We start from the raw sequence: 57671 nt of genomic DNA, 5'->3' as shown, positions 1-57671 counted from the left end.
CATGACAGAGAGGCGGGCGCCGGCAGGGCGGCCCGCGGTTTTTTGACTGAATCGTTGTGACGAATCGAACTATGCAGGCTACCGGAGCATTCATGAAAACGCTGTTCTTGCAGGCCCCTTCGTATGACGGCTTCGACGGCGGAGCCGGCTCGCGCTATCAGGCGAAGCGCGAAATCCGTTCCTTCTGGTATCCGACGTGGCTCGCGCAGCCGGCCGCGCTCGTGCCGGGCAGCCGCGTCCTCGATGCGCCGGCCGACGGCCTGTCGGTCGAGGAAACGCTGAAGATCGCCAACGACTACGATCTCGTGATCATCCACACGAGCACGCCGTCGTTCCCGACCGACGCGATGTTCGCGCAGGATCTCAAGAAGATGAAGCCGTCGATGCTGGTCGGCATGGTGGGCGCGAAGGTGATGGTCGATCCGCACAACTCGCTCACGGCGAGCGAGGCCATCGACTTCGTGTGCCGCGAGGAATTCGACTACACCTGCAAGGAAATCGCGGAAGGCAAGCCGTTCCCCGAGATCAAGGGCTTGAGCTGGCGCGCGAAGGACGGCTCGATCGAGCACAACGAAGCGCGTCCGATCCTCGAGAACATGGACGAACTGCCGTTCGTCGCGCCCGTCTACAAGCGCGACCTGAAGATCGACAACTACTTCATCGGCTACCTGAACTATCCGTACGTATCGATCTACACGGGCCGCGGCTGCAAGTCGCGCTGCACGTTCTGCCTGTGGCCGCAGACGGTCAGCGGCCATCGCTACCGCACGCGTTCGGTCGAGAACGTGCTCGCGGAAGCGAAGTGGATCCGCGACAACATGCCGGAAGTGAAGGAACTGATGTTCGACGACGACACCTTCACCGACGACCTGCCGCGCGCCGAAGCGATCGCCATCGGCCTGGGCAAGCTCGGCATGACGTGGTCGTGCAACGCGAAGGCCAACGTGCCGTACAAGTCGCTGAAGATCATGAAGGAAAACGGCCTGCGCCTGCTGCTGGTCGGCTTCGAATCCGGCGACGACCAGATCCTCGTGAACATCAAGAAGGGCGTGCGCACCGATTTCGCGCGCCGCTTCAGCGCGGACTGCAAGAAGCTCGGCATCAAGATCCACGGCACCTTCATCCTCGGCCTGCCGGGCGAGACGCAGGAAACCATCAAGAAGACGATCGAGTACGCGAAGGAAATCAATCCGCACACGATCCAGGTCTCGCTCGCCGCGCCGTATCCGGGCACGACGCTCTACAAGCAGGCCGTCGAGAACGGCTGGATGGAAGAGAACAAGACGATCAACCTGGTGAGCAAGGAAGGCGTGCAGCTCGCGGCGATCGGCTATGCGCACCTGTCGCGCGACGAGATCTATCACCATCTCGAGCAGTTCTATCGCCAGTTCTACTTCCGTCCGTCGAAGATCTGGGAAATCGTCCGCGAGATGCTGACGAGCTGGGACATGATGAAGCGCCGCCTGCGCGAAGGCGTCGAGTTCTTCCGCTTCCTGCGCGCACACGAGGCGTAATCCGTGGCGACGCAGCCGGCGGCGCGGGCGCTGATCTTCACCGCGGACGACTTCGGGCTGCACCCGCGCGTCAACGCGGCGGTCGAGCGTGCGCACCGCGACGGCGTGCTGAACGCCGCGAGCCTGATGGTCGGCGCCCCCGCCGCGCAGGATGCGATCGACCGCGCGCGGCGGCTGCCGTCGCTCGCGGTCGGCCTGCACCTGGTGCTCGCGGACGGCCCGGCCACGCTGCCCGCGCATGAGATTCCCGCGCTCGTCGGCGCCGACGGGCGGTTCGGCGACGCGATGGCGAAGGACGGCTGTCGCTTCTTCTTCCTGCCGCATGTTCGCGCGCAACTGCGCCGCGAGATCCGTGCGCAGTTCGACGCGTTCGCGGCGAGCGGCCTGCCGCTCGACCACGTGAACGCGCACAAGCATTTCCATCTGCATCCGACCGTGCTGTCGATGATCATCGAGATCGGCCGCGACTACGGGCTGCGCGCGGTGCGGTTGCCGTACGAGACGAGCGCGCCCGCGCTGCTCAAGCCGTGGATCGCGCTCGTGCGTGCGCGGCTCGATCGCGCAGGGCTCGCGCACAACGACTATGTCGTCGGGATCGAGCACACGGGCGCGATGGACGAGGCCGTGCTGCTCGACGCGCTCGCGCAGCTGCCGCCGGGCGTCGGCGAGATCTACTGCCATCCGGCCGAGGCCGGCGACGGCCCGATCACGCCGACGATGGCCGGCTACCGTCCGGTCGACGAACTCGATGCGCTGCTGTCGCCGCGCGTCGCGGCCGCGTTGAAGGCGGCGGGCGTCGCGACCGGCGGCTTCGCCGACGTGTTCGGCGGGCCTGCGGCACGTCGCGGCGCGCACGCGTCGCGCGCACCGGGGGCGCAGCCGTCATGAGCAAGTGGATCAAGTGGCTCGGCTGGCCGATCGGCATCGGCATCCTGCTCGCGCTGGGGCTGCACGAAGGCGTCGGCGACGTGTCGCAGATGCTCGCGCGCGCCGGCTACGCGCTGCTGTGGCTCGTGCCGTTCCACGGGCTGCCGCTGCTGCTCGATGCGTACGCGTGGCACCTGCTGCTCGACCGGCGCAGTTCGCTGCCGTTCCTGTGGTGGATCGCGACCGTGCGCGAGGCCGTGAACCGGCTGCTGCCCGTGGTCGGGATCGGCGGCGAGATCGTCGGCATCCGGCTCGCGCGCTGGCAGGTGCCCGACGCGAGCCGCGTGACCGCGTCGGTGATCGTCGAGGTGCTCGTGACGATCGTCGTCCAGTATGCGTTCGCGGCGCTCGGCCTCGTGCTGCTGCTCGCGACGACGGACAACATGGGCGGCGGCACGATCGGCCTCGCGCTGCTGCTGACGCTGCCGTTGCCGGTGCTCGGCGTCGTGCTGATGCGGCGCGGCGGCATCTTCCATGCGATCGAGCGTTTCGCGGGCCGCCTGCTCGGCGATTCGCACCGGCTGCTGCAGGGCGTCGACGGGCGCCGGCTCGACGCCGACATCGATTCGCTGATGTCGCGCACGGGCCTGCTGTTCAGCGCATTCTTCTGGCAACTGGCCGGGTATGTGCTCGGCGCGCTCGAGATCTACTGGGCGCTCGCGCTGCTCGGCCATCCGGTGTCGATCGGCGGCGCGATCGCGATCGAGGCGATGACGCAGGCCGTGCGGCATGCGGCGTTCATGGTGCCGGGCGGGCTCGGCGTGCAGGAGGCGACCGTCGTGCTGCTCGCGCAGATGTTCGGCGTCGACCGCGAGACGGCGCTGTCGCTCGCGGTGGTCAAGCGCGGCCGCGAGGTGCTGTTCGGCTGCCTGGCACTCGGCTCGTGGCAGCTTGCCGAGCTCGTGCGTACGCGCCGCCGCGTCGGCGCGCCGCGTGCGCCGCAGCCGGCGAGCCGCGTGTCCGAAGCCGAAACGGAAACCGAAACGACGCATTGAACACGAGACGGGCCGTGCGCCCGTCTCGCGCTTTTGGCGTTGCGCGGGTATCCTTGCCGCGTGTTTTCTCGACGCGCAACTCTTCCGATGATTTTCCGATTCAGGCTGCTTTCCGTGACGATGCTGGCCGCCGTGCTGGCGCTAACCGGTTGCGACGACCAAGGCCATCTCGACGTGCAACGTATCAGGGACTTCTTCAACGCGATCAAGCCCGCGCCGCTGCTGCTGAAGGGGCTGAAGGTCGGCGAGTCGACCGAGGCCGACGTGCGCGGCACGATGGGCAAGCCCGAGACCGTGCGCGAGTTTACCGACGGCTCGAAGCGCTACGAATATCCGCGCGGCCCGATGGGCAACCAGACCTGGTTCGTCGATCTCGATGCGAACGGGCGCTACACGGGCGCGACGCAGGTGCTGACCGCCGAGAATTTCGCGAAGGTGCGCCCGGGGATGAACGAGGACGAGGTGCGGCGCCTGCTCGGCAAGCCCGGCGACGTCGCGCAGTATCCGCTGAAGCCCGAGACGGTCTGGAGCTGGCGCTGGCTCGAGGACGGCGTCAACACCGACGCGTTCTTCAACGTCCATTTCGGCCCGGACGGGCTTGTCTATACGACTTCGCGCTCCGACATCCTGAAGGGGCGCTGACGGTCACGCGCGGTGCTGCTTCAGCCCGTTGCGCAGCGCACCGTTCATGCGCGTCTGCCAGCCGCGGCTGTGGCGGGCCGGGATGTGCGTGTTCGGCCCGATGGCCAGTCCGGCGCTATATCGAAAAAGCGACCGGAAAATTGCAAAAAGTCCGCTTCCCTGCGTGTCATCCGACTGTCAGGAAGCGGCTTTTTTCCTTTGGAAACAGCGGTGTAGGGCCGGGGTGTAAATGGCGGGATTGATTGTTGCGATGCAGCAATCGAGTGCAAGGTGATTTGAGACAATCAATTTCGCTTGCGACTATCCGCGTCAGCCCGGCGCGGGACAGGCATACGCGTCGGCATTCATTCCAACTCTGGAGACGCGCGTGTTCCTTTACGGCTTTGGTCCCGTCCTCTGGGCCGGCACCGTGCAGACCATCGAGCTGTCGGTGCTGTCGCTCGCCACTGCGGTGGCGCTGGGGCTGATCGGCGCGGTGGCGAAGCTGTCGCACAACCGGGTGCTGCGAGCGATCGCGACCGGTTATACGACGCTGATCCGCTCGGTGCCCGATCTTGTGCTGATGCTGCTGCTGTTCTACAGCATCCAGATCTGGCTGAACCAGTTCACCGACCTCGTCGGCTGGAACCAGATCGACATCGACCCGTTCGTGGCCGGCGTGCTGACGCTCGGCTTCATCTACGGCGCGTACTTTACCGAGACCTTCCGCGGCGCGTTCCTGTCGGTGCCGCGCGGCCAGCTCGAGGCCGGGTCGGCTTACGGGATGAGCGGCGCGCGCGTGTTCGTGCGGATCATGTTTCCGCAGATGATGCGCTTCGCGCTGCCGGGCATCGGCAACAACTGGCAGGTGCTCGTGAAGGCGACCGCGCTGGTGTCGATCATCGGCCTCGCGGACGTCGTGAAGGCCGCGCAGGACGCCGGCAAGAGCACGTTCAACATGTTCTTCTTCATCCTCGTCGCGGCGCTGATCTACCTCGCTATCACGACCGTTTCCAACCTCGTGCTGATCCAGCTCGAGAAACGTTATTCCATGGGCGTGCGGCACGCAGAACTATGATCGAGATCCTCCAGGAATTCGGCAAGGCGTTCCTTTTCTGGGACGGCCAGCGCCTCTCCGGCCTCGCGGTGACGTTGTGGCTGCTCGTGGCGTCGATCTCGCTCGGCTTCGTGTGCGCGGTGCCGCTCGCGGTCGCGCGCGTGTCGCGGAAGAAGTGGGTGTCGATGCCCGTGCGGTTCTACACGTACGTGTTCCGCGGCACGCCGCTCTACGTGCAGCTGCTGCTGATGTACACGGGCATGTACAGCCTCGAGTTCGTGCGGTCGCACTCGCTGCTCGACGCGTTCTTCCGCAGCGGCTTCAACTGCGCGATTCTCGCGTTCGCGTTGAACACCTGCGCGTACACGACCGAGATCTTCGCCGGCGCGATCCGGGCGATTCCGCACGGCGAGGTCGAGGCGGCGCGTGCGTACGGGATGTCGCCGTTCACGATGTACCGCCGGGTGATCCTGCCGTCGGCGCTGCGCCGTGCGTTGCCGCTGTACAGCAACGAGGTGATCCTGATGCTGCACGCGACGACCGTGGCGTTCACGGCGACCGTGCCGGACATCCTGAAGGTCGCACGTGATGCGAATTCCGCGACCTACATGGCGTTCCAGTCGTTCGGAATCGCCGCGCTGATCTATCTTGCGGTATCGTTCGCACTCGTCGCGGCGTTTCGCCGCGCGGAGCGCCACTGGCTCGCGTATCTCGCGGCCGCCCGTCATTGATTCACTTCGAGGAGAGCCAGTTGGCCGAGATCACTCAAACGAACGGTACCACCAAGCTTGCGGCGCTCGACATCCACAAGCGCTATGGCGACAACGAGGTGCTCAAGGGCGTGTCGTTGAACGCGAAGGCCGGTGACGTCATCAGCATCATCGGCGCGAGCGGCTCGGGCAAGAGCACGTTCCTGCGCTGCATCAACTTCCTCGAGCGGCCGAATGCGGGGCAGATCGTCGTCGACGGCGAGGCCGTGCGCACGAAGGCCGACCGCGCCGGCGCGCTCGAAGTCGCCGATCACAAGCAGTTGCAGCGCATCCGCACGAAGCTCGCGATGGTGTTCCAGCACTTCAACCTCTGGGCGCACATGAACGTGCTCGAGAACGTGATGGAGGCACCCGTGCACGTGCTTGGCATTTCGAAGAAGGAAGCCGAGGAGCGCGCGCGCGAGTACCTGGAGAAGGTCGGCCTGCCGCCGCGTGTCGAGAAGCAGTATCCGTCGCATTTGTCGGGCGGCCAGCAGCAGCGCGTGGCGATTGCGCGTGCGCTCGCGATGCATCCGGACGTGATGCTGTTCGACGAGCCGACGTCGGCGCTCGACCCTGAACTGGTGGGCGAAGTGCTGAAGGTGATGCAGAAGCTGGCCGAGGAAGGCCGCACGATGATCGTCGTCACGCACGAGATGGGTTTCGCGCGCAACGTGTCGAATCATGTGATGTTCCTGCATCAGGGGCGGACCGAGGAAGAGGGTGATCCGAAGGAGGTGCTGGTGCGCCCGCAGAGCGAGCGGCTCAAGCAGTTCCTGTCGGGCAGTCTCAAGTAACGCGACGGGGCAGTTTCAGACGTGGTACCGGTGTCTCGTCCCGCAGGCGCCACCCGCACGACGCAGGTGGCGATCGTTGCATTGCCGCCCGTGTCGATGTCGGGTGTGGGTCCGATCGTCGATGCGTTGAACCTGGCGAACGAGATCGACGGGCGGCTGTTGTACCGCTGGCAGGTCTGTTCTTGGGACGGGCGGCCCGTGCCGCTCGCGGGCGGTGCGCAGTGGCATGCCGATGCGGCGTTCAACGATGCGATCGCGTGCGACTGGCTGATCGTCGTGACGGAGCGGTTTCAGCAGTTTGCCGACTATCGGTTGTTTCTCGCGAGTCTCGCGCGGGTCGGGCAGCGGACGCCCGTCGTCACAGGCATTCACCACGGCGTGTGGTGGCTCGCGATGGCCGGGCAGCTTTCCGGGTATCGCGTGAGCGTGAACTGGGAGACGTATCAGCAGTTCGCCGAGCAGTTCGAGCGGTCGATCGTCACGCAGCAGATTTTCGAGATCGATCGCGATCGGGCGACCTGTGCGGGTGGGCAGGCTACCGTTGATTTCATGCTGGCCATGATCGGCCGGGAACATGGGGCGGACCTCGCAGAGCGGATTGCCGATGCGCTCGGCGTTGGCGCTTTGCGCAGCGGCGAAGAACGACAGCGGATTCCTTTCGTCACCGCGCCCGGTGAGCGGCATCCTCGGCTGAACGACGCATTGCTGCTCATGGAAGCCAATGTCGAGGATCCTCTGACTACCGATGAAATCGCCGGGTTGGTCGGCGTGTCGCGCCGACAGCTGGAACGGCTCTTTCGACAGTATCTCGGGGCGATGCCCTCCAAGTATTACCTCAATCTCCGGTTGCTCAAGGCTCGCACTCAGTTGCAGCGCACCAGCAAGTCTGTCGTTCAAGTTTCTCTCGCCTGTGGGTTTTCTTCTGCTGCGCACTTTTCTAATGCTTATCGGGAAAGGTTTGGGGTTACGCCTCGGGAGGATCGGCGGGCGTGGCTCGAGAAGCAGACGGGTGGCGGCAGTGAACCTCGTGGTGGGGCGCTCGTCGAGCGCGGGAAGGATTGAGGTTTGGTTTTGACTTGGTTTGTTTTGGCGGTCTGCCCGCGGTTGGCGTGAAGCACCTGTGATCGTGTCGGTCTATTAGCGTCGCCCCTCCGCGGGGCAGCGGTCACTTTTCTTTGTCTTGCCAAAGAAAAGTAACCAAAAGAAAGGCGCTCGGATAACGCATGACCTCCCGGTGCCATCGCCAACAGAGTGGCCACCATCTAAGTGTCCGCGCCACTCAGGAACCCGGAGTGGTTCGAACAATGGTTCTGACACCACTGCCTACACAACAGAGCGGTATACCGCTCGCTAGCTCCGTCCTCGCTTCGCTCGGACGACAGGTCCATCCCAACCAATACCGATATCACCCTCAACGTACTTTCAATAAACGGGGAATTCGCTGCTCTGTCCGCGAGAAAATTGGGGGACGCAAACACATCGTCTCGCGAAGACATCATCGTCAAACGATCTGCTCACACAAATATGGAGCGCAGAAAAAGTGCCTGGCGGTCGACGGCTGATGCAGGAAGCACGAACGCAACCGCCCGCCCTGAAGTACCTTGCAGCCGAGCGTAGCGAGGATGGAGCTAGCGAGCGGTATACCGCTCTGTTGTGTAGGCAGTGGTGTCAGAACCATTGTTCGAACCACTCCGGGTTCCTGAGTGGCGCGGACACTTAGATGGTGGCCACTTTGTTGGCGATGGCACCGGTAAGTCATGCGTTATCCGAGCGCCTTTCTTTTGGTTACTTTTCTTTGGCAAGACAAAGAAAAGTGACCGCTGCCCCGCGGAGGGGCGACGCTAATATACCGACACGATTGCAGGTGCTTCGCGATTACAGGTGCTTCGCGATTGCAGGTGCTCCGCGACCCCCGAAGCAAGCCCCAGACAAGACAGAAAAAGCCCCAAAATACCGACACGGCGTAGCCGCCCCCCGGCCCGGGAGGGCAAAACCCAAACCTTCCGATAGAACCCGTCGCAAATCTGCAAGACGCTTGCGTCGCCCTTACCTAAACTTGATCCTGTTGAACCCTCTTACGAAACCGAAAGGAACGACCATGACGACCTCGACCGTGACCCGCCAGACATTCGACGAAGTGATGGTGCCGGTATTTTCCCCCGCCCCGTTCGTGCCGGATCGCGCAGAGGGCTCCCGCGTGTGGGACACGGCTGGCCGCGAGTACATCGATTTCGCGTGCGGCATCGCAGTAACGTCCCTCGGCCACGGCCACCCGGAACTGCTGAAAGTCCTGGACGAACAAAGCCGCAAGCTCTGGCACATCGGCAACGGCTACACCAACGAACCGGTGCTGCGCCTCGCGAAGCGCCTCGAATCGCTGACCTTCGCCGACCGCGCATTCTTCGCGAACTCGGGCGCGGAAGCGAACGAAGCGGCCCTGAAACTCGCACGCCGCGTCGCGTTCGACCGCCACGGCGCCGATAAGGCAGAAATCATCTCGTTCGTGCAGTCGTTCCACGGCCGCACGTTCTTCACGGTCAGCGTCGGCGGCCAGCCGAAATACTCGGAAGGCTTCGGCCCCGTGCCGGCCGGCATCAAGCACCTGCCGTACAACGACATCGAAGCCGCAAAGGCCGCGATCGGCCCGCAAACCTGCGCCGTGATCGTCGAGCCCGTGCAAGGCGAAGGCGGCGTGATCCCGGCCGATCCGGCCTTCCTGAAGGCACTGCGCGAAGCATGCGACGCACACGGCGCACTGCTGATTTTCGACGAAGTGCAAACGGGCGTCGGCCGCACGGGCCAGTTCTACGCGTACATGGACACGGGCGTCACGCCGGACATCCTGACGACCGCGAAGGCACTCGGCAACGGCTTCCCGATCGGCGCGATGCTGACGACGAACGAACTCGCCGCGCACTTCAAGGTCGGCGTGCACGGCACGACGTACGGCGGCAACCCGCTCGCATCGGCGATCGCCGACAAGGTCGTCGAACTGATCGGCGACCCGGCACTGCTCGAAGGCGTGCGCGAACGCAGCGTACGCCTGAAGGGCGCGCTCGAACGCATCAACGCACGCTTCGGCATCTTCAAGGACGTGCGCGGCAAGGGCCTGCTGGTCGGTGCGGAACTCACCGCCGCATTCGACGGCCGCGCGAAGGACTTCGTCACGGCCGCCGCCGAGAACGGCCTGATCATGCTGATCGCCGGCCCGAACGTGCTGCGCTTCGTCCCGTCGCTGGTGATCCCGTTCGACCTGCTCGACGAAGGCATGAAGCGCTTCGAGAAGGCAGTCGAACAAGTGCTCGCCGCACAGGAAGCCACCGCGCGCTGATCGGCGCCCCCATCGCAGACAGGAACGACGATGCTATTTGTTCGCCCCGGCAAACTCACGGATCTCGATGCGCTCGCGCACATGGCGCGCACCGCGCAGCCGGTCCTGCACTCGCTGCCGCACGACCGCGCCGCGCTCGAAGCGCGCGTGGCGCTCTCCGAGGATTCGTTTCGCGCGGACGTCGACTTCGCCGGCGAGGAGTTCTACCTCTTCGTGCTCGAGGATTCGTCGACCGGCAAGCTGCTCGGCACGGCGAGCATCGTGGCCGCGGCCGGCTACTCGGAACCGTTCTACGCGTTCCGCAACGACGCACTGATCCACGCGTCGCGCGAACTGCACGTGAACCGCAAGATCCACGCGCTCACGATGTCGCACGAGCTGACCGGCAAGAGCCGGCTCGCGGGCTTCTACGTCGATCCGTCGCTGCGCGGCGACGCGGCCGCGCACCTGATTTCGCGCGTCCGGATGATGTACATCGCCGCGAACCGTCGCCGCTTCACGCCGGAAGTGTTCACGTTGCTGCTCGGCGTGAGCGACGCCACCGGTGCATCGCCGTTCTGGGAAGCAGTGGGGCGCAAGTTCTTCGGCCGCAACTTCACCGACGTCGACATCGCGTCGGGCGGCCGCAGCCGCACGTTCATCGCGGAAGTGATGCCGGCCTATCCGCTCTACGTGCCGCTGCTGCCGGAAGCCGCGCAGCGCGTGCTCGGCGAGCCGAACGAAACGGCTTTGCTCGCGTACGACATCCACCTCGAGGAAGGCTTCGAGCCCGACCGCTTCGTCGACATCTTCGACGCAGGCCCGGTGCTGACCGCGCAGGTCGACCGCACCGCATGCGTGAAGCAGGCGTCGGAGCGTGTCGTGCGCGAGGCCGCGCACCAGCAGGGCGACGTCGCCTACATGGTGTCGACGGGCAGCGGCGAATCGTTCCGCTGCGTCCTGGCCGACCTGCCGGGCGATACGCCCGATGCACCGCTGGCCGGCGACGTGCGCGCAGCACTCGATGTGAAGGATGGCGATGTCGTGCGCTGCGTGCCGCTGCACCGCCGCGACGATGAAGATTTGAAGGGAGACGCAGCATGATCGTCGTTCGGGTCGTACAAACGGGCGACGTCGACGCGCTCGTGTCGCTCGCGAAGGAAACCGGGCCGGGCCTGACCACGTTCAAGCCCGACCGCGACGCGCTCGCCGCGCGCATCGAACGCTCGCGCCGCACGCTCGACGGGCAGGCCGCGCCGGGCGAAGCCGGCTACTTCTTCGTGATGGAAGATTCGAAGACGCGTGACATCGCGGGCGTGTGCGGGATCGAAACGCAGGTCGGCCTCGAACAGCCGTTCTACAACTATCGCGTGAGCACGGTCGTGCACGCGAGCCAGGAACTCGGCGTGTGGACGCGGATGTCCGCGCTGAACATCTCGCACGACCTGACGGGCTACGCGGAAGTGTGCTCGCTGTTCCTGAGCCCGCGCTATCGCACGGGCGGCGTCGGCGGCCTGCTGTCGCGCTCGCGCTTCATGTTCATCGCGCAGTTCCGCGAACGCTTCCCGGAACGCATCTGCGCGGAACTGCGCGGCCACTTCGACGAGGACGGCACGTCGCCGTTCTGGCGCGCAGTCGGTTCGCACTTCTACCAGATCGATTTCAACGCAGCCGATTACCTCAGCTCGCACGGCCGCAAGTCGTTCCTCGCGGAGCTGATGCCGCGCTACCCGGTGTACGTCGACCTGCTGCCGCAGGACGCGCAGGACGCGGTCGGCCTCACGCACCGCGACACGCTGCCGGCCCGCAAGATGCTCGAAGCGGAAGGGCTGCGCTACCAGAATCACGTCGACATCTTCGACGCGGGCCCCGTGCTCGAATGCCACGTCAACGACCTGCGCACGGTGCGCGAGAGCGTCGTCGTGCCGGTCGCGATCGGCGTGCCCGATGCACGGGACGACGCGCCCAGGTCGCTCGTGTCGAACACGTCGCTCGGCGATTTTCGCGTCGGCGTCGCGCCGGGCGTGGTCGCGAACGGCTCGTTCGTGCTGTCGGCCGACGACGCCGTCGCGCTCGACGTGAAGGCCGGCGATCCGGTCCGCGTGCTGCCGCTCAAAGTCAAACAGGGATAAACGAATCATGACGGAACTCTTCATCGACGGCGCCTGGGTCGCAGGCTCGGGCCCCGTCTTCGCTTCGCGCAACCCGGGCACCGACGAGATCGCATGGCAAGGCGAAAGCGCGTCGGCGGCCGACGTCGACCGCGCGGTCGCGAGCGCGCGCCGCGCATTCGCCGGCTGGTCGGCGCTCGACTTCGAATCGCGCTGCGCGATCGTCAAGCGCTTCGCCGCGTTGCTCAACGAACGCAAGGAAGCGATCGCGACCGCGATCGGCCGCGAGACGGGCAAGCCGCTGTGGGAAGCGCGCACCGAAGTCGCGTCGATGGCCGCGAAGGTCGGCATCTCGATCCAGGCATACCAGGAACGCACCGGCGAGAAGCGCCAGGACATGGCCGACGGCGTCGCGGTGCTGCGCCACCGCCCGCACGGCGTCGTCGCGGTGTTCGGCCCGTACAACTTCCCCGGCCACTTGCCGAACGGCCATATCGTGCCCGCGCTGATCGCCGGCAACGCGGTCGTGTTCAAGCCGTCGGAGCTCGCACCGGGCGTCGCGCGCGCGACCGTCGAGGTGTGGCAGGAAGCCGGGTTGCCGGCCGGCGTGCTGAACCTCGTGCAGGGCGAGAAGGACACGGGCATCGCGCTCGCGAACCATCGGCAGATCGACGGGCTGTTCTTCACCGGCAGCTCCGATACGGGCACGCTGCTGCACAAGCAGTTCGGCGGCCGTCCGGAAATCGTGCTCGCGCTCGAGATGGGCGGCAACAACCCGCTCGTGATCGGCGAAGTCGAGGACATCGACGCGGCCGTGCATCACACGATCCAGTCGGCGTTCCTGTCGGCCGGCCAGCGCTGCACGTGCGCGCGCCGCATCTTCGTGCCGCAGGGCGCGTTCGGCGACCGCTTCCTCGCACGCTTCGCCGACGTCACGTCGAAGATCACGGCCGACGTGTTCGATGCCGATCCGCAGCCGTTCATGGGCGCGGTGATCTCGGCGCGCGCGGCCGCGAAGCTGGTCGACGCGCAGTCGCGCCTGGTCGAGCAGGGCGCGAAGCCGATCATCGCGATGACGCAGCGCGATCCGCGCCTCGGCTTCGTGAATGCCGCGATCGTCGACGTGACGGGTGTCGCGAACCTGCCTGACGAAGAGCATTTCGGCCCGCTCGCGCAGATCGTCCGCTACGCGACGTTCGACGAAGCGATCGAGCGCGCGAACGACACGGCATTCGGCCTGTCCGCCGGCCTGCTGGCCGACGACGAGAAGGCATGGGAACACTTCCGCCGCACGATCCGCGCCGGGATCGTCAACTGGAACCGGCCGACCAACGGTGCGTCGTCTGCCGCGCCGTTCGGCGGCACGGGCCGCTCGGGCAACCATCGCCCGAGCGCGTACTACGCGGCCGACTATTGCGCGTATCCGATGGCGTCGGTGGAAAGCACGCAACTGACCTTGCCCGCGAGCCTGTCGCCGGGCCTGCATTTCTGATCGAGGGAGCGACGATGAACGCACAAGAAGCCAATTTCGACGGACTCGTCGGCCCGACCCACAACTACGCCGGACTGTCGTTCGGCAACGTGGCGTCGCTCAACAACGAGAAGTCGGCCGCGAACCCGAAGGCCGCCGCGAAGCAGGGGCTGCGCAAGATGAAGCAGCTCGCGGATCTCGGCTTCGCCCAGGGTGTGCTGCCTCCGCAGGAGCGGCCGTCGCTGCGCCTGTTGCGCGAGCTCGGCTTCTCGGGCAAGGACGCGGACGTGATCGCGAAGGCCGCGAAGCAGGCGCCCGAACTGCTCGCCGCGGCGAGCTCGGCGTCGGCGATGTGGACCGCGAACGCGGCCACCGTCAGCCCGTCGGCCGACACGAGCGACGGCCGCGTGCACTTCACGCCGGCGAACCTGTGCAGCAAGCTGCATCGCGCGATCGAGCACGAAGCCACGCGCCGCACGCTGTCGACGCTGTTCGCCGATCCCGCGCACTTCGCGGTGCATGAGGCGCTGACGGGCACGCCGGCGCTCGGCGACGAAGGGGCGGCAAACCATACGCGCTTTTGCGCCGAATACGGCAAGCCGGGCATCGAGTTCTTCGTGTACGGCCGCGCGGAATACCGCCGCGGGCCCGAGCCGAAGCGCTTCCCGGCACGCCAGACCTTCGAGGCGAGCCGCGCGGTCGCGCATCGCCACGGTCTTGCCGAAGAAGCGACGGTCTACGCGCAGCAGGACCCGGACGTGATCGACGCGGGCGTGTTCCACAACGACGTGATCTCGGTCGGCAACCGCGACACGCTGTTCACGCACGAGCGTGCATTCGTCAACAAGCAGGCGATCTACGACACGCTGACCGCCGCGCTCGACGCACGCGGTGCGCGCCTGAACGTGATCGAGGTGCCCGACGCGGCCGTGAGCGTGAACGACGCGGTGACGTCGTACCTGTTCAACAGCCAGCTGCTGTCGCGCGCGGACGGCTCGCAAGTGCTCGTCGTGCCGCAGGAGTGCCGCGAGAACGCGAACGTCGCCGCCTATCTCGACCAGCTCGCGGCCGGCAACGGCCCGATTCACGACGTGCTCGTGTTCGACCTGCGCGAAAGCATGAAGAACGGCGGCGGCCCCGCGTGCCTGCGTCTGCGCGTCGTGCTGAACGAAGCGGAGCGCGCGGCCGTCACGTCGAACGTGTGGATCAACGACACGCTGTTCGCGTCGCTCGACGCGTGGATCGACAAGCACTACCGCGATCGCCTCGCACCGGAAGACCTCGCCGACCCGGCGCTGCTCGACGAATCGCGCACGGCGCTCGACGAACTCACGCAGATCCTGCGCGTCGGTTCGCTGTATGACTTCCAGCGCTGAGGCACGGATGCCGGCCGCCGCGCTGCTCGACGACTTTCTCGCGTTCACGCTGGCCGGCAGCACGCCGGTCGAGCGGGAGGGCACCTGTGCGGGCGGCGCGGTGCGCTGGCAATGGCCCGGCGACGGGCTGCTCGTGCTCGAACCGGCCGCGGCCAGCGATGCGGCGCGCGCGAGCGTGCTCGTGTCGGCCGGCGTGCACGGCGACGAGACGGCGCCGATCGAGCTGCTGTCGATGCTCGTGCGCGATCTCGCGTCGGGCGCGCTGCCGCTCGCGTGCCGGCTGCTCGTCGTGCTCGGCAACGTGCCGGCGATGCGCGCGGGCGAGCGCTATCTCGACGACGACCTGAACCGCCTGTTCAGCGGTCGTCACACGCAGGTGCCCGCGAGCCGCGAAGCGCCGCGCGCCGCGCAGCTCGAAGCGGCCGCTGCCGCGTTCTTCGCGGCCGCGCCGGCGGGCAGCGCACGCTGGCATATCGACATGCACACGGCGATCCGCGCATCGGTGTTCGAGCAGTTCGCGCTGCTGCCGCACACCGGTACGCCGCCGACGCGCACGATGGTGGAATGGCTCGGCGAGGCGCGCATCGCGGCCGTGCTGCTGCATACCGCGAAGGGCAACACGTATTCGCATTTCACGGCCGAGCACTGCGGCGCGCTCGCGTGCACGCTCGAACTCGGCAAGGTGCGGCCGTTCGGCCAGAACGACCTGGCGCGCTTCGCGCCGGCCGACCGCGCGGTGCGCAAGCTCGTGTCGGGGGCGTGGGGCGGCCATCCGTCGACCGACGCCGAGGCGCGAGGCGGCCATCCGCCGCTGCCGCGCGTTTTCACGGTGATCGACCAGATCACGAAGCAGAGCGACGCGCTCGAGCTGTTCGTCGCGGCCGACGTCGCGAACTTCACCCCCTTCGCACGCGGCACGGTGCTCGCGCAGGACGGCGACTACCGCTACACGGTCACGCACGACGAGGAACGGATCGTGTTCCCGAACCCGACCGTGAAGCCGGGGCTGCGCGCGGGCCTGCTCGTGATCGACACGACGCGCGAGACGATCGCGGCACTCGTCTGATCGATCGGCCCGGCCGCATCGAAGTGCGGCCCGCCTTGCGTATTTGCGACATCGTCTTGCAAGTTCGACGGCCAGCCCGGCCGCTGTCGCATGCGCGCCGCAGCATCGCGCGCCGGCGGCCGCTTTGCCATATCGGGCCGCATGGATTGGTACAATCGCGGCCTTGCGGCTGTTGCGCCGCATCACGGCGCGGCAGCGACGTTGTCGCGGTCATCTGACCCTGCAATGATGCATGCGCCCGTAGTTCCGGAACATTCGAGTATCGAGGAGAGCACCTGATGAAGTTGGATTGGCGTAAAGTGGCCGCGCATGCGGTGGTGGCGGCATCGGCCGTGGCGGCAGGCAGCGCGTTTGCCGCGGATCTGAAGGAGATCCGGTTCGGCGTCGAGGCCTCGTACGCACCGTTCGAATACAAGACGCCCGACGGCAAGCTGACCGGCTTCGACATCGATATCGGCAACGCGGTGTGCGCGAAGCTGAAGACGAAGTGCGTGTGGGTCGAGAACGACTTCGACGGCCTGATCCCCGCGCTGCAGGCGCGCAAGTTCGACGCGATCAACTCGGACATGACGATCACCGACCAGCGCAAGCACGCGATCGCGTTCACCGACCCGATCTACACGATTCCGAACCAGCTGATCGCGAAGCAGGGCAGCGGCCTGCTGCCGACCCCGCAGTCGCTGAAGGGCAAGCGCGTCGGCGTGCTGCAGGGCACGATCCAGGAAGCGTACGCGAAGAAGAAGTGGGCGCCGGCCGGCGTTGAAGTCGTGCCGTACCAGACGCAGGACCTGGCGTATGCCGACCTGAAGTCGGGCCGTCTCGACGCGACGTTCCAGGATTCGGAAGCCGGCTCGAAGGGCTTCCTGACGAAGCCGCAAGGCCAGGGCTTCGCGTTCGCGGGCGGCACCGTCAGCGACACCGAGATCCTCGGCTCGGGCGTCGGCTTCGGCCTGCGCAAGAACGACGCGGCGCTGAAGACCGCGCTCGATCAGGCGCTGAAGGACCTGAAGGCCGACGGCACGATCGACAACCTCGCGAAGAAGTACTTCAGCGTGCCCGTCACGCTGAAGTAAGCGTCTCGTTCGAACGCACGATGTAAAAAACCGGCCGCTGACGCGGCCGGTTTGCTTTTGTGGCGCGGCAACGGGGAAACGGCGGAAGCGGCCGAACCGGGCCGGCCGTCAACCGTGCTGCGCGGGAAAGAATCGCCCCAGTTCGCGCGCGAGCTCGTTGAGGATGCTCATTTCCTGCTGCGAGATCTTGCGGGCCGGCTGCGCGCCGGCCCAGTCGCCGTACAGCAGCGCGACCGTCGTCGCATCGACGCGCACCGGCAGCAGCACGAATGCGCGCGTGTCGTCGAACACGTCGAGATACCACGCGGGCAGGCGCTTGAGCATCTTCGGTTCCTGCGCCTGCTCGATGAAGATGCCGACCGAATTGGTGATCGCGAGATGAAACACGTCCGGCTCGAAGCGCTCGTCGAAGCGCAGCCGGTAGAGCGCGTCGTCGACGCCGGGACCGAAGCCCAGGCGTGCGGCGAACGTGCCGTCGTCGTGCCGGACGAACGTGACGGTGCGCGTGAACGCGAGGCTCGCGAGCAGGCTTTCCGACGCCAGTGCGAGCACCGGCGTCAGCACGTGCTCGGACGGCAGCGCGCGCAGGTCGGCGAGGCCGGCTTCGAGGCACGCCTCGGGTTCGGCCTGCGCGCGCGCGATCGCATCGGCGTTCGCGCGCAGCTCGTCGATCTCGCGCATCACGGTGTCGCTCGCTTCCTCGTGCGCGAGCCGCTCGGCGATCTCGACGAGCGCGTCGGGTTCCGTATCGAGCGCCAGCGCATAGTGCTGCGCGAGCGCCGTGATGTGCGCGTCGCGCTGCGGGCCGTCGGGCATCGCGAGCGCACTCGCGACGTCGGTCGAACAGCGGCTCACCGCACGCAGCCAGTTCACGCGTTCGATCATGTCCTCGTCGGCGGCGAGTTCGCGGCCGAATGCATCGACGCGGTTCACGTGCTGGTGATCGTCGGCGATGCCGTCCCGGATCATGTCGGGCAGCCGCCAGCGCGTTGCTGCCTCGAGCCCGATCTCGTCGAAGCCGACGCCGAGCACCTCGATGCAGGCGGCCGATTCGTCGCCGTGCAGCTCGGCCGCATGGCGGCGGATCTTGTCCCATTCGCTGTCGAGATAGCAGACGACGAGCAGCTTGCCGACCTGGCGCATCAGCGTGCAGACGACGGCTTCCTCGCCCGCGCGCAGGTCGGCGCGCTCGGTGAGCTTGCGCGCGACGCAGCCGGACAGCAGCGCACGGTTCAGTTCGAGCTTCGCGTCGATGCGCCGCGGCGTGCTGTGATGGAAATGATCGACGAGCTTCAGCCCGACGACCAGATGGCCGACGGCGTCCATGCCGAGCACCATCAGTGCGCGGGTCACGGTCGTGATGTTGCCGCCGAACGCCATGTACATCGCGGAGTTCGCGAGCCGCAGCACCTTCTGCGTGAGCGCGAAGTCCGACAGCACGACGCGCACGAGCGCGGTGAAGTCGAGGTCGTCGTTCTTCATCGCGGCCATCGTCGCGCGCAGCGATTCCGACAGCAGCGGGAAATCGCCCCGTTCGTTCATCCGGGCCCACAGCTTGTCCAGCAAGGCCGTGCGGGGCATGTGTTCGGTGATTGACATACGGATCTGTCCGGTTCGCCGCGCGCGTCAGGCGGCGGCGTGCAGGTGCAGCTGCTGCGCCGCGAAGCGCCGCGCGAGCTCCTCGGACGGCAGCGCCTGGCAGACGAGCCAGCCCTGGATGTGATTGCAGCCCATCTCCGTCAGCAGTGCGCGCTGCGCCTCGGTCTCGACGCCTTCGGCGACGAGTTCGAGATCGAGCGTCTGCGCGAGGCCGACCACCGCCGACACGATCGCGCGGTCGTTGCGCGACGTCAGCAGGTTCTCGACGAAACTGCGGTCGATCTTCAGCTTCGCGAGCGGGAAGCGCTGCAGGTAGGCGAGGCTCGAATAGCCGGTGCCGAAATCGTCGATCGCGAAGCGGATGCCGAGATCGGTCAGCTCCTCGAGCAGCACTTTCGCATGCGCGGGATCGTGCATCAGCAGGCTTTCGGTGATTTCGAGCACGATGCGGCGCGGGTCGATGCCCGTCAGCGCGATCGCCTCGCGCACGCTCTGCGTGAAGCGCGGGTCGCGGAACTGCTGCGGCGACACGTTGACGGCCACGTACTGCAGCGCGAGCCCCTGGCTGTCCCACGCGACGAGCTGCATGCACGCGGCCTTGAGCACCCAGTTGCCGAGGTAGTTGATCAGGCCGATCGATTCGGCGAGCGGAATGAAGGTCGCCGGCGGCACGAGTCCGTGCACCGGATGGCGCCAGCGAATCAGCGCCTCGACACCGACCACCGCGCCCGACTGGCTGCGCGTGATCGGCTGGAAATGGAGCGAGAACTCGCCGTTGCGCACGCCGTCGTACAGGTCGGCCTCGAGCTTCAGCCGTTCGGCGTCGGCCGGGTCGTCGACCGGCGCATGGAACGCGAGCGCGTTGCCGCCCGATGCCTTCGCCTGCGCGAGCGCGTGGTCGGCGCGGCGCAGCAGCGGGCTGTGATGCTGCGCGCGATGCGGCGCGGCCCGTTCGTCCGGATACAGCGCGATGCCGATGCTCGCGGACAAGTGCACGGTCTGCCCCTGGTACACGTAGGGCTCGCGCACCGCGGCCTGCAGCCGGCGTGCGAGCGCGTCGGCCGCATGGCTCGCCTGCGCGCGGTCGGATGCGCCGAGCACGACCGCGAACTTGTCGCTCGCGACGCGCGCGAGCTGCTCGTTCGGCGTGACGAGCGCCTTCAGCCGCTGGGCGGTATCGCGCAGCAGCATGTCGCCGGCGTCGTAGCCGAGCGCGCGGTTGATCCGCTGGTAGTCGTCGAGGTCGAGCAGCAGCAGCGCCGCGCAGGTGCCGCCCTCGTCGGCGGTCTGCTGCGCGCGCATCAGTGCCGGCACGAGCGCGGACAGGTTGTCGAGCCCCGTCATCGGGTCATGGTGCATTTCGTACGTCAGCTTCGCCTCGAGCGCGCGCCACGCCGACACGTCGAAGGCCGCGATCGCGAAGCCGTCGACACCGTGGTGGCGGCTCTTGAACGCGCGGACCTCGACGTCCAGCGGGTAGGTGAGCGACTTGACGATGCACATCGTCGCCTTCTCGACCTGGCCCGAACGCGCGGCGCGCGCGAGCAGGCCTTCGAGCACCGAGGTATCCTGTTCGGCGATCAGGTCGCGCAGCGTCAGCGTATGCAGGTAGTCGCGGTGGTAGCCGATGAAGCGCAGGCTCGCGTCGGACACGTACAGAAAGCGCAGTTCGCGATCGACATGGGCGAGGAAGTCCACCGTGCCGACCGTCTGTTCCAGCCAGTTGCGCACGGAGTCGTCGCGGCGCGGCGCGCCGGCGCGCGCGGGCATCAGCGCGCCGCCCGACCAGGCGAAGCGGCGCAGCGTATGCAAGGCACTGCGCCAGGAGCCCTTGCGTGACGTCTGTTTCCTGTTGGCTTCCATGTTTCTCGCTGACGTGAAGGGCTGGAACCGGTTGTCCGCAAGGATTAACGGCAGACTGTGCGGAATCTTTAACGGGCCGGCCGCGGATGGCGCTGCCGCTGGTCCGGATCGCATACCGGGTGTTCGACAGGCGAACGCCGGCATGGCCTACATTGAGGCTGACTTTATAAGAAATGAGGACGCAGATGAAGCGAAAACTGTTGCTGGGCGCCGTGGCGGCGCTGGTGGCCGGCCATGCGCTGTTGGCGCAGGCGGAACTGAAGCCGGGCGCCGCGGCGCCGGATTTCACGACGCAGGCGTCGCTGGGCGGCAAGACTTACACGTACTCGCTCGCGGACGCGCTGAAGCAGGGGCCGGTCGTGCTGTATTTCTACCCGGCCGCGTTCACGAAGGGCTGCACGATCGAGGCGCATGCGTTCGCGGATGCGGTCGACCGTTACAAGGCTTACGGCGCGACGGTGATCGGCGTATCGGCCGACAATATCGACACGCTGACGAAGTTCTCGGTGAGCGAGTGCCGGAGCAAGTTCCCGGTCGCGGCCGATCCGGACGCGAAGATCATCCGTGAATACGACGCGAAGCTGCCGGCGCTCGATCGCGCGAATCGCGTGTCGTACGTGATCTCGCCGGAAGGGAAGGTGCTCTACGAATATACGAGCCTGTCGCCCGACAAGCACGTCGAGAACACGCTCGCCGCCGTGAAGGCGTGGGCCGACGCGCATCCGAAGCAGTAAGCGCACCCTGGAGGTCGACGCGGCCCGCCGTGCGGGCCGGCGACACGGGAACACGCGCAGCCGGGCGGCGGCGCCCGGCCGGCTGCTACGCGCGCAATGCCTGCTCGATCGGCACGCTGCCGCCGACGAAGCCGACGATCTTGCGCGAGATACCGAGCTTGATCGCCTCGATCGCGGCCCATGCAACGTCCTGGCGCGATACGGGCGGCGCGGGATCGAGCCATGCGTCGGTCAGCGCGATCTTGCCGACGCCCGGATCGTCGGTGAGCGGGCCCGGGCGCAGGATCACGTAGTCGACGCCCGACGCGGCCACGCGGTCGTCGCCTTCGCGCTTCATCTGCGAATAATGGCGCAGCGCGTCCGGCGCCAGCTCGGGCCGGTAGGCCGACAGCGAGCTGATCACCACGAGCTTCTGCGCGTTGTAGGCCAGCGTGTATTCGGCCGCGCGGGCCACCGCGTCGCGGTCGACCTGTTCCTCTTCGGTCGCGCCGTCCGATTCGGCCGAGCCGGCCGCGTAGATCACGTGCGTGATGCCCTGGAATGCGTGCGAGAAATCGTTCGTCAGATCGGCCTCGACGACCCGTGCGCCCGCCAGCGCATAGCCGTGCCGGCGCACGAGCGCCGTGACCTCGAACTCCGGCTGCTTGAGCAGCAGATCCGCGCAGGCCTGGCCCGTTCGGCCGGTCGCGCCAATCAGCAGTACCTTCGTCGTCATGAAACCGCTCCTTGCTCGATGCGTCTTCCGTCCAGATAGGGACGGACGACCGATAACTCAAGTGTAATGTCGATTTGCCCCGACGGCGGGTGTGTATTAAGGGGCATACCGGCATCGGGCATACCGGCATCGGGCATTCGGGCGGCGGGCGTTCATTCGTTCACACGGATGCGGGAATGACGCGCCGACCGGCTATCATGTGCGCGATGCTTTTTTTGCCGCACCGTCATACAACGCGTCGGCCCACCGGTTGGAGTACACATGGCATTACCCCTGGACAACGTCAGCATGGCCGTGTTCTGCGACTTCGAGAACGTCGCGCTCGGCGTGCGCGACGCGAAGTACGAGAAATTCGACATCAAGCCCGTGCTGGAGCGCCTGCTGCTGAAGGGCAGCATCGTCGTGAAGAAGGCTTATTGCGACTGGGATCGCTACAAGGGCTTCAAGGCGTCGATGCACGAGGCGAGCTTCGAGCTGATCGAGATTCCGCACGTGCGCCAGTCGGGCAAGAATTCGGCCGACATCCGGCTCGTCGTCGACGCGCTCGACCTCTGCTACACGAAGTCGCACGTCGACACGTTCGTGATCATCAGCGGCGATTCGGACTTTTCGCCGCTCGTGTCGAAGCTGCGCGAGAACGCGAAGAAGGTGATCGGCGTCGGCGTGAAGAAATCGACGTCGGACCTGCTGGTCGCGAACTGCGACGAATTCATCTTCTACGACGACCTGGTGCGCGAGCAGCAGCGCGCGCTCGCGAAGCGCGAACAGCAGCAGCGTGCGGGCAACGGCGGCGCGAAGCGGCCCGACGAGCCGTCGTCGCGCAAGCACGACATGGACGCACGCAAGGCCGAGGCGATCGCCCTGGCGGTCGAGACGTTCGATGCGCTCGCGTCGGAGCGCGACGACGTCGGCAAGATCTGGGCGTCGGTGCTCAAGAGCGCGATCAAGCGCCGCAAGCCGGATTTCAACGAGTCATACTACGGGTTCCGCGCGTTCGGCAACCTGCTCGACGAAGCGCAGGCGCGCGGCCTGCTCGAAGTGGGCCGTGACGACAAGTCGGGCGCGTTCGTGTCGCGGGCCCGCCAGCCGGCGGCCGTCGAGCATGTCGCGACGGCCGGCGACGGCGGCGCGCACCACGGCACGCGTGCGGCAGAGCCGGCGCGGGCCGGGCGCCATGCGCAACGTCGCGGCCAGCGGGCGGAAGCGGTCGTGCACGAAAGCGTGCAGGTCGAGGCGGAAGCGGCGGAGCTGGACGACGTCGCCGACGCCGTGCCGGTTGCACCTGCAGAAACGATCGAAGCGATCGAAGCGAGCGAGGCCCACGGCGAAGCGCAGGAAGGCCGCAAGCGGGCACGCAAGAGCGCGGCGAAGAAGACCGGCACGAAAAAGGGCGCCGCCGCGAAGAGCGCCGGCGCGGCGAAGCACGGCGGCGACAAGCATGCGCACGGCAAGCCTGACGACGGCGCGCATCGCGACGCGGAGCAGGGCGGCGCGCCGCACGTGGCCGTGACGCACGACGCCGAGCCGGCAGCGGGCGATGCCGGCGGCGAGCTTGCCGCCGCGCAGCCGTCGCATGACGCGGCGCCGGTCGAAGCTCATGTGGAAGCCGCTGCCGAAGCGCCGGCCGCTGCCAGGAAGAAGCCGGCCCGCAAGGCCGCACCGCGCGCGCGTCGGCCGCGCAAGACGGCAGCCGCTGCCGAGTAACGGCAGCCGTGCCGGGTGCCGTCCGAAGCCGGGCGGCATCCGCGCCGCACCACACGGGCCGGCGCAACGCCGGCCTGCCGCACTAGCCGTTCAGCGCATACGGCCGTGTCATCACTTCGAGGAAGTGACCGTCCGGATCGTCGAAGTACACGCCGCGGCCGCCGTTGTGGCGGTAGATGTCGCCGGGCTGCCGCTTCGCCGGATCGGCCCAGTGCGCGAGCCCGCGCTCGCGGATGCGCGCCAGCACGCGATCGAAGCCAGCCTCGTCGAGCAGGAACGCGTAATGCTGCGACCGGATTTCTCCCGCCTGCTCATAGAAATCGAGCGACACGCCGTTGTCGAGCGCGACGACCAGCATCGCGCCGAACGGCGTCGGCGGCGGCAGTTCCAGGAGTTCGGTGAGGAAGCGGCTCGACGCGCGCTTGTCGCGGCACCAGACGATCGTATGGTTCAACTGGACGTTCATGGCGGATTCCCGGCGAGGGGGCGCGAGGGTGGTCATGGACACACGATAGTTGATCGTCGCCGGCGTGCAAGCCGGATCCGAGGCAAACGCGGCGTCAACTTCGGCAACCGAGCGCGATTCGTCGGCTGAAACGATCTGGACGATCGGCTACTTTTTCGGGAGCAAAGGTCATTGGCGCGGCTTTTTGCGCCGCCAAGAATCTCTGTCAACCATCGCCGTCATCCGCCGGATGACGAACCGGCGATGCACGACAGGGAGACAGACGATGCGCTTCACGCTGAACGGCCAGCCGTTCGATTTCGACGGTGATCCCGATACGCCGCTGCTGTGGGTCATTCGCGACTCGGCCCGGCTCACCGGTACCAAATACGGCTGCGGCATCGGCGCATGCGGCGCGTGCACCGTGCATCTCGACGGCGAGGCCGCGCGCTCGTGCGTGCTGCCGGCCGCGAGTGTCGCGGGCCGGTCGGTCACGACGATCGAGGGGCTGTCGCACGATCGCTCGCACCCGGTGCAGCGTGCGTGGATCGAGAAGGACGTGCCGCAGTGCGGCTACTGCCAGTCGGGAATGGTCATGGCCACTGCCGCGCTGCTCGCGCAGCACCGCAAGCCGACCGACGCGCAGATCGACGAGGCCGTCACGAACCTGTGCCGCTGCGCGACCTACCAACGCATTCGCGAGGCGATCCATGTCGCGGCCGGCTGATGCGGGGCAGGCACCGGACGTGTCGAATGTGCCGCGGCGTGTGTTCCTGAAAGGCGGCGTCGCGCTCGCGGGAAGCCTGCTGCTGCCGCTTGCGATCGGCGACGTCGTGCAGGCGGCCGGCGACGGCGCGCGCTTTCGCGAGATCAACGACTGGGTGCGCGTCGACGCCGACGGCAGCACGATCATCGGCCTGTCGCAGGCGGAAGTCGGGCAGGGCGTCTACACGGGGCTGCCGCAAGTGCTCGCCGACGAGATGGATGCCGACTGGCGCAGCGTGACAGTCGAGTTCGTCACGGGGCGCGACGCGTACCGGATCGACGCCGCGAACGAGGCGCCGCAGCAGTTCGTCGGCGCGTCGATGTCGGCGACGATGTTCTACACGCGGCTGCGCATCGCCGGCGCGCAGGCGCGCTCGGCGTTCCTGCGTGCCGGCGCCGTGCGGCTCGGCGTGCGCGACACGCAGTGCGTGACGCGCGACGGCCGCGTGATCCATGCGCCGAGCGGCCGGTCGCTGTCGTATGGGGAACTCGTCGACGCCGCCGCGAAGCTGCCGCACGACGCGCAACCGCGGCTGAAGCCGGCGTCCGCGCACACGCTGATCGGGCGCCCGCTGCACAAGCTCGACGTGCCCGCGAAGGTCGACGGCAGCGCGATCTACGGGATCGACGTGCAGGTGCCCGACATGCTGGTCGGCGCGCTGACGATGGCACCGACGCTGAACGGCCGACCGACGGCCGTGAAGAATCGCGACGCATTGCGCGCGATGCCGGGCGTCGCGGACGTCGTGCTCGCGAAGGACGCGGTGATCGTGGTCGCGCACACCTATTGGCAGGCAAAGAAGGCGTGCGACGCGGCGGACATCGTCTGGGAGGCGGGTTCGACACCGGCGTTCGACAGTGCAACGATCCTCGCACAGCGCAAGGGTGCGCTGCAGGCGGAACACGCGGTCGTCGCCACGCAGATCGGCGAGCCGATGCGCCATCTCGCCGAAGCCGGCCGGATCGTCGAGGCCGACTACCACACGCCGTACATCGTTCACGCGACGATGGAGCCCGTCAACGCGACCGTGCACGTGCGGGCGGACGAGATCGAGGTGTGGGGGCCGATCCAGGGGCAGGACAAGGTGCGCTGGACGCTGTCGGCGCTGTTCGGCGTGCCGGTCGGGAAGGTCATCGTCAACACGACGTTTCTCGGCGGCAGCTTCGGCCGCAAGTACGTGCCCGATTTCGTCGTGCACGCGGCCGTTGCGTCGAAGGCGGTCGGGCGACCCGTGAAGGTGATCCGCTCGCGCGAGGACGACATCCGTCACGGCTTCTATCGACCGTGCGCGTCCGCGCGGTTCCGCGCGGCGCTCGGCAGCGACGGGCTGCCGGTCGCGCTGCATGCGCGCGTTGCCGGTCACTCGCTGTATGCGGCGATCAAGCGCGACCGCTACGAGAAGGCGGGCGGCTGGGACGAGACGATGCTCGACGGCCTGTACGACCTTTGCTACGACGTGCCGAACCTGCTGGTCGACTCGGTCACGGTGATGCAGCCGATCCCGGTCAGCTTCATGCGCAGCGTCGGCAGCACGTCGACGGTGTTTTTCCTCGAGAGCTTCGTGAACGAGCTCGCGCACACGGTGCGGGCCGACCCCGTGCGTTATCGGCGCGCGTTGCTGAAGCGCGACCCGCTCGCGCTACGCGTGCTCGACGCGACGGCCGCGCGCGCGAACTGGTTCGACCGCGCGCCGGCCGGCCAGTCGCGCGGCGTCGCATATTCGCTGTACACGGGGCGCGGCGGTGCGTTCAGCACGTACGTCGCGACGATCGCCGAGGTGCGCGTGACGGGTGGCAACGTGAAGCTCGAACGGATCGTGTGCGGCATTGATTGCGGGCGTGCGATCAATCCGCTGCTGATTCGCGAGATGGTTGAAGGCGGCGTCGGCTTCGCGCTGACCAACACGTTCAGGAGCGAGATCACGTTCGAGCACGGCGCGGTCGTGCAGCGCAATTTCGCCGACTATCCGCTGCTCGGCCTGGCCGGGATGCCGAGGATCGAGGTGGTGATCGTCGACAGCGATCGCGATCCGCAAGGCTGCGGCGAAGTCGCGTTGCCGCCCGTCGCACCGGCCGTCGCCGATGCGATCTGGTGCGCGACCGGCGAGCGGCCGCGCGCGATGCCGTTCGATACGCCGCTCGCGACCTGAACGACCGCGTATCCCCCACGGGCCGGTGCCGCCGCGCGCGTCGCCGCCCATATCAAGCATAACTACACAACAGGTCTGGAGACTTCAATGAAAACCTTTCGCTCGGCCGCGACGGCCGTCTCGTTGGCGGCGGCCGCCGCCGCATCGCCGGGCGCGTTCGCGCAGGGCAGCGTGACGCTGTACGGCATCGTCGATACCGGCGTGCAGTACTACAACAACGCGGCGGGTGGCGGCGCGGTCGCCGGCATGCCGTCGCTGACCGGTGAAGTGCCGTCGCGCTTCGGGTTGCGCGGCGTCGAGGATCTCGGCGGCGGCTACCGGACGTTCTTCGTGCTCGAAAACGGCTTCGCGTTGAATTCCGGTGCGCTGAACTACGGCGGCCGGATCTTCGGCCGGCAGGCGAACGTCGGCATCGAGTCGCCGTACGGCGCGCTCACGCTCGGCCGGCAGATGAACATGTCGATGCTGGTACTGCTCAATGCCGACGTGATCGGCCCGTCGATCCACTCGATGGCGAGCTTCGACAGCTACCTGCCGAACGCACGCAGCGACAACGCGATCGGCTATCTCGGCCACTTCGGCGGACTGACGCTCGGCGGCACCTACAGTACCGGCCGCGACGGCGCGGGGCCGGCCGGCCCGTCGGCCACGAACTGCGCGGGCAACGTGCCGGGCGACCCCGTTGCATGCCGGCAGTACACGATGATGGTCGCGTACGACGCGCCGCAATTCGGCGCGGCCGCTTCGTATGACGTGATGCACGGCGGCACCGGCGCGTCGGCACCGCTGTCGAGCCCCGCCTATACGGACACGCGCACGATCGTCGACGCGTACGTGAAATTCGGCATCGCGAAGCTCGGCGCGGGTTGGATCCGCCGCAACACGGCGGCCGCCGCGCACAGCCAGTCGGACATCTTCTTCGCGGGCGGCACGGTCTACGCGTCGCCGGCGCTATCATTCGACGCACAGGCCGTGCGCTACCTGCTGCGCGGCCGCTACGACTCGAACCTGTTCGTCGCACGCGCGAACTACAGCCTGTCGAAGCGTACGATGATCTATACGTCCGTCGGCTACATGACGAACAGCGCACTCGGCACGTCGGCGGTGGCGGCCGGCGGCACCGTCGGCACCGGCCAGAATCAGGTCGGTGTGATGGCGGGCATCCAGCAGCGCTTCTGACGCGGCGGCGCACCCCCGGAGGCTTCGACGATGACGACCGATCTTCTCAGCGACGTGCTGACCGACCTGCGGGCCGATGCGGTCGTCACCGGGCGCTTCACGCTGAGCGCGCCGTGGGCGATCCGCAAGCCGGCCGTCGCGGGCGCGCCGTTTCGTACCTGTGCGGGCAACCCGTTCTTCCTGTCGGTCGCGGGCACGGCGCCCGTGCATGTCGAGCCGGGCGACTTCGTGCTGCTGCCTCACGGCGACGAGCACGTAATGGCGTCGTCGCTCGACGAGCCGCCCGTGCCGTTCGACACGCTGATGGCGGACAAGGGCATCCGGCCGCGCTTCGACACGCCGCTCGAGTTCGTCGCGGGCGGCGGCGGCGCGACCAGCGAGCTCTATACGGGCATCGTCGTGTACCGGGACCTCGTGCGCAGCCCGCTGTTCTCCGTGCTGCCGCCGCTGATCCACGTCCGCGCGAACGACGCGGCCGTCGCACCGTGGCTCGCGAGCACGCTGCAGAGCTTCATCGAGGAATCGATGGCGTGCCAGCCCGGCTGGGCCATTGCCGCGACGCGTCTGGCCGACGTGCTGTTCGTGCAGCTGTTGCGCGCGCACCTGCAGTCGTCGGCGAATCACACGGGCTGGCTGCGAGGCCTGACCGATCCGCAGATCGGCCGCGCGATGGCGTTGATGCATCGCGATCCGCGCCGCAACTGGCAGCTCGCGAGCCTCGCGGCCGACGCCGGCATGTCGCGTTCGCGCTTTTGCGCACGCTTTGCGGAGCTGGTCGGCGAAACGCCGATCGGTCACCTGACCGCGTACCGAATGTATCTGGCGAGTGGCGAACTCGCGCACGGCAAGCTGCGGCTGATCGAGATTGCCGAGCGGGTCGGCTACACGTCGGAGAAGGCGTTCGCGCGCGCGTTCCACCGATGGTCGGGGATGGCGCCGCGCCGCTATGCGCGCAACGCACAGGATCTGTATGACCTCGCACGACATGGATGACGACGCATCGCGCGATTGAGTGCCGGCGCTCGCATGGGGCCTTCGCGAGGGCGCGGACTGCCGAACGGAGCGGGGCGGCATGCCCCGTCCATTCGCGTCCGGCCGCCTCCGTCACTCGCCGGCCACCGCCGGCCCGCCGGTATTCCCGCGGCGGTTGCGGCGCTTCTCGCCCCACACGCGGAACCGGTCCATGTACAGGTAGACGACCGGCGTCGTATAGAGCGTCAGCACCTGCGACACGATCAGGCCGCCGGCGATCGCGATGCCGAGCGGTGCGCGCAGCTCGGCGCCGTCGCCGCTGCCGAACGCGAGCGGCAGCGCGCCCAGGAGCGCCGCCATCGTCGTCATCATGATCGGACGGAAGCGCAGCAGGCACGCCTCGTGGATCGCGTCGAACGACGACTTCTGGTGGTTGCGCGTCTGGTCGATCGCGAAGTCGACCATCATGATCGCGTTCTTCTTCACGATACCGATCAGCAGGATCACGCCGATCAGCGCGATGATGCTGAACTCGGTCTTGAACAGCAGCAGCGCAAGCAGCGCGCCGACGCCGGCCGACGGCAGCGTCGACAGGATCGTGATCGGGTGGATGTAGCTCTCGTACAGGATCCCGAGCACGATGTAGACGGCCAGCAGCGCGGCGAGGATCAGGATCGGCTGGTCGTTCATCGACTGCTGGAACGCCTGCGCGGTGCCCTGGAAGCTGCCGACGATCGTCGGCGGGACGCCGACCTGCGCCATCGTCTGATAGATGATCTGCGTCGCCTGCGACAGCGACACGCCCGGCGGCAGGTTGAACGAGATCGTCGTCGCGACGAACAGCCCCTGGTGGTTGACCGACAGCGGCGTCGTGCTCGGCCCGAACGTCGCGATCGCCGACAGCGGGATCATCGTCGACTTCGACGTCGACACCGATGCGCCCGACGACGCGCTCGACTTGCCGCTCGCGGCAATCGAGTTGAGCGCCTGGTTGCGCGCGGAATCGGACGCGATCGCCGCGGCGCTCTGCGCGGCCGTGCCGGCGCTCGACGTGCCGGCCGACGTCGCGACGTAGGTGCCGGCGGCCGCGTTGGTGGTCTGCGAGCCGTTCGCGCTGCCGCCCGACGTGCTGATCCACACCTGGTTCAGCATCTCGGGGCTCTGCCAGTACTTCGGCGCGACTTCCATCACGACGTGGTACTGGTTCAGCGGGTTGTAGATCGTCGAGACCTGGCGCTGGCCGAACGCGTCGTACAGCGTGTTGTCGATCTGCGCGGGCTTGATGCCGAACCGCGCGGCCGTCGCGCGGTCGATCGTCACCATCGCCTCGAGGCCGCCTTGCTGCTGGTCGGAGTTCACGTCGGTCAGCTCGGGGCGCTTCTGCAGCGCCTCGGTCAGGATCGGCCCCCACTTGTACAGGTCGGCGCTCGAATCGCCGAGCAGCGTGAACTGGTACTGCGCGTTGCTCTGCCGGCCGCCGACGCGGATGTCCTGCGCGGCCTGCAGGAACGTGCGCGCCCCGGCGACGTCCGCCAGCGGCGGGCGCAGCTGCTGGATCACCTGGTCGGCCGACAGCTTGCGCTCGGTGCGGTCCTTCAGCGTGACGAACATGAAGCCCGAGTTGGTCTGCGTGCCGCCGGTGAAGCCCGCGACGCTCTTCACGTTCGGGTTGGCCTGCACGATCCGCATCATCTCGGAGAACTTCAGCTTCATCGCCTGGAACGACGTCGACTGGTCGGCCTGGATGCCGCCGATCATCAGCCCGGTATCCTGCTGCGGGAAGAAGCCCTTCGGCACGACGATGTACAGGTACACGTTCAGCCCGATCGTCGCGAACAGCGTCAGCAGGATCAACAGCGGCCGGCGCAGCGCCCACGACAGCGAGCGCTCGTAGCCGCGCTGCATGCGCGAGAAGCCGCGCTCGAGGAAGCGCCCGAAGCGGCCTTCGTTTTTCGGGTCGTGCGACTCGGGCAGCAGGCGCGCGCACATCATCGGCGTGACGGTCAGCGAGACCGCGAGCGACACGGCGATCGCGAGCGACAGCGTCAGCGCGAACTCGCGGAACAGGCGCCCGACGATGCCGCCCATCAGCAGGATCGGCAGGAACACCGCGACGAGCGAGATGCTCATCGACAGCACCGTGAAGCCGACCTCGCGCGCGCCGTCGAACGCGGCCTGCATTCGCGACTTGCCGTTCTCGATATGCCGCGAGATGTTCTCGAGCACGACGATCGCATCGTCGACGACGAAGCCGGTCGCGACGATCAGCGCCATCAGCGACAGGTTGTCGATCGAGAAGCCGAGCATGTACATCGCGCCGAAGGTGCCGATGATCGAGATCGGCACCGCGACGCTCGGGATCAGCGTCGCGCGCCAGTTGCGCAGGAACAGGAACACGACCATCACGACGAGGCTGACCGCGATCAGCAGCGTGTGCTCGGTGTCCTTCAGCGACGCGCGGATGGTGGTCGAGCGGTCGAGCACCGGCGTGACCGTGATGTCGGCCGGCAGCGACGCGGTGAGCTGCGGCAGCGCCGCGCGCACGCGGTCGATCGTCTCGATGATGTTCGCGCCGGGCGAGCGGTAGAGGATCACGAGCACCGCGCGCTTGCCGTTCGCCAGGCCGAGGTTGCGCAGGTCCTCGACCCCGTCGACGACGTCCGACAGGTCGGACAGCCGCACGGCCGAGCCGTTGCGGTAGGCGACCACGAGGTCGCGGTATTGCGACGCCTGGGACGCCTGGTCGTTCGTATAGAGCTGGTAGCGCTGCGGGCCGAACTCGATCGCGCCCTTCGGCGCGTTGGCGTTCGCGGAAGCCAGCGCCGCGCGCACGTCCTCGAGGCCGATCCCGTAGTGGAACAGCGCCTGCGGCTCGAGCTCGACGCGCACGGCCGGGTTCGCGGAGCCGCTGACCGAGACCTGGCCGATCCCGTCGATCTGCGACAGCGACTGCTGCAGCACCGTCGACGCGGCGTCGTACACCTTCGCGGGCGACGCCGTCTCCGAGGTCAGCGACACGACCATGATCGGCGAATCGGCCGGGTTGACCTTGCGGTAGGTCGGGTTGCTCTTCAGCGCGGCGGGCAGGTCGGCGCGCGCCGCGTTGATCGCGGCCTGCACGTCGCGCGCGGCGCCGTCGATGTCGCGGTTCAGGCCGAACTGCAGGATGATCCGCGCGTTGCCGACCGTGCTCGTCGACGTCATTTCGGACACGTCGGCGATCGAGCCGAGGTGCCGCTCGAGCGGGCTCGTCACGCTGGTCGCGACCGTTTCCGGGCTCGCGCCCGGCAGCGACGCCTGCACCGAGATCGTCGGGAAGTCGACCTGCGGCAGCGGCGACACCGGCAGCTTGATGAACGCGAACAGGCCCGCGAGCGCGACGCCGAGCGCGAGCAGCGTCGTCGCGACGGGGCGGGTGATAAAGGGGCGCGACAGGTTCATGGCTTACGCATCCGTGCGCGTGCCGGCGCCGGGGCCGTGGCGTTCGAACCAGCCGCGCACGCGGCGTGCGAGCGAGTCGAAGCCGAGGTAGATCACGGGCGTCGTGAACAGCGTCAGCACCTGCGACACGATCAGGCCGCCGGCGATCGCGATCCCGAGCGGCTGGCGCAGCTCGGAACCCGCGCCGGAGCCGACGATCAGCGGCACCGCGCCGAGCAGCGCGGCGAGCGTCGTCATCAGGATCGGCCGGAAGCGCAGCAGGCACGCCTGGTAGATCGCCTCGCGCGGCGGCTTGCCTTCGACGCGTTCGGCCTCGAGCGCGAAGTCGATCATCATGATCGCGTTCTTCTTCACGATGCCGATCAGCAGCACGATGCCGATGATCCCGATGATGTCGAGGTCGTGCCCGGTGATCATCAGCGCGAGCAGCGCGCCGACGCCGGCCGACGGCAGCGTCGACAGGATCGTGATCGGGTGGATGTAGCTCTCGTACAGCACGCCGAGCACGATGTACATCGTGACGATCGCCGCGAGGATCAGGAACAGCTGGTTCGACAGCGATGCCTGGAACGCGAGCGCCGCGCCCTGGAAGCGCGTCTGGAACGACGCGGGCAGGTTGATGTCCTTCTCGGCGGCCTCGATCGCCTTGACGGCTTCGCCGAGCGACGCGCCCGGCGCGAGGTTGAACGAGATCGTCGTTGACGGGAACTGCGACAGGTGCGCGACCAGCAGCGGCGACGGCCGCTCGTGGAACGACGCGATCGACGCCAGCGGCACCTGGCCGCCGCCGGCCGACGGCAGGTAGATGTCGTTCAGCGATTGCGCGTAGTGCTGCTCCTTCGGCTCGGACTCGAGAATCACGCGGTACTGGTTCGACTGCGTGAAGATCGTCGACACGATGCGCTGGCCGAACGCGTCGTACAGCGCGTTGTCGACGGTCGCCGGCGTGATGCCGAAGCGCGCGGCGCTCGCGCGGTCGATCTCGATGTAGACCGACTGGCCGTTGCTCTGCAGGTCGGTCGCGACGTCGGCGAGCGACGGTTCCTGCTGCAGCCGAGCGACGAGCTTCGGCACCCAGGTCGCGAATTCGTCCGAGTTCGGGCTCGTCAGCATGAACTGGTACTGCGTCGGGCTGACGGTCGAGTCGATCGTCAGATCCTGCACCGACTGCATGAACAGCGAGATGCCGGTGATGTTCGCCACGCGGTGCTGCAGGTCGCGGATGATCTGCGCGGCCGTCTCGGAACGTTCGTCGCGCGCCTTCAGGTTGATCAGCATGCGGCCGCTGTTCAGCGTGATGTTGCTGCCGTCGACGCCGATGAACGACGTGAGGCTGTCGACGTTCGGATCCTTCAGGATCTCGGCGGCGAGCGCCTGCTGGCGTTCGGCCATCGCGCCATACGAGATCGACTGCGGCGCCTGCGTGATCGCCTGGATCACGCCGGTGTCCTGCGCGGGGAAGAAGCCCTTCGGCACATAGATATAGAGCAGGGCGGTCAGCCCGAGCGTCAGCAGCGCGACGACGAGCGTCGAGCGCTGGCGGTTCAGCACCCATTCGAGCGCGACCGCGTAGCGTGCGATCACCCAGTCGATCGCGCGGTGCACGCGCGCCTCGAAGCGGTGGCTCTCGGGCGGCGGCGAATGGCGCAGCAGCTTCGCGCACATCATCGGCACGAGCGTGAGCGACACGATCGCCGAGATCACGATCGTCACCGCGAGCGTGATCGCGAATTCGTGGAACAGGCGCCCGACCACGTCGCCCATGAACAGCAGCGGGATCAGCACCGCGATCAGCGACACCGTCAGCGAGATGATCGTGAAGCCGATCTGCCGCGAGCCCTTCAGCGCGGCCTCGAGCCCCGTTTCGCCTTCCTCGACGTAGCGCGCGATGTTCTCGATCATCACGATCGCATCGTCGACGACGAAGCCGGTCGCGATGGTGAGCGCCATCAGCGACAGGTTGTTCAGCGAGAAGCCGGCCATGTACATCACCGCGAGCGTGCCGATCAGCGACAGCGGCACCGACAGGCTCGGGATGATCGTCGCGTAGACGTTCGCGAGGAACAGGTACATCACGAGTACGACGAGCGCGACCGCGAGCAGCAGCTCGAACTGCACGTCGCGCACGGCCGCGCGGATCATCGTCGTGCGGTCGGTGACGATTTCCACGTCGAGCGCGGCCGGCAGCGTTTCCTGCAGCTTCGGCAGCTGCGCCTTGATCGCGTCGACCGTTGCGATCACGTTCGCGCCGGGCTGGCGCTGCACGTTCAGGATGATCGCGGGGTCCGAATTCACCCACGCGCCGAGCTTGGTGTTCTCCGAGCCGGCGACGACCGTCGCGACGTCGGTCAGCATCACCGGGTGGCCGTTCTTGTACGCGACGACCGCGCTGTTGTACTGGTCGGCGCTCGTCAGCTGGTCGTTCGCGTTGATCGTGTACGCGCGCGTCGGCCCGTCGAAGTTGCCCTTCGGCGTGTTTACGTTCAGGTTCGAGATCGTCGTGCGCAGGTCGTCGAGGTTCATCCCGTATTTGGCGAGCGCGGTCGGGTTCGCCTGGATCCGCACGGCCGGGCGGTTGCCGCCCGACAGGCTGACGAGGCCGACGCCCGCGATCTGCGAGATTTTCATCGCGAGGCGCGTATCGGCCAGGTCCTGCACCTGCGTGAGCGGCAGCGTCTTCGACTTGACGGCGAGCGTCAGCACCGGCGCATCGGCCGGGTTGACCTTCGCGTAGATCGGCGGGGCAGGGAGGTCGGACGGCAGCAGGTTGCCGGCTGCGTTGATCGCGGCCTGCACTTCCTGTTCGGCGATGTCGAGCGGCAGGTCGAGCGAGAACTGCAACGTGATCACCGACGCGCCGGCCGAGCTTTGCGACGACATCTGGTTCAGCGACGGCATCTGCCCGAACTGGCGTTCGAGCGGCGCGGTGACCGACGAGGTCATCACTTCCGGGCTCGCGCCCGGGTAGAAGGTCTGGACCTGGATCGTCGGGTAGTCGACTTCGGGCAGCGCGGCGAGCGGCAGGAAGCGCAGCGCGACGAGACCGGCCAGCATGATCGCCGCCATCAGGAGGGCGGTGCCGACCGGCCGGAGAATGAAGAGGCGGGATGGATTCATCGAGCGGCCCGCGCGTTACTGGGCCGCGGGGGCCGCTGCCTGCGACGCGCCGTGCTTGTGTCCGCCGCGATGGGCGGCGGCGCCCGACGCTGCCGATGCACCCGACGCCGCGCCGGCGCCGCGCGCGCCCGATGCGCCTTTCGGCTTGTCGGCCGGAATCGAGATCTTCGAGCCTTCGCGCAGGCGGTCGGAGCCGTCGGTCACCACGCGCTCGCCGAGCGCGATGCCGCTGACGATGCTCGTGCGTTCGCCGTCGACCGGGCCGATCGTGACCTTGCGGACCGTGACCGTGTTGTCGGGTTTCACGACATAGACGAACTGGCCGATCGAACCGGTCAGCACGGCGGAGGTCGGCACGATCGTCGCGTTGCGCAGCACGTCGACGAGCAGCCGCGTGTTCACGAACTGATTCGGGAACAGCATGCCTTCCTTGTTATCGAAGTTCGCGCGCAGCTTGACCGTGCCGGTGCTCGTGTCGATCTGGTTGTCGAGCGTCGCGAGCGAACCCGTCTCGAGCGGCACCGTGTTGTTGCGGTTGTACGCGGTGACCGACAGCTTCTGGCCCGCGTTCACCTGCTTGAGGATCTGCGGCAGGTTGTCTTCCGACGTCGTGAAGATCACGCTCATCGGCTGCAGCTGCGTGATCACGACGATGCCGTTGGTGTCGCCCGGCGTCACGTAGTTGCCCGGGTCGACCTGGCGCAGGCCGACGCGGCCCGACACCGGCGCCGTGATGCGCGCATACGTGAGGTTCAGCTTCGCGGAATCGATCGCGGCCTGGTCGGTCTTCACCGCGCCTTCGTACTGCTTGACGAGCGACGCCTGCGTATCGACGGTTTGCGACGCGATCGAGTCCTGCGACAGCAGCGTCTGGTAGCGCTTCAGGTCGAGGCGCGCCGTCGCGAGCAGTGCGGAATCGCGTGCGTGCGTGCCTTCGGCGTTCTCGAGCGACACCTGGTAAGGGCGCGGGTCGATCTGCGCGAGCACGTCGCCTTTCTTGACGATCTGGCCTTCCTGGAACGACACCGACTGCAGGTAGCCCGACAGCTGCGTCTTGACCGTCACGTTCGCGAGCGGCGTGACGGTGCCGAGTGCGGACAGCACGATCGGCATCTCGCCTTGCGTCGCGGTCGCGACCTGCACGGGCTGCGGAACGTTCGCCATCGCAGCGGGGCCGCCGCGGCCGCGATGGCCGCCTGCGCTGCTGCCGGCGGCTGCGCTCGCACCGGTCGCCGTGCTGCCGGCCGCCGGCGTGCGGTTCCACGGATGCCACCACAGCAGGCCGCCGATGGCGACGACCGCGACCGTGCCGATCATCAGCGTGCGGCGCGGACGCCGTGCGGCGGGCGACACGGGGTCTTTCGAAGGGGGCGTGGGCTTTTGTTCGTTATCCATCGTGATCTGTCAGGAAGACGGCGCGGCGTGCCGGAAATCGGACTGCTGGGCTGCGCGTGGGCGGGCGGGTGACGGGACGGGGTGGCCCGGCTCGGTCCGGGGCCCCGCCGACTCGCGAGAAAAGAGCGTTGTGCACCGCGAATGCGGCGCGACGATGGGCATGATCCTACGTCCCGTCCCCGTTACAGTCCAGTGGTCTATCTTTCAACGGGTTACGGTCGTTACAGAACGCGACAGGACGATGACGGAACGATTACACGCTGATGCGCCGGGCCGGTGCGCCGCCGATCTCGCGCGTGATTTTCGCGATGCATTCGTGCAGCGCGGGCACGACGTTTTCCTGCAGCCATTCGGGCGAGCACTGGTGCGCCGCGCCGCCGCAATTCACCGAGTAGCGCTGGCCCGACGGGCCGACGAAACCGGCCGCGACCGCATTCAGGCCTTCGCGCCATTCGCCGATCGCGATCGCGTGGCCGTCGCGCATCGCGTCGTCGAGCGCGGGCGTCAGGCGTGCGGACACGTGCGGCCAGTCGTCGCCCGCCGTGGTGCGCAGGGACTCGAGCAGCAGGCGCCGCTCGTCTTCCTCGAGTGCGGCGAGATACGCGCGGCCCACTGCCGTGCGAGCGATGTCCATCCGCGAGCCGATTTCGAGGCGCGTGACGAGCACGGCCGAGCGCGGCCGGATCACGTCGATCGCGACCATGTCGAGCCGGTCGCGCACCGCGAGGTGCACGGACAGCGACGTGCGTTCGGCCAGCTCGATCATGAACGGCCGCGAGCGCGCGCGGATGTCGAAGTTGCGCAGGAAGCCGTGGCTCAGTTCGAGCACCGACGCGGTGAGCACGAAGCGCTCGCTGTCGGGCAACTGGAACAGGAAGCCGGCGCTGACGAGCGTTGCGGTGATGCGCGAGACGGTCGGCTTCGGGATGCCGGTCAATTCGGTCAGTTCGCGGTTGCTGACGGGGGCGTCGGCCGCCGCGATGCGGCGCAGCACGGCGAGGCCGCGGGCGAGGGCGGTGATCTCGTCGGGTGACGATTCACGGTCCCGCGACGCGGGAAGGGTTACAGTTGTCGACACGAGGGATTCTCTCTAATTCCGAAACTCGATTTCAATTTTGTTGGTATTGTAGGACTATTGTCAAAGGATGCATGTTCCGCGGGTGAACCGGTCATTGGATGAGATTTTACGGGTTCACCCTTGGTTTATTAGGAAAACGCTCAAATCAGCGTTGCCAGAAAGTGCATGAACCGGTGCAAATACCGCTTGACTTGTCGGGCGGAAACGGAAAGAATGTCTCACGTTTTCGAAACATCGTTTCAAGAGTTTAACCGGCAACGATGTTTCGCGCAGTCTCTCAGGTTCTAGCACGGCCCTCGGAATGGCTAGAACTTTTTTAGCGCCACGGTCTCCGTGGCGCTTTTTTTTGCCCGTTCTCCGGCGACCGCCCGGTTTGCCGCGATCGAAAGCCCGCCGCTTCGCTGCTTCGGGGCCGGCACCGCTTGCCGCGTCCTGCACCATCCACTGCCTACCCCCCCGATTTTAATTAATTTCTGCTATCGGGAAAATTTCGCCGATACGTCGTCGGTCGTCGCGCGTTTTTCATCGGACAAATCCTGTGCGTCGGCGGGGCTGCTCGAACCTCGCCCATCCGTCCGTGAGGAGCCTGTCGCCCCCTCGTGCCGGAGCCCCCCTATGCAAAAGTAGGAGGGTGACCCATCCCGGCCAGACGCGCACATCTTCAGAATCCAGATACGGGCTGATGCGAAGACCTCGCCGGCCCGCGTCCGCAGTACAGCATGACGTCCAGCCCGTATCGCTGGTTGACCCCTTGGATGGAGGTCATATGTTCAGTACCCGCGCGTGTTGCAGCAGTGTGGCGGCACTGTTGCTCCTGATGTGCGCCGTTCCCTCGTTCGCCCAGTCGTTCCGCGTCCAGTGCCCGTTCACCACGCCGTCGCATCCGACCGCGCTGGCGCCCGGTGTCGGCGAACCCGCCTACACGAAGCCGACCTACACCGGCCAGACTTCCACGTCGACCGGCACCGTGAACGGGGCGATCAAGTGCCAGCAGATCTCGGGCGGCGACGGCTACGCCACGATGGCCAACGGTGTGCAGACCTATCTGTTCGCGTTCGGCCCGCTGTCCGGGCTCGCGGACGTCAAGGCCGGGCTGCCCGGCACGCAGCTCGCGTCGGTGTTCAACACCGTCGGCGATCCCAGGACGGACCCGACCTACAACGGCGCGGTCGGCCTCGCGCCCGATCCGGATGCAGGCGGTGCGCTGACCGGCCACGTCGATCCGCGCCCGATCATGGACATCGGCGTGATGAACGGCAACCAGCCCGCGCCGCTGATGGCGATCGACGAGGACGACGAGTTCTTCCTCACGCTCACGAACGTCGGGATGATCATGCGCCCGGACCTGTTCGAGAGGCATACGGTGCACTTCCACGGCTATCCGAACGCGTCGTCGTTCTATGACGGCGTGCCGGACGCGTCGGTCGCGATCAATATCGGCGCGAGCTTCACGTACTACTATCTCGCGCCGGATGCGGGCACCTATTTCTGGCACTGCCACATCACGCCGCCGGAGCACCTGCAGATGGGCATGGTCGGCCAGATCTACGTGCGGCCGCGCCAGGATCGCGTGCCGAAGGGCGTGTCGCTGTACGAGGCGCTCGTGACGCAGCAGTCGGACCTGCGCACGCGCTGCGGCAACGACATCCTGTGCTCGACGCCGCTGCCGCCGCAGAACAACGGCCTCGTGCGTGCGGCCAACGCCAACATTCCGGCGACCACGCCCGAAACGCTGTCGCTCTACGCCTACAACGACGGTGACGGCTCGACCGCGTACGACGTCGAGTATCCGATCCAGATCCATGGCTTCGATCCGAATTTCCACTTCGTCGGCATGACGTTCAATCCCGAGCCGTTCACCGACATGAAGGACAAGTTCTTCCTGCTGAACGGCCGCAGCTATCCGGACACGGTGACAGAAGGGGCGATGTCGACGCCGGCGTCGGACAGTTCGATGCATCCGTCGCAACCGCTGTCGACGCTGATCAACATTCCCGCCGGCGGCCGCGCGCTGTTGCGGATCTCTGATCTCGACGTGACCGAATACCAGACGCTGGCGTCGCTCGGCATCCCGATGCACGTGATCGCGATCAACGCCCGCATGCTGCGCGACATGGCCGGCAACAACATGGCCTACGACACGAACTCGATCACGCTCGGAGGCGGCGAGTCGCTCGACCTGATTCTCGACGCCAGCGACAAGACGAAGTACCACTCGGGCCAGATTTTCTACCTGTACACGCCGAACCTCGATCACCTGTCGAACGATCAGGAGAACTTCGGCGGCCTGATGACCGAAGTCCACATCTGCAGCGCGGTGGACCCGGTCACGAAGCACTGCACTCTTTGATGACCAGGGCCCGCCCGCAGCAGCGGGCGGGGCCCGGCCGGGAAGTCCTGCCCTGAGGAGAAAAGCCGTGGGACACATCACTCATCATGCGTGGACCGCGACGCTCGCCCGTCTCGGACGGCTCGCACGCGTCGGCGTCGCAACGCTCGCCGCGTTGCTGTCGGTGCACGCGCAAGCCGCCGCGCCGGGCATCGCCGGCAAGGTTTTCAACCTCACGGCCCAGGAGGCGCGCATCACCCAGCCGGACGGCACGAGCGTCTATTCGTGGGGCTACGGCTGCGCGGCGACCAGCGCGACGCCGCTCGTCTTCTCGCCGTCGACGATTACCGGTGCGACCTGTCCGACGATGCAGATTCCCGGTCCGACGCTGATCGTCAGGCAGGGCGACGTCATCACCGTGACACTCACCAACAACCTGCCGGCGGCGGCCGGCAACACGTCGATGCTGTTTCCCGGCTTCGTCGTGTGCACGGGCACCCTGAGCCCGGACGGCAAGACCTGCACCGGCACCTCCGGCGTTGCCGGGCTGCTGGCGCAGGAAGCGCCGCACGGCGCGACGGTCACCTATACGTTCGTCGCGGCGACGCCGGGTACGCATGCGTACTACAGCGGCACGCAGGGCGACCTGCAGATCGAGATGGGGATGTACGGTGCGATCATCGTGCTGCCGAATACGGCGGTCAACACGGCGGGCTGCATGGCGCTGCCGGATTCGGGCCGGCCGTTCGGCCAGCGCGATTTCCGCAACGCAGTGGCGGCATTCGACAACAGCGCCGCCTGCTATGACCGTGAGTATCTTTTTCAGTTCTCCGAAATGGATCCGCGCATCCATCAGCAGGCGGAGCAGCAGGTCGCGGCGAATACGTCGTGCACCAAGCCGACCGGCTGCATGACGGTCGAGACCGAGCCGTATCACCCGGCCTATTTCATGGTCAACGGCCGCTCGATGCCGGACGACATGGATCCGAACTACGCGCCGCAGTACCCGCACCAGCCGTACAACGGCAACCCGCACATGCATCCGGGCGAACTGGTGCTGCTGCGGATCATCGGCACCGGCCGCTGGCAGCATCCGTTCCACGAGCACGGCAACCACGTGCGCGTGCTGGCGCGCGACGGCAACCTGTTGCTCAGCCCGGTCGACCCGAGCCACCCGGCGAACCCGCGGCAGCCGGCCGGGCCGCTGCTGTTCACGACCACCACGACGCCGGGCGCGACGATGGACGGGATTTTCTACTGGACCGGCAAGGGCCTGAACTGGGACGTCTACGCGCACTACGCGGGCGACGGCTCCGTCTGCGTGCCGGACGCGAACGGCTACTACACGACGGCGTCGAATCCGCCGGCGCCGCGCAGCGCGCCGAACTACTACGAGTGGTGCCAGGACCACGGCAAGGCGCTCGAGAAGGCGCCGTTCGGCAAGGTCGCGAGCGGCGGGCCGGTCACGTTGCCGGACTCGAACATCCTGACGAACGGTTTCTGGTATGGCGGCAGTCCGTATCTCGGGCCGGACGCGACCGTGCGTGCGACGGCGCCGACCGGCACGTCGCCGCCCAGCAACACGATCCTGAACCCGCCGGCGACGGAAGCAGGCTTCGCGTTCATGTGGCACTCGCATAACGAGCGCGAGATCACGACGAACAACATCTTCCCGGGCGGAATGATGATGATGATGCTCGTTGATCCTCCGGTATTTCCGATCGACGAATCCAATTAGGGGTGGGGAGAAAGGCGATGAGATCCACCAAGCTCACGGCGACGCTCCTTGATCTGTTCAAGGCGGGGGTCGCGGCATCCATCTTGCTGACGGCAGGCGAAGCCTGTTTCGCGCAGGCGGTCGTCAATCTGACGGCGAAGGCGTCCACGGCGTTGATGCCGGACGGGCAGGCCGTGCCGATGTGGGGCTACACCTGCACGACGGCCGCCAACGCGACGGTGCCGGCGGCAAACGCCACCTGCGCGGCGGCGAATCCGGCCGCCGGCGCGAACTGGTCGCCGGTGGTCGTCACCGTGCCGGCAGGGCAGCTGCAGATCAACCTGACGAACAACCTGCCGGCGCCCGTGCCGACCTCGCTCGTGATCGTCGGCCAGCTGGGCGGCGGTCTGGGCGACAAGCCGACGACCACGCCGAGCCCGGTCCATCCGACGCAGACGGCCACGACCTGGCCGATCGTCACGGCCACATCGACCGCGCCGCTGGCATCGTTCGTGCCGCCCGCGCAGGGGCCGCGCGTCCAGTCGTTCGGGACCGAGGTGGCACCGTCGACCGATCCGAAATCGCACACGACGCTCACCTGGGCCAATCTCAAGCCCGGCACCTACCTGCTCGAGTCGGGCACGCACCCGTCGATCCAGGGGCCGATGGGCCTCTACGGGGTGCTGGTGGTGAAGAGCCCGACCGTCCCCAGTTCGACGTGCGCATCGACGAAACAGGCCTATCCGAATTCGGTGTCCTGCTATGACGCCGACGTGCCGCTCGTGATGGGCGAGATCGATCCGGTGCAGAACGCCGCGGTTGCCGCGGCCGTCGCGACCAAGGGCTTCAGCGAAACCGCTGCGTGGTCGGGCCAGCCCGGCGGGTGCGGCGACTCGAAGTCGGTCACGTTCGGCACCTGCTATCCGCCGGTGGTGAACTACGATCCGCGCTATTACCTGATCAACGGCGTGGCCTTCGATCGCACCAACCCGAACGCGTCGGCTTTCCCGCCGAGCGCGACCGTGCCGCCGTCGACCGGGCAGGTGCTCGTGCGCCTGGTGAACGCCGGGCTGCGCATGCACGTTCCGGCCGTGGTCGGCGCGCAAACGGGCAATCCGTCCGTTCCCGGCTTCACGCTGGTCGCCGAGGACGGCAACGTGATTCCCGGCGCCGCGCGCATCCAGAACGCCGTGTTCATGGCGGCCGGCAAGACCTATGACGTGATGCTGAACGCGCCGGCCGCAGGTGCGATGCCGGTGTACGACCGCGAGTTGAGCCTGTCGACCAACAATATGCGCGATGGCGGGATGCAGGGCTACATCGCGGTCAACAACGCCCAACCGTCGGCGACTGCCGGCATCGGCGAAACGCCGACCGCCGCGGGCGCGAACTATTACTTCGTGCCGGGCACGACGCTTGCCGTGTCGGATCCGGCCAAGGGCGTGATCGCGAGCGACTCCGGCGTGTACGGCGTGAAGGTCCAGACGCCGCCCGCGAGCGGCACGCTCACGTTGAATACGGACGGTACGTTCACGTATCTGTCGAGTAGCACTGCGAACGACAGTTTCGTCTATCAGTCGACCAACGGCACGCCGCCGGTGACGGCGAAGGTGACGCTGACCGCCTGCACCACGAGCAACAAGTGCCTGTCGGTCCCCACGGCCGGCAATGCGAGCTTCTCGAGCAACATCGCGTCGCAGGTTCAGATCGGCGCGCCCGGCGTGCTCGCCAGTGCGAGCGATCCGGCCGGGCTGCCGCTCACCGCGCAGATCGTCGCGTCGAGCGCGACGAACGGCACCGTGACGCTGAATCCCGACGGCTCGTTTACCGCGGTGCCGACGACGCCGCGGGTCGGCAACGGCGCGGCGGCGCAGACGATGACGTTCCAGTACAAGGTCACCAATACGCAGAACCAGACGAGCGCGAATGCAGGGACCGTGACGGTCACGTTCAATCCCGGCAGCGGGCTGGTCGTGAACGTGATGGACGCGCCGAGCATGGCGCCGGATGCGACCGCGCCGAACAAGGCGGTCAAGCTCACCGACTATCGCTGGATCATCGAGGAAGACCGCACGATGCAGATCGATCCGGCCTGCCAGGTGAATTCCGCGACAGGAAGGCCGGCGAACTGCCCGCCGCTGCCGGTCCCGAGTCTCGGCACGAACTTCCACACGAGCTACATGCCGGTGGTGGCGGCGGGCTGCGTCGGCACCGTCGCATGCGAATCCGGGCAGACCGTGTACGACCCGGTGTCCAACACGCACGTGGCGACCGTGTGCGACGTCGGCAACGGCGTGTGCCGTACCGGCCCGAGCGTCTCGCAACAGACGCCGGTCGATCCGAAGTACGTGGCGCTCGATCCGACCAAGCATTACTACATCTCGATCCTGCCCGGCGATGCGGGCAATACGTTCACGAACGGCGGCGGCGTGTCGCCCGACGGCAAGCGGCAATTCAGCATCGCGCTCGACTGCCCGTCGGGCCCGAGCGGCGCGGATTTCGCGCCGGGCACCGGCAAGTGCGGCCACGGCATGGGCGGCGCGCCGATCGCGCCCGCGCAGATCGCGGCGGCGAAGGCAGGGCAGACCGGCGCCGGACAGGCCGGGCAGCTCAACGTGCTGCTGACTGAAACGCCGTACCAGACCGCGAAGCTGTCGGTGTTCGTGTTCGAGGACGATGCGCCGCTGAACGGCGAAGTGGATGTCAGCGGCGGGTCCGACGGATTCGGCACCTCGCGCGAGCCGGGGCTCGGCGGATTCGAGATCAAGCTCTGGGACGATGCCGGCGGCACCGGCGACCCGACCGGACAGATGACCTACGACATGTTCAACATGCCGCTGTCGAATTCGCTGCAGGGCACCATCGATCCGCTCACCGGGCTCAACGCATGCCCGATCTCGACGGCGACCGACGGCCTGGTCGGCATGATCCCGACCTGCCCGAAATACGAATCGGACGGCAAGACGCTGTCGCCGCTCGTCGGCCAGGCGATCATCGCCAACCTGATGCCGGGCCGCTACGGCGTGATCGCGACACCGGCGGCCGACCGGATCGGCCGCGGCGAGGAATGGCTGCAGACCAACACGCTCGACGGACAGAAGGCGCACGACGCGTTCATCAAGGTCGGCGGCCCCGCGTACTTCCAGGAGTTCGGGCCGGCCGGCTATCACGTGTCGATCGGCTTCGCGAATCCGAAGATCATCAACGGGCGCAGGACCAACGCGGCCAAGACCGGGATATGCGACACCGGTCCGTGCCCGAACACGCTCACGGGCCGCGTGACGAACCTGCACTACAGCCGCCCGCCGAACGAGAACCTGTACAGCAGCGGATCGCGCGATTCGCTGGCGTTCTCGCAATGCTATGTGAGCGTCGGCGATCCGGACAGCGAGGATTACGGCTTCACGAAATGCGACAGCCAGGGCCGGTTCACGATCAGCGGCCTGCCGAGCGGCACGACGCGCATCACCGTGTTCGATCAATGGAACGACCAGATCGTCGACGGGCTGGCCAAGGCGGTGCAGTTGCCCGCGGCCAACGGGAGCACGACGGTCGACGTCGGCGACCTGTCCGTGCTGCAGTGGCATACGAACCTCTATACGCGGACCTTCATCGACCTGCACGGCGACGGCATCTCGCACCCTGACGACCCCGGCGTCGCGCTGGCGTCGGTCAACATGCGGTTCCGCGACGGCAGCTTCTCGAACTTCAACAACACGGACGGCAACGGCTACGCGCCGTTCAACGAAGTGTTTCCGCTGTTCAACTGGTATGTGGTCGACGACGACCTGACGCGCTTCAAGTCGACCGGCACGCACGTGGTGTACGACGCGGGCGGTCCGGTGGACGGCACCGGCGCTGCCGGCAGCGGGAACTCGACGCTGGCCGCGAACTTCGCGAACACGGCCGAAACCCTGCCGCTGCCGTCGAACCTGCGGGTGCCGGGCGCCCGGTATTGCGCGGACGCGGACTGCGCGTCGACCGGCAGCGGATCGACCGGGCGGGTCGATCCGCCCTGGGTGACCACGGAGGCATGGCAGGGCTTCTCCGGCCAGAACTCGTTCATCGAGTACGGCAAGGCGCCGTTCGCGAAGGGCGAGAACGGCGGGATACGCGGCGAGGTGATCTATGCGTCGACGCGGCCGTTCGACGATCCGACGCTGCTGATCCACACGAAGTGGACGCCCAATGTGCCGAACGTCACGGTCAACCTGTACCAGGAAGGCACGGCCACGGACGGCACGACCAACCTGACGCTGGTGGACACGACCAAGACGGCGAGCTGGGACGACTGGGCGCAGGGCTTCCGCGCGGACGGCGTGACGCCGAACATGAACTGCCCGGGCCAGGATCCGAACGACCCGTTCTACTTCACGCTGAAGAACAGCACCAACTGGCTCGACCCGCAACATCGCCAGCTGCCCGCGAACGCACAGTACAAGTGCTACGACGGCATGCACGCGTTCAACCAGATCCAGCCGGCGCCGTATGACGGGATGTACAAGTTCCCGAGCGTGACGGCGACGGATGCGAACGGCAAGCCGGTCGCGTCGAACTGCACGATCTGCGTCGGGAAGAATCCCGTCGACGGCACGCCGATGCTGCCTGCCGGCAAGTACGTGGTGGAGATCATCGTGCCGCCGGGCTACGAACTGGTGAAGGAGGAAGACAAGAACATCCTGATCGGCGACAACTACATCGCTCCGGTGACGCAGCAGTTCGGCGGGATCGGTGCGATCTTCATCCTCCCCGACCAGGCCGCGGTGAATTCGACGTACAACAAGAACAACCCGCAGAACCCGACCACGAACCTCGGTTCGACGCCGCATGCCGAAGGCGACACCGGCAGCGTCGAGCGGTTCTGGCCGTGCGTCGGCGAGTTGCGCATCGTGCCGGACTACATCAGCCTGTTCCCGGGATCGAAGGAAGTCGCACCGTTCGCGGGCGCGTCCCGGCATCTGTGCGATCGCAAGGAGGTGATGCTGACCGACGAGGAATCGGTGCTCGCGAAGTTCTGGGTCTTCAGCTCGACGCATGTCAGCGCGCACTACACGGGCTTCATGCTCGACGACTTCTCGTCGGAGTTCGATCCGTATTCGCCGCAGTTCGGCGAAAAGTTCGCGGTGCCGAACGTGCCGGTCTCGTTCAAGGATTTCTCCGGCAACGAAGTCTCGCGCACCTACACGGATCAATGGGGCATCTATAACGGACTGACGTTCTCGACCTGGGAAGTGAACCCCCCGAACCCGACCGGTTATGCGCCGACGATGATGGTCACGTGCATGAACGATCCGGGCCCGATCCCCGATCCGCAGCACCCCGGCAAGACGATGACCGATCCGCTGTACAACCCGGCATACAGCCAGTTCTGTTACGAGATTCCGTTCATGCCCGGACAGACGCAGTACATGGATACGCCGGTGGTGCCGGTGCAGTCCTTCGCGGACGGCTACAACCAGCCCGACTGCGCGTATCCGGATGCGACGCCGGCGATCTCGAGCGTGACCGGCGACACGATCGGCGCAGGTGCGGGCCCGTGGGTCAGCGCGCCAGGCAAGCCGCTGACGATCAACGCGCTGGGCGACCAGCAGGTGGTGAACCACGCGTATACGGGACCGAGCCAGACCGCGGCGCCGTTCAACCAGAAGTTCATCACGCGCCACTACGGCTTCGGCGCGACGCAGGGCACCGGCACGGTCACGATCGCGGGCGTCAATGCGCCGGTCGTGTCGTGGAGCGACTCGAAGATCGTCGTGCTCGCGCCTGACCTGAGCCTGCCGTCGCTCCCGTCGCTGAAGGTGCCGTCGACCTGCACGATCCAGCAGATGGGCGCACCCGCGACGCAGTGCGGCGAGCTCGTGATCACGGCCGGCAACGGCAAGCGGTCGATCGATGCGATCACGGTGACGATCGGCGGCAAGGCGCCGACCTACGTGAGCGGCGAGAACGGTGCGAGCAATGCGCTCCAGACCGCGATCAACAATGCGAGCGCGGGCGACATGATCGTCGTCGGTCCGGGCACGTACAACGAGATGCTGGTGATGTGGAAGCCGGTGCGGCTGCAAGGCGTGGGTGCCGCGTCGGTGACGATCAATGCAAATACGCATCCGTCCGGCAAGCTCGATCCGTGGCGCAGGCTGATCGCGTGCCTGTTCGGCACATCGCTGGACGGCGGGCTGATTTCGTCCACGTACGACTCGACGAAGCCGATCTCGCCGACCAACAACCCGTACGATCCGTCAGGCACCTATCAGTGTTCGACGCAGATGCAGGGGCACGTGGACCCGATTCCGTTCGAACCGACCGTCGGTTGGGACAGCACGCAGAACGGCAACCTGGGCGAGCTGCTGATCGAACCGTCGCTGATGGGCGCGTACGAAGGTGCGGGCATCACGGTGCTGGCCAAGGGTGTGCAGCCGAGCACGAACTGCACCGCGAACGGCATCTGCACGCTGCTCACGGCGCACGACTGCACGACGGATCCGAACAACCCGAACTACAGCAACTTCCTGTGCAACCCGTCGCGCATCGACGGGGTCACGGTCACCAACAGCTCGCAGGGCGGCGGCGGGATTTTCCTGCACGGCTGGAACCATTACACGGAGGTCTCGAACAACCGCGTGACCGGTAATGCCGGCACGCTGTCGGGCGGCATCACGGTCGGCCAGGTGGAAGTGCCGGACGCCAACATCGCCGCGGACGGCGTGACGCAGTTGCCGTTCATGTACAACACGTTCGTCAACGTGCACCACAACGCCGTCACGGCAAACGCGTCGTATGGCGACGAGATCAACTCGACCACGCCGTCTTCGGCCGGTGGTGTGACGCTCTGCACGGGCGCCGACTACTACCGCTTCAACTACAACTGGGTCTGCGGCAACATGACCAGCGGTGACGGCGGCGGCGTCGCGCACTTCGGGTTCAGCTACAACGGCGACCTGTCGCACAACGTGGTGTTGTTCAACCAGAGCAACAACCCGACGTTGCCGACGTATGGCGGCGGGATCATCGCGCAGGGCGTGCCGCCCGACGGCACGTTCTGCGAGAACAGCCTCGTCGACGTCGACTGCGCGCCGCAGCTGTCCGACGGTATCGGCCCGGATCTGGTGATCGACGGCAACCTGATCATGGGCAATACCGCGGAAAGCGGGAAGGGCGGCGGCCTGCGGCTGCAGAACGTCAACGGCACGGAGGTGCAACGCAATCTCGGCAACCCGAACAAGTGGTACCAGGTGCGCGTGATCAACAACATCATCGCGAACAACGTGGCCGGCTGGTCGGGCGGTGGCGTGTCGCTGCAGGATGCGGTGCGCGTGAGCTTCATCAACAACACGGTGATCGCGAACGATGCGACGGCGTCGGCGGGCGTGCTCTTCAATACGCCGGCCGCGGCGCAGTCGAACGTGGCGCCGCCCGGATGCACGAGCAGCCCGAACAGCGCGGAGTCGACCTGCACGAGTTTCATCGAGGCATCGACGCAGCAGCCGGCCGGACTGGAGACGGCGACGCATACGCAGAACCTGATGACGGCGTTCGTCCCGCCCGCGGGTTTCACGGGGCAAATCACCTGTCCCGCGAACGAGCCGAACTGCACGAAGTTCTCGAACCCGGTGCTGAGCAACAACCTGTTCTGGCAAAACCGCTCGTTCTACATCTCGGTGAGTTCGCAGCCGAACCCGAACATCCCCGGCGTGCAGAACGCGGTCACGCTGAACCCGACCTTGAACCAGAAGGGGCAATCGACAGGCTTCTGCGTGACGGGCGGCACGACCCCGCCGTTCTACTGGGACATCGGCGCGTATGGCGACACCGGGCCGGCCAATCACCAGTCCGGGCTGACCATGAACCCGCAGTACTCGATCATGACCAGCACGGCGGGCTATGCGGCGACCAACAAGGCATCGGACCCGCAGACGATCAGCCAGTACTGCAACGGCTCGCGCGTGCCGCCGGAAGCCGGCGGGAACGGCTTTGCCGTACCGCCCGGGATCGCCGACGCGGTGTTGCCGAACCCGCTGTTCGGGCTGATGCCGGCGGCCACGCCCGATGAAGGCAACCAGTGGATCAACATGTCGTACGGGCCGCTGTCGCTGTTCAACGAGGCGCTCACGCCTGGCAGCGCGGGCTACAACGTGATGATGGGCAACTACTCGATCAAGGGCTCGTCGCCGGCGATCGGGGCGGCCACGGCATCCGGCGCGCCGAACCACGATTTCTTCGGCACGCCGCGGCCGCAAGGCAACGGCTACGACATCGGCGCGGTCGAGTACGTGGCGCCCGGCCTGCTCGGCGGCCTGCTCGGTGGCGGCACGCCGATCGACCCGCTCGCACTGGGGAGCCAGCTGACCGGCCTGGCCGCACTTCTCCCGCCGGGCCATGGCGGCTTCCCGGGTGGTGGTGGCTTCCCGGGTGGAGGCGGATTCCCGGGCGGACACGGCTTCCCGGGCGGCGGAATCCCGGGCATCGGCGGAATCCCGGGTCTGTTCAACGGTGGCGCGCCGCTGCCGCCGATCGTGGCACCGGCGCTGAGGCGGCTGCAGGCAGGGGCGCGGCTCGCCCCCAGGGCGACTCGGCCGCTGCCGACCGGCGCGTTGGGGCAGTCTCCGGCGCTGGCGCGGCCGCCGTCGAATGCGCTGCTGCAGGCCCCGGCCAGGGTGCCGCCGCGCGCCCGCCCGCAGGCGCCTGCGCAGACACGTGCACAGACACGCGCGCTGCCGCCCGTGCGGCTCCCTGCGCCGACCCCGGCGCAGGCGCTACCCGCGCCGCTTACGGGAGCGATGCGATGAAACGGGCGGCCTTCCGCGCGGCATCGATGCTGCTGCTCGCGGGCGGTGCGAGCCTCGCCGCGGTCCGGCCTCAGCCGGCCGCGGCCGGGCAGGATGCACCGGCCAAGCCGGCGGCTGGCCGGCACTCGCCTTACCTGCCGGTGAGCCTGCCGCGGCAGGCGAAGGCCTATTACCAGATGGCGAAGGGCGTCGACGATCTGCACGTGCGCAGCACCGCGTCGGGCAACCTGATCCGTTTCAGCTACCGCGTGACCGATCCCGAGAAGGCGCGGCTGCTCGCCGACACGAAGGCGACCGTCTATCTGTACGGAGAAACGAGCCACGCGATGCTCGTGATTCCGGTGATGGACCAGATCGGCGCGCTGCGGCAGACCGGCCAGCTCGAGACCGGACACGAGTACTGGATGGTGTTTTCCAACAAGGGAGGGCCGATCAAGCGCGGCGAACGGGTCAGCATCCTGATCGATTCGCTGCACATCGACGGGCTGGTGGTCGAGTAATCACATACATGCGCATGCCGCCGCGCATCGACAACGGGCGGCCTGCATGCGGGGAGAGCAGTCATGAACCGGTTTCTTTTCAAGTCGATTTCGGCGGCGTGTGCCGCCGGCTTGTTGACTTGCGGCCAGGTCGCATCCGCGGCCTCGGCGGCGGGGAATGCGCAGGCGGCGTCGGCGTCGCATATGGACGCGGCGCAGATCGCCGAGCGCAATGTCGCGGCCCGTGGCGGGCTGCAGGCGTGGCGGGCGGTGTCGTCGATCAGGATGACGGGGCAGCTCGATGCGGGCGGCAAGAAGAACGTCAGGCTGCCGTTCACGCTGACGTTGAAGCGGCCGCACAAGAGCCGGCTCGAAATCCAGTTCGAGCAGCAGACCGCGCTGCAGGTGTACGACGGCTCGCAGGGCTGGCTGGTCCGGCCGTACCTCGGCCGCAACGACGTCGAGCCGTATACGCCGGCGCAACTCAAGTCCGCCGCGTCGTCGGCCGAACTCGACGGTCCGCTGATCGACTACGCGAACAAGGGCACCACGATCCAGGCGCTTGGCATGGAGCAGGTGGAAGGGCATCGCGCGTATGTGCTGAAGCTGACGTCGAAGGACGGCGCGTCGCGCCGCCTGTGGGTCGACGCGTCGAGCTTTCTCGAACTGAAGATCGATGGCGAGCCGCGCGTGCTGGACGGCAAGACGCACGGCGTCGCCGTGCTCTATCGCGATTACAGGAAGGAAAACGGCCTCGTCATGCCGCACACGCTCGAGACCGTCGTGAGCGGCGTCAAGGAGACGCACCGGATCACGATCGAGCACGTCGCACTCAACGAGCCGGCCGACGACACGATGTTCGGCAAGCCGCCGCTCACTTTCGCGAAGGCGCCGAGTCACCCGGCCGAGACCCGGACGAGGTGACGACCATGGGACGGATCGGATCGTGGGTGCTCGCCGGCTGCGCGATGGCGGCCTTGTGCGGGTGCGAGCAATTGCCGGGGCAGGGCCTCGGCGTGGACCAGATCGTCGAGAAGAACATCGCGGCGAGAGGCGGGCTCGACGCGTGGCGCAAGGTCCGGACGATGGTCTGGTCGGGCCATGTGGACAGCCCGAACGCGCCCGTGCGCGACATGCCGTTCGTCCTTGCGATGAAGCGGCCGAACAAGACGCGCTTCGAGATCACCGTGCTCAACCAGAAGGCCGTGCGCGTGTTCGACGGCCGCGAAGGCTGGAAACAGGCCGCGGGCGTCAGCGCCGGCCTGCGGCCGTATACGCCGGGCGAGCTGATGTCCGCGCGCGACGAGCAGGTGATCGACGGCCCGCTGTTCGACCACGATGCGAAGGGCATCGGCGTGACGCTGGACGGCGTCGACCGGATCGGCGGGCACGATGCGTACCGCCTGGCGGTGAAGTTGCCGTCCGGCGCGGTACGGCACGTGTGGATCGACGGGCGGAGTTTCCTGGACGTGAAGGCCGACCGCCAGGTGCGCGGGCCGACCGGCCCGCTCACGGTGGAGGTGAACTATGGCAACTTCAAGCTCATCGACGGCCTGCAAATCCCGCTCAGGATCGAGAGCGGGACGGCGGCCTCGCCGACCAAGGACACGCTGATCATCGACAAGGTGTCGCTGAATCCGCCCCTCGACGACGCGCTCTTCGCCCGGCCCGTCGCGCCGGGCGGACGCCGTCCGGCGTCGCTCGATGCGCGCGTATCGCCGGCCCCGCCGGGCGCGGGCCGGCCGACGGTACGGCCATGAACGGCATCCGGGGGCGAGCGCGCGCCCTCGCGGCGGCGTGCCTGCCGGTCTCGCGCGGGCAGCTGGCGCGGTGGGTGGTGCTGGCCGCGTTGTGCGCGGGCGCAGGTCACGCGATCGGCGACGAGACAGCGGCACCCGCCGTGCCGGCGGACGCGGGGGAGGCAATCTTCCAGCGCGGCATCCTCGGTTCGGGCGCGCCGCTCGAAGCCGTGCATCAGGACGGCGTGCGCCTGAAAGGGGCCGCCGCCGCCTGCATCAATTGCCATCGGCGCAGCGGGCTGGGCTCGAAGGAAGGCAACAACATCATCCCGCCGGTCACGTGGCGCTACCTGGTGCATCCGCGCGCGCAGACCGCCGAGGATCTCGACATCCCGTACGTTCCCGGCATGCGCACCGATCGCGAGCCGTACACGGAAGAACGGCTCGCGCGTGCCGTGCGTGACGGGATCGATCCGGAAGGCAGGCCGCTCGGCAGACTGATGCCGCAATACGCGCTCGGCGACGCCGACATGGCCGCGCTGACCGGCTATCTGAAGCGTCTCGATCGCCGCAAGCCGTCGGGCGTGACCGACACGGTGCTGCATTTCGCGACGATCGTCACGCCGGACGCGGACCCGGTGAAGCGGGCGGGCATGCTCGACGTCCTGCAGCACTACTTCGCGGACAAGAACGCGTTTCCGTTCGGCACGACGCCGCCGCTGCGTTCCACGCGAAAAATGATGTTCATGGTCAATCGCCGCTGGGAACTGCACGTCTGGTCGCTCACCGGGCCGCCGGACACGTGGCATGCGCAACTGAACGCGTATCTCGAGCGGCAGCCGGTGCTGGCCGTGGTGTCGGGGCTCGGCGGCCGGAACTGGGCGCCCGTCCACGACTTCTGCGAGGCGGAGGCCGTGCCGTGCCTCTTTCCGAACGTCGAAGTGCCGGTCGAGACCGATCACGATTTTTACTCGGTGTACTTCTCGCGCGGCGTGCTGCTCGAGTCGGACCTGATCGCGAAGCGCATCCTGGACGAAGCCGGCGCGCGGCCGGTGAAGACGGTCAGGCAAGTCTATCGCGCGGGCGACAACGGCGAGCGCGGCGCACAGGCGCTTGCAGCCGTACTGAAGGCGCGCGGCATCGCGGTGTCGAATCACGCGCTCGCCCCGCGCGACGGCGTCGCGCGCGCGTTGCGCCGGACGCCGCGCGACGACGTGCTCGTGCTGTGGCTGCGGCCGCCCGACCTCGCGGCGCTCGAGCACGTGCCGCCGGCGGCGGACACCGTGTTCATGTCGGGGCTGCTCGGCGGGCTCGACAGCACGCCGCTGCCGACGAGTTGGCGCGCGGTGACGCGCGTCGCCTATCCGTTCGACTTGCCCGAAGGGCGGCGCGTGCGCGTCGACTATGCGTTCGGCTGGTTCACGATCCGGAAGATTCCGATGGTCGCGCCGCAGGTGCAGGCGGATACCTATCTCGCGTGCGGCCTGCTCGCCGAGACGCTGAGCCACGTGGTCGACGCGTTCGTGCGCGAGTACCTGGTCGAGCGCATCCAGGACATGCTCGAACGCCGCATCCTGACCGGCTACTACCCGCGCCTGACGCTCGCGACCGGGCAGCGCTTCGCGTCGAAGGGCGGCTATATCGTCCGGTTTGCCGGGCCGGACCGCACGAAGATCGCCGCCGACGGAGACTGGATCGTTCCCTGAGCGGAGCGCGCGTCGAGATGGGGGAGGAATCAGACCGTGTATGGAGGAAGTCTCCCCATGCCGGTTCTCGCGGGCGCTTCGCACAATGAAGTCATCGCGCGACGTTCCGATGTCGCGGTGGCGCAGCGCGGTGCACACCGCGTGAGGGGGAAAACAGCCATGACAACGTTTCCTGTCGATCGTGACATGCGTCATCGCTGGCTGCATCGCGGCTGGATGATCGTGATCGCGGCGCTCGCGATGCTGCAGGTGTCCGTCGGGCACGCGTTGCCGATCTTCGCGCGCCAGACGGGGCAGAGCTGCGTCGCGTGCCATGCCGGCGGACAGTTCCCCGAACTCACGCCGTACGGGCGCCTGTTCAAGCTGAACGGCTACACGTTGGGCGAGCGCACGATTCCGCTCGCGGCGATGGCGATAGGCGACCTCAGCAAGACGCGAGCGAACAGCGACGCCAGCGGCAATCCGGTCACGCCGAAGAACGGCCTGCCGATCTTCGACTTCGCGAGCGTGTTCCTCGCCGGGAAGATCACCGACCATCTCGGCGGCTTCGCGCAATTCACCTATACGAACTACGATCATCAGGACGCCAACGGAAAATGGAAAGGCTGGTGGGCATCGGACAACACCGACTTCCGCTTCGTCGACCGGATCATGTCACCCGCCAACGATCTGATCTTCGGCCTGACGCTGCACAACAACCCCACCGTGCAGGACGTCTTCAATACCGCGCCGGCCTGGAGTTATCCGTACATCGGCTCGGCGATCAGCCCGGTGGCCGGCGTGCCGGTCACGCCGATCATCGAAGGCGGTCTCGCGATGCAGGTTGTCGGCATGGGCGGATACCTGTACTGGAACAAGACGGTCTATGCGGAGTTGACCGCCTACAGCACGGCCGACGGCATCTGGTCGTTCCTGAGCAAGGGCAACCACGCGGGCAATCCGGACCACCCGCAGGTCTATTTGCGCGGCTACAACCCGTATGCGCGCATCGCGCTGACGCGCGACTGGGGCCCGCACAGCCTGATGGTCGGCGCGTTCGGGCTGAGCGTCGACGTCTATCCGAACGATCCGAACAGTTTTCCGATCTTCGGCTCGGGCGTGACGCGCTATCGCGACTACGGTTTCGACACGCAGTACCAGTACCTGCTGGAGCCGCACACGATCACCGCGCAAGCGCGCTACGTGCGCGAGAACATTCACGATCCGAACAATTTCATCGTGAGCGACAACACGGCCGCGAACCTGAATTCGTTGCGGCTCAAGGCGTCGTACATCTACCAGGCCAAGTATGGCGTCAGCCTGTCGTTCTTCAATACGACGGGGACCGCGGACAGTACTGCCTATGCGGCGAGCGCGAACTTCCATCCGAATACACAGGGCTGGACGCCGGAAATATTCTGGATGCCGGATCAGCACGTGCGCGTCGGCATCCAGTACACGCATTTCACCAAGTACCTCGGCGCGACGACCAACTACGACGGCAACGGACGCAACGCGAGGGACAACGACACGTTGTTCATCTATCTATGGCTCGCTTCGTTCTGACATCCGGCGGGGCGACGGGTATTACGGCAGGGAGAGCGCTGACATGAACAAGGTGACCCATTTCGCTTGGCTTGCGCTGGTGCTGGCGGCATCGGGTTGTCACGACCTGGAGCGGTCGCGGGAAGTCGACAATCCGGCCGTATCGGGCAAGACCATCGCGCTGCAGGTGTGCTCGAACTGCCACGGCGCGACCGGCGTGTCGGTGTCGCCGGTATTTCCGAAGCTCGCCGGACAGCGCAAGGAATATCTCGTCGATCAGTTGAACGATTTCAAGCATCACGCGCGCGCCGATCCGAATGCGAAGCGCTACATGTGGGGCTTCACGCATCTGACCGATGCGCAGATCGACCAGCTCGCGGAGTATTTCTCGAGCCAGCCGGCGGCGCTCGGCGAGGTCGGCGATCGCTTGCTCGTTGACACGGGCAAGGCGATCTTCATGGCGGGCCTGCCGGACAAGGGCGTGTCGGCCTGTGTCGGGTGTCATGGCCAGCATGGTGAGGGCATGACCGGGTTTCCCCGTCTTGCCGGCCAGCACGCGGACTACGTGCTGAAGCAGCTGAGGGTTTTCCGCGAAACCGACACGCGGCCGCGCGGCGCGGTCATGAAGTCGGTGTGCTCGAACATGACGGAGCAGGACATGCGCGCCGTCGCGGCGTATGTCGAGGCGTTTCCGCTGGAAGCCGACGCACCGGCGAGCCCGGCGGCCGAGCAATGAGCAGGCGCCGCCGAACCGGCGTCCCGTGCGGCTGGTGCCGCGCGGCGGGCAGACGAACGGCGCCGGCGGCGATCGTTTAGGTGTCTCGTCTCCCCCGGGGCGGGGCGCCTCTTTTTATTCGAACCCGATGGTTCCATCCTGGTGAGCTCATGAAAGCCATTCCATCGTCACGCGGCGGCATGACATCCGTTGCCGCGTCACTGCTTCGGCTGCATCGGCGCCTTCGTGCGCCGGCCGCGGTTCGCGCGTATGAGCCGGGCGACGACCTTTCGTTCCTCGCGCGCCTGTCGCTGTTCGACTGGCTGTTCGCACTGGCGCTCGTGGCGGGCGCGGGCCATGCGCTCGTGCACTACAACGCGCACATGGATTACTACGACAAGGCGGTGATGATCGGCACCGTGCCGGCGCTCGTCGCGCTCGGCTGGCGCTGG

The 57671-nt window shown here is 67.1% G+C and carries 38 protein-coding genes and 1 pseudogene; 31 read left to right on the top strand and 8 right to left on the bottom strand.

The genetic code is table 11. From position 1 onward, the window contains the following. The first annotated feature begins 71 nt into the window (after nucleotides 1–71). The 15 genes from hpnJ to DIE03_RS34175 all read left to right on the top strand — a co-directional run bounded on the left by hpnJ (nucleotide 72) and on the right by DIE03_RS34175 (nucleotide 17067). Nucleotides 72–1514 (top strand): hopanoid biosynthesis associated radical SAM protein HpnJ, encoded by a 1443-nt coding sequence (gene hpnJ, locus DIE03_RS34260; protein WP_311767317.1) that lies wholly within the window; start codon nucleotides 72–74, stop codon nucleotides 1512–1514. Nucleotides 1515–1517: 3 nt separating this feature from the next. After that, on the top strand, nucleotides 1518–2402 hold the full coding sequence (gene hpnK, locus DIE03_RS34255) for a hopanoid biosynthesis-associated protein HpnK (protein WP_124456537.1): 885 nt from the start codon (nucleotides 1518–1520) through the stop codon (nucleotides 2400–2402). Further along, entirely contained in the window at nucleotides 2399–3436 is a 1038-nt protein-coding gene (locus tag DIE03_RS34250; protein WP_124456536.1) for a lysylphosphatidylglycerol synthase domain-containing protein, read from the top strand. Before hpnK ends, DIE03_RS34250 begins: the two co-directional genes overlap by 4 nt. A gap of 87 nt (nucleotides 3437–3523) precedes the next feature. After that, a complete protein-coding gene (locus tag DIE03_RS34245) occupies nucleotides 3524–4078 on the top strand; it encodes a hypothetical protein (protein WP_124456535.1) in 555 nt (184 codons plus the stop codon). Between the two features lie 367 nt (nucleotides 4079–4445). Further along, nucleotides 4446–5135, top strand: coding sequence for an ABC transporter permease (locus DIE03_RS34240; RefSeq protein ID WP_011544981.1), 690 nt, complete (start codon nucleotides 4446–4448; stop codon nucleotides 5133–5135). Beyond that, a complete protein-coding gene (locus DIE03_RS34235; RefSeq protein WP_124456534.1) occupies nucleotides 5132–5845 on the top strand; it encodes an ABC transporter permease in 714 nt (237 codons plus the stop codon). Before DIE03_RS34240 ends, DIE03_RS34235 begins: the two co-directional genes overlap by 4 nt. A 20-nt stretch (nucleotides 5846–5865) precedes the next feature. Beyond that, nucleotides 5866–6660, top strand: coding sequence for an ABC transporter ATP-binding protein (locus DIE03_RS34230; protein WP_124456533.1), 795 nt, complete (start codon nucleotides 5866–5868; stop codon nucleotides 6658–6660). A 21-nt stretch (nucleotides 6661–6681) separates the two neighbouring features. Beyond that, on the top strand, nucleotides 6682–7722 hold the full coding sequence (locus tag DIE03_RS34225; protein WP_124456532.1) for a GlxA family transcriptional regulator: 1041 nt from the start codon (nucleotides 6682–6684) through the stop codon (nucleotides 7720–7722). A 1036-nt stretch (nucleotides 7723–8758) separates the two neighbouring features. Then, the gene (locus tag DIE03_RS34210) at nucleotides 8759–9991 is read left to right on the top strand and encodes an aspartate aminotransferase family protein (protein WP_122944883.1); all 1233 of its coding nucleotides are present in this window, start codon (nucleotides 8759–8761) and stop codon (nucleotides 9989–9991) included. 30 nt (nucleotides 9992–10021) lie between these two features. Next, nucleotides 10022–11074 (top strand): arginine/ornithine succinyltransferase subunit alpha, encoded by a 1053-nt coding sequence (aruF, locus tag DIE03_RS34205; RefSeq protein ID WP_124456531.1) that lies wholly within the window; start codon nucleotides 10022–10024, stop codon nucleotides 11072–11074. Further along, a complete protein-coding gene (gene astA, locus DIE03_RS34200; RefSeq protein ID WP_124456530.1) occupies nucleotides 11071–12102 on the top strand; it encodes an arginine N-succinyltransferase in 1032 nt (343 codons plus the stop codon). Before aruF ends, astA begins: the two co-directional genes overlap by 4 nt. A gap of 7 nt (nucleotides 12103–12109) precedes the next feature. Continuing rightward, nucleotides 12110–13573 (top strand): succinylglutamate-semialdehyde dehydrogenase, encoded by a 1464-nt coding sequence (gene astD, locus DIE03_RS34195; RefSeq protein ID WP_124456529.1) that lies wholly within the window; start codon nucleotides 12110–12112, stop codon nucleotides 13571–13573. A 14-nt stretch (nucleotides 13574–13587) separates the two neighbouring features. Further along, nucleotides 13588–14928, top strand: coding sequence for an N-succinylarginine dihydrolase (astB, locus tag DIE03_RS34190; RefSeq protein WP_006488742.1), 1341 nt, complete (start codon nucleotides 13588–13590; stop codon nucleotides 14926–14928). A gap of 7 nt (nucleotides 14929–14935) precedes the next feature. Next, the gene (gene astE, locus DIE03_RS34185; RefSeq protein WP_185658283.1) at nucleotides 14936–15994 is read left to right on the top strand and encodes a succinylglutamate desuccinylase; all 1059 of its coding nucleotides are present in this window, start codon (nucleotides 14936–14938) and stop codon (nucleotides 15992–15994) included. A 278-nt stretch (nucleotides 15995–16272) separates the two neighbouring features. Beyond that, a complete protein-coding gene (locus tag DIE03_RS34175) occupies nucleotides 16273–17067 on the top strand; it encodes an ABC transporter substrate-binding protein (RefSeq protein WP_111017476.1) in 795 nt (264 codons plus the stop codon). 108 nt (nucleotides 17068–17175) lie between these two features. Here the strand turns inward: DIE03_RS34175 and DIE03_RS34170 are convergent, their stop codons facing one another. Together DIE03_RS34170 and cdpA are read right to left on the bottom strand one after the other, a co-directional pair. Further along, a complete protein-coding gene (locus tag DIE03_RS34170) occupies nucleotides 17176–18666 on the bottom strand; it encodes an HDOD domain-containing protein (protein ID WP_124456527.1) in 1491 nt (496 codons plus the stop codon). A 27-nt stretch (nucleotides 18667–18693) separates the two neighbouring features. After that, on the bottom strand, nucleotides 18694–20436 hold the full coding sequence (gene cdpA, locus DIE03_RS34165) for a cyclic di-GMP phosphodiesterase CdpA (RefSeq protein WP_221623708.1): 1743 nt from the start codon (nucleotides 20434–20436) through the stop codon (nucleotides 18694–18696). A gap of 278 nt (nucleotides 20437–20714) precedes the next feature. Here cdpA and DIE03_RS34160 point away from each other — a divergent pair, with 278 nt between their 5' ends. Continuing rightward, nucleotides 20715–21263 (top strand): peroxiredoxin, encoded by a 549-nt coding sequence (locus tag DIE03_RS34160; protein ID WP_059235263.1) that lies wholly within the window; start codon nucleotides 20715–20717, stop codon nucleotides 21261–21263. Nucleotides 21264–21348: 85 nt separating this feature from the next. Here the strand turns inward: DIE03_RS34160 and DIE03_RS34155 are convergent, their stop codons facing one another. Then, on the bottom strand, nucleotides 21349–21978 hold the full coding sequence (locus DIE03_RS34155; RefSeq protein ID WP_124456525.1) for an SDR family oxidoreductase: 630 nt from the start codon (nucleotides 21976–21978) through the stop codon (nucleotides 21349–21351). 261 nt (nucleotides 21979–22239) lie between these two features. Here DIE03_RS34155 and DIE03_RS34150 point away from each other — a divergent pair, with 261 nt between their 5' ends. Then, the gene (locus tag DIE03_RS34150) at nucleotides 22240–23682 is read left to right on the top strand and encodes an NYN domain-containing protein (protein WP_124456524.1); all 1443 of its coding nucleotides are present in this window, start codon (nucleotides 22240–22242) and stop codon (nucleotides 23680–23682) included. 82 nt (nucleotides 23683–23764) lie between these two features. Here the strand turns inward: DIE03_RS34150 and DIE03_RS34145 are convergent, their stop codons facing one another. Beyond that, nucleotides 23765–24148 carry a VOC family protein gene (locus DIE03_RS34145; protein WP_124456523.1) on the bottom strand — a complete coding sequence of 128 codons (384 nt, stop codon included), beginning with the start codon at nucleotides 24146–24148 and terminating at the stop codon, nucleotides 23765–23767. 265 nt (nucleotides 24149–24413) lie between these two features. On the opposite strand from DIE03_RS34145, the gene DIE03_RS34140 reads away from it, so the two are divergent. The 4 genes from DIE03_RS34140 to DIE03_RS34125 all read left to right on the top strand — a co-directional run bounded on the left by DIE03_RS34140 (nucleotide 24414) and on the right by DIE03_RS34125 (nucleotide 29214). Continuing rightward, the gene (locus DIE03_RS34140) at nucleotides 24414–24854 is read left to right on the top strand and encodes a (2Fe-2S)-binding protein (RefSeq protein WP_124456522.1); all 441 of its coding nucleotides are present in this window, start codon (nucleotides 24414–24416) and stop codon (nucleotides 24852–24854) included. Continuing rightward, nucleotides 24838–27042, top strand: coding sequence for a molybdopterin cofactor-binding domain-containing protein (locus DIE03_RS34135; protein ID WP_124456521.1), 2205 nt, complete (start codon nucleotides 24838–24840; stop codon nucleotides 27040–27042). Before DIE03_RS34140 ends, DIE03_RS34135 begins: the two co-directional genes overlap by 17 nt. Before the next feature lie 87 nt (nucleotides 27043–27129). Then, nucleotides 27130–28221: a porin gene (locus tag DIE03_RS34130; protein ID WP_124456520.1), complete on the top strand. Its 1092-nt coding sequence runs from the start codon at nucleotides 27130–27132 to the stop codon at nucleotides 28219–28221. 30 nt (nucleotides 28222–28251) lie between these two features. Next, the gene (locus DIE03_RS34125; protein ID WP_124456519.1) at nucleotides 28252–29214 is read left to right on the top strand and encodes an AraC family transcriptional regulator; all 963 of its coding nucleotides are present in this window, start codon (nucleotides 28252–28254) and stop codon (nucleotides 29212–29214) included. Between the two features lie 111 nt (nucleotides 29215–29325). On the opposite strand, the gene DIE03_RS34120 is transcribed toward DIE03_RS34125, so the two are convergent. From DIE03_RS34120 to DIE03_RS34105, 4 genes are all read right to left on the bottom strand, one after another. Beyond that, complete coding sequence (locus DIE03_RS34120; protein WP_124456518.1) at nucleotides 29326–32634, bottom strand: efflux RND transporter permease subunit; 3309 nt, start codon at nucleotides 32632–32634, stop codon at nucleotides 29326–29328. Between the two features lie 3 nt (nucleotides 32635–32637). Further along, on the bottom strand, nucleotides 32638–35751 hold the full coding sequence (locus DIE03_RS34115) for an MdtB/MuxB family multidrug efflux RND transporter permease subunit (protein ID WP_124456517.1): 3114 nt from the start codon (nucleotides 35749–35751) through the stop codon (nucleotides 32638–32640). 15 nt (nucleotides 35752–35766) lie between these two features. Then, nucleotides 35767–37146, bottom strand: a complete 1380-nt coding sequence (locus DIE03_RS34110; protein WP_124456516.1) for an MdtA/MuxA family multidrug efflux RND transporter periplasmic adaptor subunit — start codon at nucleotides 37144–37146, stop codon at nucleotides 35767–35769. 253 nt (nucleotides 37147–37399) lie between these two features. Next, entirely contained in the window at nucleotides 37400–38224 is an 825-nt protein-coding gene (locus DIE03_RS34105; protein WP_124456515.1) for an IclR family transcriptional regulator, read from the bottom strand. A gap of 766 nt (nucleotides 38225–38990) precedes the next feature. Between DIE03_RS34105 and DIE03_RS34100 the strand changes: the two genes are divergently transcribed. The 10 genes and pseudogenes from DIE03_RS34100 to DIE03_RS34055 all read left to right on the top strand — a co-directional run. After that, the gene (locus DIE03_RS34100) at nucleotides 38991–40574 is read left to right on the top strand and encodes a multicopper oxidase domain-containing protein (protein ID WP_124456514.1); all 1584 of its coding nucleotides are present in this window, start codon (nucleotides 38991–38993) and stop codon (nucleotides 40572–40574) included. Between the two features lie 67 nt (nucleotides 40575–40641). After that, on the top strand, nucleotides 40642–42291 hold the full coding sequence (locus DIE03_RS34095; RefSeq protein ID WP_124456513.1) for a multicopper oxidase domain-containing protein: 1650 nt from the start codon (nucleotides 40642–40644) through the stop codon (nucleotides 42289–42291). A gap of 17 nt (nucleotides 42292–42308) precedes the next feature. Continuing rightward, complete coding sequence (locus tag DIE03_RS34090; RefSeq protein WP_124456512.1) at nucleotides 42309–51056, top strand: choice-of-anchor Q domain-containing protein; 8748 nt, start codon at nucleotides 42309–42311, stop codon at nucleotides 51054–51056. After that, a complete protein-coding gene (locus DIE03_RS34085; RefSeq protein ID WP_124456511.1) occupies nucleotides 51053–51556 on the top strand; it encodes a hypothetical protein in 504 nt (167 codons plus the stop codon). The genes DIE03_RS34090 and DIE03_RS34085 overlap by 4 nt, the downstream gene beginning before the upstream one ends. 63 nt (nucleotides 51557–51619) lie before the next feature. Then, a complete protein-coding gene (locus DIE03_RS34080; RefSeq protein WP_124456510.1) occupies nucleotides 51620–52459 on the top strand; it encodes an outer membrane lipoprotein-sorting protein in 840 nt (279 codons plus the stop codon). 5 nt (nucleotides 52460–52464) lie between these two features. Further along, nucleotides 52465–53295 carry a hypothetical protein gene (locus DIE03_RS34075; protein WP_124456509.1) on the top strand — a complete coding sequence of 277 codons (831 nt, stop codon included), beginning with the start codon at nucleotides 52465–52467 and terminating at the stop codon, nucleotides 53293–53295. Next, on the top strand, nucleotides 53292–54980 hold the full coding sequence (locus tag DIE03_RS34070) for a c-type cytochrome (RefSeq protein WP_124456508.1): 1689 nt from the start codon (nucleotides 53292–53294) through the stop codon (nucleotides 54978–54980). Before DIE03_RS34075 ends, DIE03_RS34070 begins: the two co-directional genes overlap by 4 nt. A gap of 159 nt (nucleotides 54981–55139) precedes the next feature. Next, a complete protein-coding gene (locus DIE03_RS34065) occupies nucleotides 55140–56525 on the top strand; it encodes a cytochrome C (RefSeq protein ID WP_185658280.1) in 1386 nt (461 codons plus the stop codon). A gap of 43 nt (nucleotides 56526–56568) precedes the next feature. After that, nucleotides 56569–57240, top strand: coding sequence for a cytochrome c (locus DIE03_RS34060; RefSeq protein ID WP_124456507.1), 672 nt, complete (start codon nucleotides 56569–56571; stop codon nucleotides 57238–57240). A 179-nt stretch (nucleotides 57241–57419) separates the two neighbouring features. Beyond that, nucleotides 57420–57671 (top strand): annotated as a pseudogene (locus tag DIE03_RS34055) (c-type cytochrome biogenesis protein CcsB); the annotation flags it as partial.

This window comes from Burkholderia sp. Bp8992, assembly GCF_003853705.1.
Taxonomy (GTDB): domain Bacteria; phylum Pseudomonadota; class Gammaproteobacteria; order Burkholderiales; family Burkholderiaceae; genus Burkholderia.
The sequence above is the reverse complement of the archived record's forward strand: the minus strand, read 5'-3'. Positions and strand labels throughout refer to the sequence as shown.

Coding starts and splice junctions, on each gene's coding strand:
- hpnJ (WP_311767317.1), top strand. CDS start 72: ATGCAGGCTACCGGAGCATTCATGAAAACGCTGTTCTTGCAGGCCCCT.
- DIE03_RS34140 (WP_124456522.1), top strand. CDS start 24,414: ATGCGCTTCACGCTGAACGGCCAGCCGTTCGATTTCGACGGTGATCCC.
- aruF (WP_124456531.1), top strand. CDS start 10,022: ATGCTATTTGTTCGCCCCGGCAAACTCACGGATCTCGATGCGCTCGCG.
- DIE03_RS34110 (WP_124456516.1), bottom strand. CDS start 37,146: ATGGATAACGAACAAAAGCCCACGCCCCCTTCGAAAGACCCCGTGTCG.
- DIE03_RS34115 (WP_124456517.1), bottom strand. CDS start 35,751: ATGAATCCATCCCGCCTCTTCATTCTCCGGCCGGTCGGCACCGCCCTC.
- DIE03_RS34175 (WP_111017476.1), top strand. CDS start 16,273: ATGAAGTTGGATTGGCGTAAAGTGGCCGCGCATGCGGTGGTGGCGGCA.
- DIE03_RS34065 (WP_185658280.1), top strand. CDS start 55,140: ATGACAACGTTTCCTGTCGATCGTGACATGCGTCATCGCTGGCTGCAT.
- DIE03_RS34210 (WP_122944883.1), top strand. CDS start 8,759: ATGACGACCTCGACCGTGACCCGCCAGACATTCGACGAAGTGATGGTG.
- DIE03_RS34245 (WP_124456535.1), top strand. CDS start 3,524: ATGATTTTCCGATTCAGGCTGCTTTCCGTGACGATGCTGGCCGCCGTG.
- DIE03_RS34150 (WP_124456524.1), top strand. CDS start 22,240: ATGGCATTACCCCTGGACAACGTCAGCATGGCCGTGTTCTGCGACTTC.
- astB (WP_006488742.1), top strand. CDS start 13,588: ATGAACGCACAAGAAGCCAATTTCGACGGACTCGTCGGCCCGACCCAC.
- cdpA (WP_221623708.1), bottom strand. CDS start 20,436: ATGCCCGCGCGCGCCGGCGCGCCGCGCCGCGACGACTCCGTGCGCAAC.
- DIE03_RS34085 (WP_124456511.1), top strand. CDS start 51,053: ATGAAACGGGCGGCCTTCCGCGCGGCATCGATGCTGCTGCTCGCGGGC.
- DIE03_RS34125 (WP_124456519.1), top strand. CDS start 28,252: ATGACGACCGATCTTCTCAGCGACGTGCTGACCGACCTGCGGGCCGAT.
- astA (WP_124456530.1), top strand. CDS start 11,071: ATGATCGTCGTTCGGGTCGTACAAACGGGCGACGTCGACGCGCTCGTG.
- DIE03_RS34080 (WP_124456510.1), top strand. CDS start 51,620: ATGAACCGGTTTCTTTTCAAGTCGATTTCGGCGGCGTGTGCCGCCGGC.
- DIE03_RS34170 (WP_124456527.1), bottom strand. CDS start 18,666: ATGTCAATCACCGAACACATGCCCCGCACGGCCTTGCTGGACAAGCTG.
- DIE03_RS34160 (WP_059235263.1), top strand. CDS start 20,715: ATGAAGCGAAAACTGTTGCTGGGCGCCGTGGCGGCGCTGGTGGCCGGC.
- DIE03_RS34155 (WP_124456525.1), bottom strand. CDS start 21,978: ATGACGACGAAGGTACTGCTGATTGGCGCGACCGGCCGAACGGGCCAG.
- DIE03_RS34235 (WP_124456534.1), top strand. CDS start 5,132: ATGATCGAGATCCTCCAGGAATTCGGCAAGGCGTTCCTTTTCTGGGAC.
- DIE03_RS34145 (WP_124456523.1), bottom strand. CDS start 24,148: ATGAACGTCCAGTTGAACCATACGATCGTCTGGTGCCGCGACAAGCGC.
- astE (WP_185658283.1), top strand. CDS start 14,936: ATGCCGGCCGCCGCGCTGCTCGACGACTTTCTCGCGTTCACGCTGGCC.
- DIE03_RS34060 (WP_124456507.1), top strand. CDS start 56,569: ATGAACAAGGTGACCCATTTCGCTTGGCTTGCGCTGGTGCTGGCGGCA.
- astD (WP_124456529.1), top strand. CDS start 12,110: ATGACGGAACTCTTCATCGACGGCGCCTGGGTCGCAGGCTCGGGCCCC.
- DIE03_RS34075 (WP_124456509.1), top strand. CDS start 52,465: ATGGGACGGATCGGATCGTGGGTGCTCGCCGGCTGCGCGATGGCGGCC.
- DIE03_RS34090 (WP_124456512.1), top strand. CDS start 42,309: ATGAGATCCACCAAGCTCACGGCGACGCTCCTTGATCTGTTCAAGGCG.
- DIE03_RS34130 (WP_124456520.1), top strand. CDS start 27,130: ATGAAAACCTTTCGCTCGGCCGCGACGGCCGTCTCGTTGGCGGCGGCC.
- DIE03_RS34250 (WP_124456536.1), top strand. CDS start 2,399: ATGAGCAAGTGGATCAAGTGGCTCGGCTGGCCGATCGGCATCGGCATC.
- DIE03_RS34135 (WP_124456521.1), top strand. CDS start 24,838: ATGTCGCGGCCGGCTGATGCGGGGCAGGCACCGGACGTGTCGAATGTG.
- DIE03_RS34070 (WP_124456508.1), top strand. CDS start 53,292: ATGAACGGCATCCGGGGGCGAGCGCGCGCCCTCGCGGCGGCGTGCCTG.
- DIE03_RS34100 (WP_124456514.1), top strand. CDS start 38,991: ATGTTCAGTACCCGCGCGTGTTGCAGCAGTGTGGCGGCACTGTTGCTC.
- DIE03_RS34120 (WP_124456518.1), bottom strand. CDS start 32,634: ATGAACCTGTCGCGCCCCTTTATCACCCGCCCCGTCGCGACGACGCTG.